This window comes from Novosphingobium sp. MBES04 (assembly GCF_000813185.1).
In the GTDB taxonomy this organism is placed as follows: Bacteria; Pseudomonadota; Alphaproteobacteria; order Sphingomonadales; family Sphingomonadaceae; genus Novosphingobium; species Novosphingobium decolorationis.
Map to the genome: position 1 here is coordinate 794,052 of NZ_DF850489.1, position 57,091 is coordinate 851,142.

The 57,091-nt window shown below is 64.1% G+C and carries 50 protein-coding genes and 1 pseudogene (1 of these 51 running past the window's edge); 33 read left to right on the top strand and 18 right to left on the bottom strand.

The genetic code is table 11. The features are described 5' to 3' along the window. Positions 1 to 75: 75 nt before the first annotated feature. Positions 76 to 399 carry a DUF6968 family protein gene (locus MBENS4_RS27635; protein WP_445321521.1) on the top strand — a complete coding sequence of 108 codons (324 nt, stop codon included), beginning with the start codon at positions 76 to 78 and terminating at the stop codon, positions 397 to 399. 234 nt (positions 400 to 633) lie between these two features. Here MBENS4_RS27635 and MBENS4_RS17430 read toward each other — a convergent pair. The 4 genes and pseudogenes from MBENS4_RS17430 to MBENS4_RS17445 form a co-directional block, all read right to left on the bottom strand. Then, positions 634 to 1,178: pseudogene (locus MBENS4_RS17430) on the bottom strand (SixA phosphatase family protein). Positions 1,179 to 1,237: 59 nt separating this feature from the next. After that, positions 1,238 to 3,958, bottom strand: coding sequence for an ATP-dependent DNA helicase (locus MBENS4_RS17435; RefSeq protein WP_052322491.1), 2,721 nt, complete (start codon positions 3,956 to 3,958; stop codon positions 1,238 to 1,240). 90 nt (positions 3,959 to 4,048) lie between these two features. After that, positions 4,049 to 4,402, bottom strand: coding sequence for a hypothetical protein (locus tag MBENS4_RS17440; protein WP_039393207.1), 354 nt, complete (start codon positions 4,400 to 4,402; stop codon positions 4,049 to 4,051). 90 nt (positions 4,403 to 4,492) lie between these two features. Continuing rightward, complete coding sequence (locus tag MBENS4_RS17445) at positions 4,493 to 5,368, bottom strand: mechanosensitive ion channel family protein (protein WP_039393210.1); 876 nt, start codon at positions 5,366 to 5,368, stop codon at positions 4,493 to 4,495. A 135-nt stretch (positions 5,369 to 5,503) separates the two neighbouring features. Between MBENS4_RS17445 and MBENS4_RS17450 the strand changes: the two genes are divergently transcribed. Continuing rightward, entirely contained in the window at positions 5,504 to 7,123 is a 1,620-nt protein-coding gene (locus MBENS4_RS17450) for a lysine--tRNA ligase (protein WP_039395312.1), read from the top strand. Positions 7,124 to 7,140: 17 nt separating this feature from the next. On the opposite strand, the gene MBENS4_RS17455 is transcribed toward MBENS4_RS17450, so the two are convergent. The 4 genes from MBENS4_RS17455 to ettA form a co-directional block, all read right to left on the bottom strand. Next, positions 7,141 to 8,994, bottom strand: coding sequence for a DUF885 domain-containing protein (locus MBENS4_RS17455; protein ID WP_039393213.1), 1,854 nt, complete (start codon positions 8,992 to 8,994; stop codon positions 7,141 to 7,143). Between the two features lie 50 nt (positions 8,995 to 9,044). Then, a complete protein-coding gene (locus MBENS4_RS17460) occupies positions 9,045 to 9,710 on the bottom strand; it encodes a 2OG-Fe(II) oxygenase (RefSeq protein WP_052322492.1) in 666 nt (221 codons plus the stop codon). A gap of 113 nt (positions 9,711 to 9,823) precedes the next feature. Continuing rightward, the gene (locus MBENS4_RS24895) at positions 9,824 to 10,660 is read right to left on the bottom strand and encodes an RcnB family protein (protein WP_084592223.1); all 837 of its coding nucleotides are present in this window, start codon (positions 10,658 to 10,660) and stop codon (positions 9,824 to 9,826) included. A gap of 253 nt (positions 10,661 to 10,913) precedes the next feature. Then, positions 10,914 to 12,593: an energy-dependent translational throttle protein EttA gene (ettA, locus tag MBENS4_RS17470; RefSeq protein WP_039393215.1), complete on the bottom strand. Its 1,680-nt coding sequence runs from the start codon at positions 12,591 to 12,593 to the stop codon at positions 10,914 to 10,916. A gap of 177 nt (positions 12,594 to 12,770) precedes the next feature. Between ettA and MBENS4_RS17475 the strand changes: the two genes are divergently transcribed. Further along, positions 12,771 to 14,144 (top strand): M28 family peptidase, encoded by a 1,374-nt coding sequence (locus tag MBENS4_RS17475; RefSeq protein WP_039393216.1) that lies wholly within the window; start codon positions 12,771 to 12,773, stop codon positions 14,142 to 14,144. 56 nt (positions 14,145 to 14,200) lie between these two features. Here MBENS4_RS17475 and MBENS4_RS17480 read toward each other — a convergent pair whose 3' ends face one another. Next, entirely contained in the window at positions 14,201 to 15,079 is an 879-nt protein-coding gene (locus tag MBENS4_RS17480) for an HpcH/HpaI aldolase/citrate lyase family protein (RefSeq protein WP_039393218.1), read from the bottom strand. Positions 15,080 to 15,470: 391 nt separating this feature from the next. On the opposite strand from MBENS4_RS17480, the gene MBENS4_RS17485 reads away from it, so the two are divergent. The 4 genes from MBENS4_RS17485 to MBENS4_RS17500 all read left to right on the top strand — a co-directional run bounded on the left by MBENS4_RS17485 (position 15,471) and on the right by MBENS4_RS17500 (position 19,736). Further along, the gene (locus MBENS4_RS17485) at positions 15,471 to 16,010 is read left to right on the top strand and encodes a peroxiredoxin (protein ID WP_039395320.1); all 540 of its coding nucleotides are present in this window, start codon (positions 15,471 to 15,473) and stop codon (positions 16,008 to 16,010) included. A gap of 189 nt (positions 16,011 to 16,199) precedes the next feature. Further along, complete coding sequence (gene prfB / locus MBENS4_RS17490; protein WP_039393220.1) at positions 16,200 to 17,327, top strand: peptide chain release factor 2; 1,128 nt, start codon at positions 16,200 to 16,202, stop codon at positions 17,325 to 17,327. A gap of 143 nt (positions 17,328 to 17,470) precedes the next feature. Continuing rightward, entirely contained in the window at positions 17,471 to 18,223 is a 753-nt protein-coding gene (locus MBENS4_RS17495) for a class I SAM-dependent methyltransferase (protein ID WP_052322647.1), read from the top strand. 106 nt (positions 18,224 to 18,329) lie between these two features. Next, positions 18,330 to 19,736 (top strand): NAD(P)H-dependent flavin oxidoreductase, encoded by a 1,407-nt coding sequence (locus MBENS4_RS17500; protein ID WP_039393222.1) that lies wholly within the window; start codon positions 18,330 to 18,332, stop codon positions 19,734 to 19,736. A gap of 60 nt (positions 19,737 to 19,796) precedes the next feature. Here MBENS4_RS17500 and MBENS4_RS17505 read toward each other — a convergent pair whose 3' ends face one another. Next, positions 19,797 to 21,125, bottom strand: coding sequence for an ammonium transporter (locus MBENS4_RS17505; RefSeq protein WP_084592224.1), 1,329 nt, complete (start codon positions 21,123 to 21,125; stop codon positions 19,797 to 19,799). A 94-nt stretch (positions 21,126 to 21,219) separates the two neighbouring features. Then, positions 21,220 to 22,236, bottom strand: a complete 1,017-nt coding sequence (locus MBENS4_RS17510) for a 2-hydroxyacid dehydrogenase (RefSeq protein ID WP_052322493.1) — start codon at positions 22,234 to 22,236, stop codon at positions 21,220 to 21,222. Between the two features lie 82 nt (positions 22,237 to 22,318). On the opposite strand from MBENS4_RS17510, the gene MBENS4_RS17515 reads away from it, so the two are divergent. Further along, positions 22,319 to 22,795 carry an SH3 domain-containing protein gene (locus tag MBENS4_RS17515; protein WP_144400990.1) on the top strand — a complete coding sequence of 159 codons (477 nt, stop codon included), beginning with the start codon at positions 22,319 to 22,321 and terminating at the stop codon, positions 22,793 to 22,795. Between the two features lie 82 nt (positions 22,796 to 22,877). Here MBENS4_RS17515 and MBENS4_RS17520 read toward each other — a convergent pair whose 3' ends face one another. After that, positions 22,878 to 24,071, bottom strand: a complete 1,194-nt coding sequence (locus MBENS4_RS17520) for an acetyl-CoA C-acyltransferase (RefSeq protein WP_039393228.1) — start codon at positions 24,069 to 24,071, stop codon at positions 22,878 to 22,880. A gap of 504 nt (positions 24,072 to 24,575) precedes the next feature. Here MBENS4_RS17520 and ndhC point away from each other — a divergent pair. Genes ndhC through MBENS4_RS17620 form a run of 20 tightly spaced genes read left to right on the top strand, consistent with a single transcriptional unit; the run spans position 24,576 to position 43,012 of the window. Then, positions 24,576 to 24,950 carry an NADH-quinone oxidoreductase subunit A gene (ndhC, locus tag MBENS4_RS17525; RefSeq protein ID WP_039393231.1) on the top strand — a complete coding sequence of 125 codons (375 nt, stop codon included), beginning with the start codon at positions 24,576 to 24,578 and terminating at the stop codon, positions 24,948 to 24,950. Continuing rightward, positions 24,947 to 25,510 carry a NuoB/complex I 20 kDa subunit family protein gene (locus MBENS4_RS17530; protein WP_039393232.1) on the top strand — a complete coding sequence of 188 codons (564 nt, stop codon included), beginning with the start codon at positions 24,947 to 24,949 and terminating at the stop codon, positions 25,508 to 25,510. Before ndhC ends, MBENS4_RS17530 begins: the two co-directional genes overlap by 4 nt. A gap of 13 nt (positions 25,511 to 25,523) precedes the next feature. After that, positions 25,524 to 26,273, top strand: a complete 750-nt coding sequence (locus MBENS4_RS17535) for an NADH-quinone oxidoreductase subunit C (protein WP_052322494.1) — start codon at positions 25,524 to 25,526, stop codon at positions 26,271 to 26,273. After that, positions 26,270 to 27,481 carry an NADH-quinone oxidoreductase subunit D gene (locus MBENS4_RS17540; RefSeq protein ID WP_039393235.1) on the top strand — a complete coding sequence of 404 codons (1,212 nt, stop codon included), beginning with the start codon at positions 26,270 to 26,272 and terminating at the stop codon, positions 27,479 to 27,481. Before MBENS4_RS17535 ends, MBENS4_RS17540 begins: the two co-directional genes overlap by 4 nt. Beyond that, a complete protein-coding gene (locus tag MBENS4_RS17545) occupies positions 27,478 to 27,828 on the top strand; it encodes a nuclear transport factor 2 family protein (protein WP_039393237.1) in 351 nt (116 codons plus the stop codon). The genes MBENS4_RS17540 and MBENS4_RS17545 overlap by 4 nt, the downstream gene beginning before the upstream one ends. After that, a complete protein-coding gene (locus MBENS4_RS17550) occupies positions 27,825 to 28,025 on the top strand; it encodes a hypothetical protein (RefSeq protein WP_039393239.1) in 201 nt (66 codons plus the stop codon). Before MBENS4_RS17545 ends, MBENS4_RS17550 begins: the two co-directional genes overlap by 4 nt. Continuing rightward, entirely contained in the window at positions 28,018 to 28,686 is a 669-nt protein-coding gene (gene nuoE / locus MBENS4_RS17555; protein WP_039393241.1) for an NADH-quinone oxidoreductase subunit NuoE, read from the top strand. Before MBENS4_RS17550 ends, nuoE begins: the two co-directional genes overlap by 8 nt. Positions 28,687 to 28,689: 3 nt before the next feature. Further along, complete coding sequence (gene nuoF, locus MBENS4_RS17560; RefSeq protein WP_039393244.1) at positions 28,690 to 29,991, top strand: NADH-quinone oxidoreductase subunit NuoF; 1,302 nt, start codon at positions 28,690 to 28,692, stop codon at positions 29,989 to 29,991. Continuing rightward, the gene (gene nuoG / locus MBENS4_RS17565; protein ID WP_039393246.1) at positions 29,991 to 32,009 is read left to right on the top strand and encodes an NADH-quinone oxidoreductase subunit NuoG; all 2,019 of its coding nucleotides are present in this window, start codon (positions 29,991 to 29,993) and stop codon (positions 32,007 to 32,009) included. The genes nuoF and nuoG overlap by 1 nt, the downstream gene beginning before the upstream one ends. Next, positions 32,006 to 33,049 carry an NADH-quinone oxidoreductase subunit NuoH gene (gene nuoH, locus MBENS4_RS17570; RefSeq protein ID WP_039393247.1) on the top strand — a complete coding sequence of 348 codons (1,044 nt, stop codon included), beginning with the start codon at positions 32,006 to 32,008 and terminating at the stop codon, positions 33,047 to 33,049. Before nuoG ends, nuoH begins: the two co-directional genes overlap by 4 nt. Beyond that, positions 33,049 to 33,534 carry an NADH-quinone oxidoreductase subunit NuoI gene (gene nuoI / locus MBENS4_RS17575; RefSeq protein ID WP_039393248.1) on the top strand — a complete coding sequence of 162 codons (486 nt, stop codon included), beginning with the start codon at positions 33,049 to 33,051 and terminating at the stop codon, positions 33,532 to 33,534. Before nuoH ends, nuoI begins: the two co-directional genes overlap by 1 nt. Before the next feature lie 15 nt (positions 33,535 to 33,549). Then, positions 33,550 to 34,167 (top strand): NADH-quinone oxidoreductase subunit J, encoded by a 618-nt coding sequence (locus tag MBENS4_RS17580; protein ID WP_039393250.1) that lies wholly within the window; start codon positions 33,550 to 33,552, stop codon positions 34,165 to 34,167. Continuing rightward, positions 34,164 to 34,469 (top strand): NADH-quinone oxidoreductase subunit NuoK, encoded by a 306-nt coding sequence (gene nuoK, locus MBENS4_RS17585; protein WP_039393252.1) that lies wholly within the window; start codon positions 34,164 to 34,166, stop codon positions 34,467 to 34,469. Before MBENS4_RS17580 ends, nuoK begins: the two co-directional genes overlap by 4 nt. A 4-nt stretch (positions 34,470 to 34,473) precedes the next feature. Then, on the top strand, positions 34,474 to 36,501 hold the full coding sequence (gene nuoL, locus MBENS4_RS17590) for an NADH-quinone oxidoreductase subunit L (protein WP_039393254.1): 2,028 nt from the start codon (positions 34,474 to 34,476) through the stop codon (positions 36,499 to 36,501). A gap of 4 nt (positions 36,502 to 36,505) precedes the next feature. Further along, positions 36,506 to 38,041 (top strand): NADH-quinone oxidoreductase subunit M, encoded by a 1,536-nt coding sequence (locus MBENS4_RS17595; protein ID WP_039395335.1) that lies wholly within the window; start codon positions 36,506 to 36,508, stop codon positions 38,039 to 38,041. Then, entirely contained in the window at positions 38,041 to 39,504 is a 1,464-nt protein-coding gene (gene nuoN, locus MBENS4_RS17600; RefSeq protein ID WP_039393256.1) for an NADH-quinone oxidoreductase subunit NuoN, read from the top strand. The genes MBENS4_RS17595 and nuoN overlap by 1 nt, the downstream gene beginning before the upstream one ends. A gap of 12 nt (positions 39,505 to 39,516) precedes the next feature. Continuing rightward, positions 39,517 to 40,239, top strand: a complete 723-nt coding sequence (locus tag MBENS4_RS17605; RefSeq protein ID WP_039393258.1) for a biotin--[acetyl-CoA-carboxylase] ligase — start codon at positions 39,517 to 39,519, stop codon at positions 40,237 to 40,239. Between the two features lie 17 nt (positions 40,240 to 40,256). After that, positions 40,257 to 41,036, top strand: coding sequence for a type III pantothenate kinase (locus MBENS4_RS17610; RefSeq protein WP_039393260.1), 780 nt, complete (start codon positions 40,257 to 40,259; stop codon positions 41,034 to 41,036). Further along, positions 41,033 to 42,661 carry a ribonuclease J gene (locus tag MBENS4_RS17615; RefSeq protein ID WP_039393262.1) on the top strand — a complete coding sequence of 543 codons (1,629 nt, stop codon included), beginning with the start codon at positions 41,033 to 41,035 and terminating at the stop codon, positions 42,659 to 42,661. Before MBENS4_RS17610 ends, MBENS4_RS17615 begins: the two co-directional genes overlap by 4 nt. A 60-nt stretch (positions 42,662 to 42,721) precedes the next feature. Continuing rightward, positions 42,722 to 43,012 (top strand): DUF1467 family protein, encoded by a 291-nt coding sequence (locus tag MBENS4_RS17620; RefSeq protein ID WP_039395337.1) that lies wholly within the window; start codon positions 42,722 to 42,724, stop codon positions 43,010 to 43,012. A 46-nt stretch (positions 43,013 to 43,058) separates the two neighbouring features. Here MBENS4_RS17620 and MBENS4_RS26835 read toward each other — a convergent pair whose 3' ends face one another. After that, on the bottom strand, positions 43,059 to 43,208 hold the full coding sequence (locus tag MBENS4_RS26835; RefSeq protein ID WP_242404995.1) for a hypothetical protein: 150 nt from the start codon (positions 43,206 to 43,208) through the stop codon (positions 43,059 to 43,061). Then, entirely contained in the window at positions 43,205 to 45,820 is a 2,616-nt protein-coding gene (locus MBENS4_RS17625) for an ATPase (protein ID WP_242404996.1), read from the bottom strand. Before MBENS4_RS17625 ends, MBENS4_RS26835 begins: the two co-directional genes overlap by 4 nt. A 69-nt stretch (positions 45,821 to 45,889) precedes the next feature. Between MBENS4_RS17625 and MBENS4_RS17630 the strand changes: the two genes are divergently transcribed. From MBENS4_RS17630 to MBENS4_RS27640, 4 genes are read left to right on the top strand one after another with little or no spacing between them, the layout of a single operon-like run. Next, positions 45,890 to 46,192: a hypothetical protein gene (locus tag MBENS4_RS17630; RefSeq protein WP_039393264.1), complete on the top strand. Its 303-nt coding sequence runs from the start codon at positions 45,890 to 45,892 to the stop codon at positions 46,190 to 46,192. 57 nt (positions 46,193 to 46,249) lie between these two features. Beyond that, positions 46,250 to 47,461 (top strand): hypothetical protein, encoded by a 1,212-nt coding sequence (locus tag MBENS4_RS17635; protein ID WP_242404997.1) that lies wholly within the window; start codon positions 46,250 to 46,252, stop codon positions 47,459 to 47,461. A 35-nt stretch (positions 47,462 to 47,496) separates the two neighbouring features. Then, positions 47,497 to 48,468, top strand: a complete 972-nt coding sequence (locus tag MBENS4_RS17640; protein ID WP_039393266.1) for a hypothetical protein — start codon at positions 47,497 to 47,499, stop codon at positions 48,466 to 48,468. Then, positions 48,458 to 49,984: a sensor histidine kinase gene (locus MBENS4_RS27640; RefSeq protein WP_445321522.1), complete on the top strand. Its 1,527-nt coding sequence runs from the start codon at positions 48,458 to 48,460 to the stop codon at positions 49,982 to 49,984. Before MBENS4_RS17640 ends, MBENS4_RS27640 begins: the two co-directional genes overlap by 11 nt. Here MBENS4_RS27640 and MBENS4_RS17650 read toward each other — a convergent pair. Beyond that, complete coding sequence (locus MBENS4_RS17650) at positions 49,971 to 51,254, bottom strand: citrate synthase (RefSeq protein ID WP_039393269.1); 1,284 nt, start codon at positions 51,252 to 51,254, stop codon at positions 49,971 to 49,973. The genes MBENS4_RS27640 and MBENS4_RS17650 overlap by 14 nt on opposite strands. 13 nt (positions 51,255 to 51,267) lie before the next feature. Continuing rightward, positions 51,268 to 52,737 (bottom strand): glutamate--tRNA ligase, encoded by a 1,470-nt coding sequence (gene gltX / locus MBENS4_RS17655; protein ID WP_039393271.1) that lies wholly within the window; start codon positions 52,735 to 52,737, stop codon positions 51,268 to 51,270. A gap of 76 nt (positions 52,738 to 52,813) precedes the next feature. On the opposite strand from gltX, the gene MBENS4_RS17660 reads away from it, so the two are divergent. Then, positions 52,814 to 55,045: a ComEC/Rec2 family competence protein gene (locus MBENS4_RS17660; RefSeq protein ID WP_242405059.1), complete on the top strand. Its 2,232-nt coding sequence runs from the start codon at positions 52,814 to 52,816 to the stop codon at positions 55,043 to 55,045. Between the two features lie 27 nt (positions 55,046 to 55,072). Here the strand turns inward: MBENS4_RS17660 and lexA are convergent, their stop codons facing one another. After that, positions 55,073 to 55,756: a transcriptional repressor LexA gene (gene lexA / locus MBENS4_RS17665; protein ID WP_039393273.1), complete on the bottom strand. Its 684-nt coding sequence runs from the start codon at positions 55,754 to 55,756 to the stop codon at positions 55,073 to 55,075. Positions 55,757 to 55,878: 122 nt separating this feature from the next. After that, positions 55,879 to 57,091 carry the 3' portion of a molybdopterin molybdotransferase MoeA gene (locus MBENS4_RS17670; protein WP_242404998.1) on the bottom strand. 35 nt of this gene lie beyond the right edge of the window, so only the last 1,213 of its 1,248 coding nucleotides appear in the window; its start codon lies off the right edge, out of view; the stop codon is at positions 55,879 to 55,881.

Here is a 57,091-nt window from a genome sequence, read left to right on the forward strand (position 1 = left end):
TGCTAGGCCGTAAACCCATAAGAGTTGCCGCCTTCTCAGCCCTATGTCAGACCTACTCGCGATGAAGGAGGGCAGATGACTGAAGTGCCATTCGTGGAGCGCAAGTTCGAGCTTGATGGCGGCGAATTGGTCGTCTGCTTTTTTACGCCATCGAAGGCGCCTGGAGGCGAGTTTCACTGCCGTTATGTCATAGGATGGCCGAAACGAGAGGTCCGCAGGTATGCGTGCGGTCTGGATGGGCTCCAAGCCCTCATGTTGGCCATGCGCACCGTCCATACCGAACTTATCGAGAGTGATGCGTATAAGGCCGGACGCCTTACTTGGTGCGATCGGGCCAATCTCGACCTTCCACCCACGTGGGGCGAGGGATCGCTATATGACCCGCCTCCACGGCCATAAACCTTCCAATCCCGCTCAGATTCTAATTCAGGGACGCATGAGCCGATATGACCTGACTGACTTTGAGTGACGCGTGATCGAGCCGCTGTTGTCCAATAAGCCGAGGGGCGTGTCCAAAAGCAGAGAAACACTCGCCGATGTGTCGGTCGTCAGAAAAAAGCTGTCTGATGACTTGATGCCAGGAGCCGACGGGATTCAAGGACGTCGGTCCCTGCGCGCTTCCGGATCTGCCGCCTAGAAGTTGGCGTTCGGACCCAGGTCCGGATCAAGGTCGCGGGGGCGCTGCAGGTGCACGAGGCTGGCGCACCCCATGTCGACCTTGTCCCAGCTGTCGATGTCGAGCTGGAGCACGGCGAACGCGGCGGTCGGCAGCTTCTCCTCGACGATGTCGCGCAGCGGGCTGTTTCCATCGTCGGGCACGAGATCGAAGATGAGGTCTTCGAGGCCGGGATTGTGGCCAACCATCATGATCGAGGCGGGGTCGCCGTCCTGTTCCCGCAGTACGTCGATGAGCGTGGCGGAACTGGCGAGGTAGATGCGCCGGTCCCAGGTGATCGACGGGGCCGCGCCGGCGGCTTCGCTGGCAAGGTCGAGCGTCTGGGTGACGCGGACGGCGGGCGAGGCGAGAATGCGGCTCCAGTTCTGGGCATGGTCGCGGATGTGCAGGCCCATGATTGCCGCGCCCTTGCGGCCGCGCGCGTCAGGGGGCGGTCGAAGTCGCGGAGGCGCGCATCGTTCCAGTCCGACTTGGCGTGGCGAAAAATTCCAAGGGTCTTCATGGGCTCTGCCGCTTCCTAAAACATCTGCCTGCGCGCCAGGCGGGCGTGGTGCCGGTTCATCATCCGCGATCAGTCCGGTCGGCCGGGGTCGCGATCAGATTCCCTGAAGCATGACCGGCGACGCGCTGTAAAGCCTCGTCGAGCGAAATTCGCGAGATGGGGGTGCCTTCGGGGAAGGCGTCGAGCAGGCGTGAGGGAAAGGCCGAGGACAGCACGATGAAGTGCCCGCGATCCTCCTTGCTGCGGATAAGCCGCCCGAATGCCTGCGCGAGGCGGGCCCGGATGATGCTGTCGTCGTACGCCGAGCCGCCGCCTGCCATACGCCGCGCGCGGTGCAGGATCGTGGGCCGGGGCCAGGGGACCTGCTCCATGATGACGGTGCGAAGCGAGTGGCCGGGAACGTCCACGCCGTCGCGCAGCGCGTCCGTGCCGAGCAGCGAGGCGCCCGGATCATCGCGAAAGATATCGACCAGCGTGCCCGTGTCGATGGGATCGACGTGCTGGGCGTAGACCGGAAGGCCACCCCGCGCGAGCCGGTCCGCGATACGTCCATGAACGGCACGAAGGCGGCGGATCGCGGTGAACAGGCCAAGGACGCCCCCGCCCGAAGCCTCAATCAGGCGGCCGTAGGCGGCGGCGAGCGCAGCAATGTCGCCGCGCGGGACATCGCGCACGATCAGGACTTCGGCCTGCGCGGCATAGTCGAACGGGCTGGGGCTGAGCGAAAGGCGCGGGCTTACCTCGATATGCGGCGCGCCCGAGCGCGCGATGGCGCGATCCCAGCTGTCACCGTCGCGCAAGGTGGCAGACGTCATGATGACCCCGTGCGCAGGTTCGAGCACAACCTTGGCGAAAGGCTTCATCGGATCGAGCCAGTGGCGGTGGATGCCGATGTCGAATTCGCGCGCCTCGGAACGGGCAAGGGCGAGCCAGTCGACATATTCGGGGTCGGCCGGACCGCCGAGGCGTTCGAGCAGGTTCTCCCAGGCGACCAGCAGGTCGATGCGCCAGGTCAGCGAATGGCGTGCGCCCTCGATACGTGCGCGGCCCTGGCCGTCAAGCCAGTCCGGCCCGTCCTCGAGCAGAGCCTCGAGGCGAAGGGCGAGCTGGATCAGCGGACGGCGCAGCTCCGAAAGGGCAAGGCGCGCGGCCTGCGATGCCTCGACGAAGGGCCCTTCGAGCCCGGCCGCTTCGGTCTCGAGGCCATAGCCGGCTTCCTGCCCGCCGCTCTCATCGCGCGCGTAGACGGTGGCGCGAACGGCCGCGAGCAGTTCTTCCAGGGGGCCGGAGGGCTCGCCGTCGTTGATGCGCTGCAGCCAACCGTCGGAGGGCAGGGCTTCGGCGGCGGAAAGTGCGGTCAGGATCGCCTTGTCGCCTTCGTCGTCGTAACTGGCGACATCGGCGAGCCGGGCCGCGAGGCCACGGCGGCGTCCGCGCGACTTCTTTTCCGGCCCGATGACCCAGCGCCGCAGCTCGATCATCTCGGTGCCCGAAAGCTCGGCAGCGAAGGTCGAATCGGCCGCGTCGAAGACGTGATGGCCTTCGTCGAAGACGATGCGGGTCGGGCGCGAGGCGACATCGCGGCCACGCGCCGCGTTGATCATCACCAGCGCGTGGTTTCCAATGACAAGGTCCGCGTTGACGCTGGCGCGAGTGGCGCGCTCGATGAAGCATTTGCGGTAGTGCGGGCAGCCTGCATAGACGCATTCGCCGCGCTGGTCGGTCAATGCCGCGATGCCGCGCTTGTGGAACAGGGTGCCGAGCCAGCCGGGCAGATCCCCGCCGATCATGTCGCCGTCCTGCGTGTAGGCAGCCCAGCGCCCCACCAGGTGGGCGAGGATGGCGGCCCGTCCGGCGAAGCCGCCTTGGAGGGCATCTTCAAGGTTCAGGAGGCACAGGTAATTCTCGCGCCCCTTGCGCACGACGACCGGCTGCGAGCCGTCGGGCCGCGTCTCGGGCCAGGCGCGGCGGCTTTCCTTGCGCAGCTGGCGCTGCAGCGCCTTGGTGTAGGTCGAGACCCAGACCGTGCCGCCGCTGGCCTCGCTCCAGACCGACGCAGGCGAGAGGTAACCCAGCGTCTTGCCGACGCCTGTACCCGCCTGGGCCAGAACGACATGGGGAAGGCCAGCGCGGGTGCGCGGCGCAAAGGCGTGGGCGGCCTCGACCGCGAAGGCCTTCTGGCCCGCGCGCTCCTCGGCGCCTTGTCCGGTGAGGTGGGCGAGGCGGTCGAGAACGGCGCCATCGGGGATGTTGAGCTGGCGCGGCTGGGGCGGCTCGGGCGATTCCTCCCACTCCGGCAGGCGCGTGAAGATCCAGCGCTCGGCCTTCTGCGGCTTGGCGAGGCGCGGGGCGAGAAGTTTGGCCCAGGGCCAGCGCATCTTCACCAGCGATTGCAGTGAGGTCCAGGCCCCCTCGCGCTCGGCCCAGTCGGGCTGTTCGCAGGTTTCCAGGAGGCGCATCGCGGCGCGCTGGAGAAGTTCGGGCACTTCGCTGTCAGCGTCGGGCCGCGGCAGGCCCAGCGCATCGGCGAGACCCTTGGGCGTGGGCACGACAAAGCGGGCCGGGTGCACGAAGGCGTAGAGTTCGAGCAGGTCGAGCCCGGCAAGATCGGGATAGCCAAGCCGCGTGGCGAGCAGCGGGGCATTGAGGATCAGGTGCGGAGCATCGGCGACCGCGGTGACGGCCTGCCCCTTGGAAAGGGCGCGCGCGCTTCCCTGTCCGTCGTGCAGCCAGCAGCCGCTGTGGCTGGCGTGAAGAGCAGGGTGTCGGGGCGCGGACATGGCTCAGGTCTTAAGCGCAGGTGAAACGGAAGGGAATGCGCGGCGCGCATCTATCCGCACCTCAGTGGCCGCGCGCAAGCTCAGGCATAATCACATCCTGAGCGCGGCAGGATCGAGCGGCGTGCCTTGCGCCTCCATTCCAGCCATGAGGTTGCGCAGGGCTCGCTCACGGTCGGCATGCGCGGTGCTTTCGAGGCGCGTGCCATCGATATCGCGCGCGCCGTCAGAAGGCGGGAGCAAGCCGGAAGGCCCTGCGTAGACGATCGTATCGTCCGCGATGACCAGAGTGGCATAGCGTGTGCGCGGGGCCGCTTTTTGCCTGGGATCGAGGAGCGTGATCCCGGTGGCGAAAAGATGTTCGTCAGCGGCGCTGGCCGGAGCCGCAGCCAAGAGTGCCAGCGCCAGGGCGCCGGGCAAAAGGTGCAGAATGCGAAAGGCCGGCATGAATTCCCTCCATGCCGGCCAGTCTGCGGATTATCGCGCACGGTTCAGGTCGCCAGAGAAATCCGGCCTGAACGGGCGCAATTCGAACTGTCAGGATTCGTTGGCGGCCAGCGGCGTCTTCTCGACTGGAAGCGCTTCCTTGAAGGTGTGCGTGACGTAGGGGAAGGGGATCTCGATCTCGGCGTCGTCGAGCGCCTTCTTGATCGCCATGATCACGTGGCTCTTGGTCAGGCGCTTGTCCTGCTCGCCGGTGTTGCTCCACCACAGCACCAGGAAGTCGACCGAGCTTGCGCCGAATTCCTGCGCGAAAACGAGCACGCCCTTGTCCTTGTCGACTTCGGCAATGCCTTCCACAGCCTTGCGGATGGTCGCTTCGGCGGTTTCGAGGTCGGTGTCGTAGGACACGCCGACGACGACCTGCTCGCGGCGCACGGCCTGGTCATTGAAGATCTCGACCGCGTTCTTGAACAGCATCGAGTTGGGAACGACGGTCAGTTCGCCCGAGAACTGGCGGATGTAGGTTTCACGCAGGGTGATGCGCTCGACCGAGCCCATGATGCCGTTGCACGAGATCGAATCGCCGATGTTCATCTTTTCGCGCAGCATGATGAGAACGCCAGCGAGGAAGTTCTCGAAGATGTCCTGGAAGGCAAAGCCGATGGCGAGGGCACCGACACCCAGACCTGCAACGGCGCCTGCCGGGGTGAAGCTGGGGATCGCGACGGTGAGCGCGATCAGGATGCCCAGGATCCAGACTGCAAGCTTGGTCACCGTCTCGAAAAGCTGCTGCAGATCGGTGCGCAGGCCTGCACGCTTGGTGACCCGCCCCACGATGCGCACGAACACGCCCACCATGATCCAGGTAAGTACGACGACGCCAAGGGCAATGGCGAATGAGGGCAAGAGCTGGAAGAAGCCCATGGCCATGCCTTCCAGCTCCTTGGTCAGGGTCTCGATATAGTTCACGAAGATTTTTCCGTCCTTCTGGTGCGTTTGGCACCTAACTGACGAGGACCGCCGGGGGTTCCTCTTCCGGTTTGCGCGCACACGGAGTGCCGAAGGCGCTTGCGAAATCGCGCGCAATCGCAGATGAGCGCGCGCATGACTGAAAATGCCCTGATCGAAGCCGCCCGTGTGTCCAAGGCCTGGCCCTTCCAGGAGGCCCAGAAACTGCTCAAGCGCTATCCCAATGGCAAGAGCGCAGCAGACGGTTCTCCAGAGCCTATCCTGTTCGAGACGGGATATGGCCCTTCGGGGCTGCCGCATATCGGGACGTTCCAGGAAGTCCTGCGCACCACGCTGGTGCGCCGGGCCTACGAGGCGCTGGTCGGCGCGAAGCCCGAGGACGGCGTGACCCGGCTGGTTGCGTTCTCGGATGACATGGACGGCCTGCGCAAGGTGCCGGACAACATTCCCCAGGCTGAACTTCTGGCTGCGAACCTTGGCAAGCCGCTCAGCCGGATCCCCGATCCGTTCGGTAAGTTCGAGAGTTTTGCGCATCATAACAACGCGATGCTGCGTGAATTTCTCGATCGCTTCGGGTTCGACTACGAGTTCGTTTCGGCCAGCGATCGGTACAATTCGGGTCGCTTCGACAATGCCCTGAGCAGCATTCTGAGCAACTACGATGCCATCATGGGCGTGATGCTGCCCACCCTACGCGAGGAGCGTCGCAAGACCTATTCGCCGGTGCTGCCGGTATCTCCGACGACGGGCGTGGTCCTGCAGGTTCCGGTCGAGGTCCTCGATCCGGCGACGGGCATGATCCGTTTCACCGACGAGGATGGCACGACTGTCGAGCAGAGCGTGTTCGGCGGCCAGGCCAAGCTGCAGTGGAAGGTCGACTGGGCCATGCGCTGGGTGGACCTGGGTGTCGATTACGAGATGTGCGGCAAGGATCTGACCGATTCGGTCACGCAGTCGGGCAAGATCGCCAAGATCCTCGGGGCTCGCCGTCCCGAAGGGCTGATCTACGAACTGTTCCTCGACGAGAACGGCGAGAAGATCTCCAAGTCCAAGGGCAATGGTCTCACCATCGAGCAGTGGCTGACTTACGGCACCGAGGAATCGCTCGGCTTCTACCTGTTCCGCGAGCCCAAGAGCGCCAAGCAGCTGCACATCGACGTGATCCCGAAGGCCGTTGACGAGTACTGGCAGTTCTATGGCAACCTGCCCAAGCAGGCGCTCGACAAGCAGCTGGGCAACCCGGTGTGGCATCTGCTGCGCGCCAACGGCCAGGACCAGAACGACGTTCCCGCACCGCCGGTGACCTTCGCGCTGCTCCTGAACCTTGTCGGTGTGCTTGGCGCCAACGCCACGCGTGAGCAGGTCTGGTCCTACCTCGCCAACTACGTGGAGAGCGCCGATCCGGCCGAGCATCCCGCGCTCGACGCGATGGTGAGCTGCGCGCTCGCCTACAACCGCGACTACATCGCGCCGACCCTCCAGCGCCGCAAGCCCGAGGGCGGGGAAGTGGCCGCGCTTGCCGAGCTCGATGCGCAGCTGGCCAAGGTCGAGGCCAACGCCTCGGCCGAGGAGCTGCAGAACATCGTCTACGAGATCGGCAAGGACGAGCAGTACGGCTTTGAAAGCCTGCGCGACTGGTTCAAGGCGCAGTACGAGACGCTGCTCGGCTCCAGCCAGGGGCCGCGCATGGGCAGCTTCATCGCGCTCTACGGTGTCCCCGAGACGCGCAAGCTGATTGCCGAAGCGCTGGCCTGAGGCCGCACAAACCCAAGCTAGCGGGCATGCCGCGCAAGGGGAGATCCCTCTTGCGCGGCAACCCAACCCTCGACCTTCTCCTGCAGGAGGCCGAGCGGCAACGCGCCCGAGCCGAGAACCGCCTCGTGGAAGTTGCGAATATCGAAGCGCGAGCCGAGGCGCTGTTCGGCGTCCCGGCGCAGCTTCTGGATGGTGAGCGCGCCGATCTTGTAGGATAGCGCCTGCGCGGGCATCGCGATGTACCTGTCGACTTCGGCCTCGGCATCGCTGCGACCCATTCCGGAATGAGTGAGCATGTAGTCGATCGCCTGCGCGCGTGACCAATGACGTGCGTGTATGCCGGTGTCGACGACGAGACGCATCGCGCGCAGCATCTCATCGTCGAGCGTTCCCCAGTGCTGGAGCGGGTCGTCGTAAAGGCCCATGTCGTAGCCCAGCGTCTCGGCGTAAAGCGCCCAGCCTTCCACGAATGCAGAGGTCTGCGAATTGCGCTGGAAGGCGGGCAGGGCGGAATTCTCGCGCGCGAGGCTGATCTGCAGGTGATGGCCGGGCACGGCCTCGTGCAGGTAGAGTGTCGTCACACCCGAGACGAAGCGATGTTCAAGGTCATAGGTGCTGTAGAAGAAGGTGGCCGGGAGGCTGCCCGCACCTTCCACGTAGGATCCTCCCGCTTCGTAGCGGGCGCGGTCGGGCGGGTAGGCCTGCACCAGGAGCGGGCTTTCGGGGCGCACGCGAAAGAACCGGGGGAGTGCCATGTCGACCCTGGCGGCCACCTTGCCAAAGCGCTCGGGGAGGTCTTCGGATGAACGGGGATGAAAGCGCGGGTCGCTGCGGATGTTCTCAAAGAACTCGGGCAGGGGGACGTGGCTACCCAGATCGCGGGCAACCCTGGTCATCTGCGCCTCGATCTGCGCGACCTCGCGGGTGCCAAGCGCGTGGATCTCGTCGGGGTCGAGTGAAAGCGTGGTCTCGCGCGCGATCAGCGCCCGGTACAGAGCTGCGCCGCCCGGCATGTCGGAAAGGCCGATCGAAGGGCGTGCGGCAGGAAAGTAGTCCTCGGCCAGGAAGGCGCGAAGGCGACGGTAGGCGGGCACGATTTCCGTGTGCGCGGATGTCGTGAAGCTGCGCACGAGGTCGGCCTCCACGCCCTGTGGAAGCGAGGGCGGAAGATCCTCGATGGGGGAGAGGAAGCGTTCCTCGGGATCGGGCCCATCCAGCAGGGCATCGATCTGCGTGATCATGTGCTGCACCGTCAGACGGGGCAGGACCGCACCGTTCTGGGCGCCCTCGCGGAAGCGTGCGATGGCGGTGTCGATGATCGTGGGGAAGGCGGCGTAGAGGAGCAGGACCTCCCGGTAATCCCCTTCGTCCTCGTAGGAAAAGGCCCCTCCGGGCGCGATGAGTGAGGGGAAATCAAGCTGGAGCCCCGCAAAATGGTGGAACGGGAATGCCCCTTCGAGGCTGCGCATTTCGGGCTGTAGCGCCGCGACTTGCTCGACCATCCGCTCCTGGAAGAGGGCCTGGGAAAGGCGCAGGTCGTCCGTCAGCGTGCATCGGTCTATAGCTGCGAGCAAGGCAAGGCTGTGCCGGGCGGATGCGAGCCGTTCGCGTTGCAGCGCATCGGTGTAGATACGCGCGAGATCGGCGCTGTCAGGGACTTCACCGCGATAGAGCGCGGAAAGTGGATCGAGGGCCGCCTCGCGCGCCTCCTCGTCCGCGAAAAGCGTGCGCAGGGCGCGTGCCGCCAGCAGGCCTTCAGTCTGCTCTGCCTCGGTTATCGCCGGACAGGGCGGCTGGGAGCTGCGCGCCGCTGCGCAGGGCACAGCGACCGTGGCGGCTATCACACCCAGGGCGGCAAGGCCGCCGAACATCGCAAGCAGCCCCCGCCGCTTTCGGAGTGTGGGAGGTGGGCCCGTGCGGTCTATTGCCAGGTGTGGGAGCGAAACCATTTCGTGACGATGTACTTGGTGCCCCGCACGACCGGCCGGGCGGCGTGGAGAGTATAGGGATTGGGGCGCCCGTCAGGCAAGGCGTTGTTCCAGAGGAGAAGGCCGCCCAGCTTGGGACGAATGCGCAGGGAAAGGCGGGTGAACTCGGTGGCTCCCCCTTCATCGACGGCGTTGAGGTAGATCATCGCGGTCCAGCTGCGTTGGCCTCCGCAGTTCTTCTCGCGCTGCCAGTATTCGGCGCTGGTGTCGAACCAGTCGCAATGTTCGGCGAAGAACTGGCCGCTCTCATAGCGCTGCCCCTGCGCGGCCTCGCTGCGCTGACCCGAAAGGCCCGTGAGGGCACACAGGCGCGCGTCGAGGCGGCGTACGACCGAATCCTCGGGGTCTATGTCGCTGGAACAGCTCGTGCGGATCTGCGTGTTGTCGGAATCGTCGACAAGGGCGGAGGGCTGCGCTTCGGCATCGATCAGGTCGATCAGGTGGCGGCAGCAGTCCGCGTCGAGGAAATTGTCGAGCGTGTAGATTTCAGCGCGGTCGTCGGGGAGGCGGCGTACGGCGGGTGCGGCGTCGAGCCGGTTGCGCACCCGGGTGCCGATGCGGGCGAGGATCTCTCGATCCAGAAGTCGCTCTGCGTCCATCGGACCATGCTCGCAGGTTCGCCGCGGCGGATCAATCTCGGGATTGTCCCGGATACGAAAAAGCCCCCTTGCCGGGAAGCAAGGGGGCTGATCGCGAACGATGAGCGAAGGTGCTACCAGAAGAAGTCGTATATCACGTCGACAACTTCGCCCGTATAGGTGTTCACCAGAAGTACGTCGTCATAATAACGGACCCAGCGATACGGGCCGTAGACGGAGGGCAGACGGTAGGCCCAGGGGTCGTTGATCCAGTAACGGCTGCCGTAGAACATTGTGCCCAGCGAAAAACCGATGCTCAGGCGGCGGTAGGCATAGCCGCGGTAAGGGGCGTAGTAACGTCCCAGACGGTAGTGCGAGCGGTTCTGGGCCCGATAGCTGCGCCAGTTGTAGCGATTGTTGCGGCGCCACTCGTTACGGTCCCAGCGCCGTTCGGCCCGGCGGTCGGAGCGATAGTCACGGCGGTCGTCGCGACGTTCGTAGCGATCTCCACGGCGGTCATCGCGCCGTTCATAGCGATCTTCGCGACGGTCGTTGCGACGGTCGTACCGGTTGTCCTGGCGCTGGTCCCGGCGGTCATAGCGGCGGTCGGGGCCGGTATCCGGCCGAGCCGTGGGTTCGGGGCGGCTGTTGGGGCCGCGATCAAGGCCTCGCAGACTGCCCGCCTCGCGGCGGCTGTAATTGCGCTCGCCACGCTCCTGGCGACGTTCGACGCGCGCTTCACCGCGGTTGTCGCGGGTCTGCGCCGGGCGGCTGGGCCGTGCCTGGCGTTGCGGGCTTGCCTCGCGTTGTGGACGCGCCTGGCGCTGGCCGCCGCGATCACCGCGATCGCCGCGGTTCGCGCGCTCGTGACGCCCGCGTTCCTGCGCCATGGCGATGTCGGGAAGGACCATTCCGGTCGTGGCAAGGAGCATGGCTCCCCAGGCTCCGGCCTTCAGAAGTGTTCTGGACATTGTGCGATACCTCTTCTGCTCTCGCAGCCAATCGTTCCGTGACCATTGCGCGGGGGGTGGGGTGAGAGCCTTTTCCAATCGTTTTCAGCGTTGATCCGGTTCTACCCGGCGGTGACTTGCCCGAAGCTGAACTGGGTTACGGTTGTTTGTTCATGTATGTCGGCATTTTTATGAATATTCTGATTAGGGCCGTCAGATACGAAAACGGCCCGCCGTTTCGGGCGGGCCGTCTCGATCCTTCAGGAAGGACGCGTCAGCGCGTCAGCTTCTTGTAGGCCAGCGCGGTCGGACGGTCGGCCGCATCGCCGAGGCGACGGCGCTTGTCCTCTTCATAGGCCTCGAAGTTGCCTTCGAACCATTCGACGTGGCTGTTGCCCTCGAAAGCGAGGATGTGGGTGGCCAGGCGGTCGAGGAAGAAGCGGTCGTGCGAGATGACCACGGCGCAACCGGCGAAGTTCTCGATCGCCTCTTCGAGCGCGCCGAGGGTTTCGACGTCGAGGTCGTTGGTCGGTTCGTCGAGCAGGAGGACGTTGCCACCCTCCTTGAGCATCTTGGCCAGGTGGACGCGGTTGCGTTCACCGCCCGAGAGCTTGCCGACGTTCTTCTGCTGGTCCTGGCCCTTGAAGTTGAAGGCACCGACATAGGCACGCGTCGAGACGTCGTGGCCGTTGACCTTCATATAGTCGAGGCCGTCGGAGATTTCCTCCCAGACGTTGTTCTTGCCATCGAGGTGGTCGCGATTCTGGTCGACGTAGCCCAGGTGCACGGTCTGGCCGATCTCGATCTCGCCGGTGTCGGGCTTTTCCTGGCCGGTGAGCATCTTGAAGAGGGTCGACTTACCCGCACCGTTGGGGCCGATGACACCGACGATGCCGCCGGGCGGCAGGATGAACGAGAGGTCCTCGAACAGGAGCTTGTCGCCAAACGCCTTGGAGATGCCCTTGGCCTCGATGACCTTGCCGCCAAGACGCTCGGGCACCTGGATGACGATCTGGGCCTTGCCGGGGGTGCGCTGGTCCTGCGCGTTCTGCAGTTCCTCGAACTTGCGGATACGGGCCTTGGACTTGGTCTGGCGTCCCTTGACGCCGGCGCGGATCCACTCGAGCTCGTCCTTGAGCGCCTTCTGGCGGCCCGTCGCCTCGCGGTCTTCCTGCTCGAGGCGCTTGGCCTTCTTCTCGAGGTAGGTCGAGTAGTTGCCTTCGTACGGGAAGTACTTTCCGCGGTCGAGCTCGAGGATCCAGCCCACCACGTTGTCGAGGAAGTAGCGGTCGTGGGTGATCATCAGCACGGCGCCGTGGTACTCGGCGAGGTGATTTTCCAGCCAGTTGACGCTTTCGGCATCGAGGTGGTTGGTCGGTTCGTCGAGCAGCAGGATGTCGGGCTTCTGGATCAGCAGGCGGGTCAGCGCGATGCGGCGCTTCTCACCGCCCGACAGGCTCTTCACGTCCCAGTCGCTGGGCGGGCAGCGCAGGGCTTCCATCGCCACTTCGAGCTGGTTGTCGAGCGTCCAGCCATCGACGGCATCGATCTTGTCCTGCAGCGTGCCCATTTCCTCCATGAGCGCGTCGAAGTCGGTGTCGTCCTGGGGATCCCCCATCTCCGCCGAAATCGCGTTGAAGCGGTCGACCATGTCGGCCACTTCGCGCGCGCCGTCCTTGACGTTTTCCAGCACGGTCTTGCTCTCGTCGAGCTGGGGTTCCTGCGGGAGGTAGCCCACGGTGATGTTCTCACCCGCCCAGGCCTCGCCCGAGAAATCGGTGTCGATACCGCCCATGATCTTCATGAGGGTCGACTTGCCTGCGCCGTTCGGGCCGACGATGCCGATCTTGGCGCCCTGGTAGAACTGCAGGTTGATGTTGGAGAGCACCGGCTTGGGTGCGCCCGGGAAGGTCTTGGTCATGTCCTTCATGACGAAGGCGTATTGCGCGGCCATGCGGTCCTCGGAAGCTGTGTTGATGGGATACTTGGCTTTGGCCCTTACAGAGCCCGTCCCCAGCCTGCAAGCGGCCCGATGCGTCGGAAGGGTTCGGCAAGGCATGGATGCGGACAGCTTGCGCGCCGGGGCGTTTCGTTGCTTGGCAGGCGCCTATCGCCACGATACCTTCGTGCGATGACACGCAAGATTCCTTCAACCGCGCTCGGCGCGGTGCTCACCGCCCTAGCCCTTTGCGCCGCGCCCGCCACCGCCAAGCCCGTCGAGGGCGAAGGGGTCGCCTGGGAAATCACCGAGGGACTGACCACCGAGGTCGGCCCGCGCATGGCAGGCTCCGAAGCCGAGGATCGCGCCCGCGACTGGGGCAAGGCCAAGCTAGAGGCGCTGGGCTTCCAGAACGTGCGGATCGAGGAATTTGCGACCACGACCTGGCAGCGCGGGCCTGAAGAGGCGCGCCTGACCGCGCCCTATCGCCAGCCCCTGGCCATCACCGCGCTGGGCTTCTCGGTGCCCACGCCCGAGGGCGGCCTGACCGCGCCGCTGGTCTATTTCCCGACGCTCGAGGCGCTGGAGGCAGCCTCCAAAGGGTCGCTCAAGGGCAAGATCGCCTTTGTCGACCACGCCATGCGCCGTGCGCAGGACGGTTCGGGCTACGGACCTTATGGCAACGTGCGCCGGGCCGGGCCTGCGATGGCGTCCGAGCGCGGGGCTCTTGCCATCGTCATCCGTTCGGCCGGCACCGACAGCCACCGCAATCCGCATACGGGCGTGACGGCCTTTGGCAAGGCGAGCCCGATCCCGGCGGGCGCGGTGTCGAACCCTGATGCCGACCTGATCGCGCGTATCGCAGGTGGCGGCAAGCCGATGGAGATCGCCTTGCGTCTTGAAGGCAGGCCGCAGGAAAAGGCAACCTCGGGCAACGTGATTGCGGATCTGCCGGGGCGCGATCCCAGCCTGCCGATGATCCTTGTGGGCTGCCACCTGGATTCCTGGGACCTGGGTACCGGGGCCATCGACGATGCCTCGGGTTGCGGGATCGTGGCGGCGGCCGCGCTCGCCGCGCAGGATGGCGGTCAGGCGCTGCGCACGATCCGCGTGCTGTGGGCGGGGGACGAAGAGCAGGGCATCTACTACAGTGGCGGCGATCACTACATGAAGCTGCACGCAAGCGAGCCCCATGCGCTCGCCATGGAAAGCGATTTTGGCGCCGACCGTGTCTGGCAGGTCAAGACCCGCTTTGCGGCGGCCAACAGCGATCTTGCCGCCAAGGTCAACGGTGCCGTCCTGCCGCTGGGTATCGTCCCACACGAGGGCGCCGCGCATGGCGGGACCGACATCGGTCCGATCATCGCCGAGCAGGAACTGGCCGTGGTTGATCTTGGCCAGGATGGCACGCACTACTTCGACCTGCACCACACCCCCGACGACACGCTCGACAAGGTCGATCCGGCGGCGCTCCAGCAGAATGTCGAGGCGTGGACCGCGGTTCTGAAGGTCGTTGCGAACGAGCCCGGCGCGATCGGCGCCGTCCCGGCGCACGACGAACCTTGAGATATTGAGATAAAGCCGGTCGCGGCGTCTCTGGATACGCTGCGACCGGCCCGCGATCAGCCCATCGCGGCGATCTGCTGCGCGACAGCCAGAAGCTGGCGGGCCTGTTCGAGGTGGAGCAGCTCGGTCATCTTGCCTTCGACGCGGATGGCACCCTTGCCCGCGTTTTCGGGAAGGTCGAACGTTGCGATCACCGCTTCGGCCCAGGCCAGTTCCTCGATGCTCGGGCTGAACACGGTGTTGCAGGGCTCTACCTGGGCGGGGTGGATCAGGCTCTTGCCGTCGAAGCCGAAGTCCAGGCCCTGACGTGCCTCGGCCTCGAATACGTCGAGGTCGCGGAACTCGTTGCACACCCCGTCGAGAATGGTGAGGCCGTGGAGCCGTGCGGCCGCCACCGCCTGCGCCATGAAAGGCAGGAACGGCGTGCGCTCGGGCGTCAGGCGGGCGCGCATTTCCTTGGCAAGGTCATTGGTGCCCATGATCCAGAGCGAGAGGCGCGTGGTCGCGGCCATGGCCGCGAGGGGCTCCAGGTTGAGAACCGCGCCGCTGGTCTCGATCATCGCCCACAGCTGCATCGCCTCAGGCGCGGTCTCGAGCGCTTCCTCGTAGCGACCGATGTCAAGCGGGGTGGAGATCTTGGGCACGAGCACCGCATTGGCTTTTGATCCGGCAAGCGCAGCAAGATCGTCCACACCCCACTCGGTATCGATCCCGTTCACGCGCACGGCAACTTCGCGCGCGCCGAACCCGCCTTCTTCCAGCGCGGCAAGCGCGGCCTTGCGGGCATCCGCCTTGGCTTCGGGCGCAACAGCGTCCTCAAGGTCGAGCACGACCACGTCGCAGGGCAGGGTGCGCGCCTTGGCAATGGCCCTGGCGTTCGAGGCCGGCAGGTAGAGGGCACTGCGGCGCGGACGGATAGGGGCGTTTGCAGACATGGGTGGCTCTCCTTGTATCGGCCTTGTCCTTGGGGGGCGGGTGCGTTCGGGTCAAGCGTCCGCACGCGGCATCTTTGCGCGCAGGGCAAAGGTCCTCGGCCCCCTGCGGCCCCAATCTCCACCCAAAGTGCTAGTGCAATCGTTTCCGCTCGCGGCTAGTAAGAATGGCAAGCGGGGTCGCATCCTCCAGGACCGCGCTGAGACTAAAAACACCCTCGTGCCGGGCCTCTCTCACTCTCTCTCCTGTTTGGCACGGGAAAACTCCAAGGGTCGCCCCACCGCCCCGTTCACCTCGCCAACGCGCGGGGGTGAACGGGGCGGTTTCTCTTTGTGCGGTAGGTGTGCGGCGAGCAGGCTGGACAGCGTGGCCTGCGCGCGCCAGAGTGTCTACATGCGCAAGATCATCCTCCCGCTCGCCGCTCTCGGGCTTTCCGTCCTTTCCGTGTCGGCGCAGGCCGCTCTTCCTGTCGGGGCCAAGGCGCCGGCGTTCGTGACCAAGGGCGCGAAGGCGGGCAAGGAGACCCGCTTCGATCTGTCCGCGGCGCTGCGCAAAGGTCCGGTGGTCCTGTACTTCTACCCCAAGGCGTTCACGCAAGGGTGCACCCTGGAGGCGCACGCCTTTGCCGAAGCGACCCCTGAATTCGCCAAGCTGGGCGCGACGGTCGTGGGCATGTCGGGCGATGACTTGCCCACGCTCAAGAAATTCTCGACCGAGGAATGTCGCGACAAGTTTGCCGTCGCCATCGCTTCGCCCAAGGTCATCAAGGACTACGACGTGGCTCTCAAGGTCGACGGGCTTCCCGATGGCCTGACCCAGCGCGTCAGCTATGTGATTGGTCAGAACGGCAAGGTCGTCATGGTGCACTCGGACAGTGACTACCGCGACCATGTGAAGCTGACGATGGCGGCGGTGAAGAAGCTCGCCCGCTGATCGCAAACTGCGTACGCCTGTCTGGCCGCGGTGATTTGCCAGTGAGGGGATTTGCAGGCGAGGGGCTTGAACACCACGCCTGTCCGCGGATATGGGGCAGCCTTTCCGGCTCGTCTCGTCGCGGGCGGCTTTGCATTCCGCGTGGCGCCCGCTAGGGCGAGCGCGCAATCTGATTTGGAGTATCGCGCCATGCGTGCCGAGGGGCAGGCCCACATTGACCGTATCGAAAAAGCACTCGCTCTCGTGCGCAAGTCGCTCGACTGGGAGCGCGCGCTGCGGCGATTCGATGAGCTGAACGCGCGCGTCGAGGATCCCACGCTCTGGGACAACCCCAAGGAGGCCGAAGCCGTCATGCGCGAGCGTCGCCGCCTTGAGGCTTCGATCGGTGCGGTCAACGAGATCACCGCCGAGATGAACGACGCGGTCGAGTTCGTGGAACTGGGCGAGATGGAAGGCGATGACGAAACCATCGCGGAGGGTCTTTCGACCCTGTCCGAACTGGCCGCACGTGCCGATCGTGACAAGATCCAGGCGCTGCTCTCGGGCGAGGCCGATGCCAACGACACCTATCTCGAAGTCCATGCCGGTGCCGGTGGAACCGAGAGCCAGGACTGGGCGCAGATGCTCCAGCGCATGTACACCCGCTGGGGTGAGCGCAAGGGTTTCAAGGTCGAGCTCGTCGAATACCACGCGGGCGAAGCGGCGGGCATCAAGAGCTGCACGCTGATGCTCAAGGGTGAGAACGCGTACGGCTGGGCCAAGACCGAAAGCGGTGTCCACCGCCTCGTGCGCATCAGCCCCTACGACAGTTCGGCGCGCCGCCACACCAGCTTCTCCTCGGTCTGGGTCTATCCCGTGATCGACGACAGCTTCGAGATCGACATCAACCCGGCCGACCTCAAGATCGACACCTACCGCGCCTCGGGGGCGGGCGGGCAGCACGTCAACACGACGGACTCGGCCGTGCGCATCACCCACCAGCCCTCGGGCATCGTGGTGGCGAGCCAGATCGACCGTTCGCAGCACAAGAACCGCGAAATCGCGATGGGCATGCTCAAGTCGCGTCTGTTCGAGGAAGAAATGCGCAAGCGCGAGGAAGCCGCCAGCGCCGAGCATGCAAGCAAGAGCGATATCGGCTGGGGTCACCAGATCCGCTCCTACGTTCTGCAGCCCTACCAGCAGGTCAAGGACCTGCGCACGGGCGTTGTCTCGACGGCACCGGACGATGTACTCGATGGCGAACTCGATCCCTTCATGGCCGCCGCGCTTTCGCAGCGCGTGACCGGCGAGAAGGTCGAGATCGAAGACGTCGACTGAGATCGACGCGCGAGAAGGGAATGTCAGCGCGAGGTGCGGGGTGGACTGGGAGGTCGGCCCCCTTTCAGGGCTTTGCCAAGGCGAAGGGAACGCGGTACACCACCGCGATGCTGCGTTCCTCGCGTAAGTTTCGGCCTGGCCTGATGCGGTCTTGGAAGACCAGCCTGATCTCTTCCGGTCTGCTGCTGTGCGCGGCCTCGGCCTTGGCGGCTTGCACGCCGGGCGAGGCCGATGCGGATCGCCTCGCCTCTTCGCGCGACTTTCCGCTGCCTGACCGCCCGATCTCTCCGGGCGGATCGACAGCCTTTTCCAACGAGATCCAGCGCGACAGCGTCAACGAAGCAAAGGTCGTGATGGACCTTGCCCGGATTTCCGAGGGCATGACGGTTGCCGACATCGGTGCGGGCGATGGCTATTACACGGTGCGTCTGGCGCAGCGGGTGGGTTCTTCCGGACGGGTGCTGGCCGGGGATATCGACCCCGAAGTTATCCAGAAGCTGGGCCTTCGCGTGGAGCGCGAAAGGCTGGAAAATGTCTCCATCAAGCTGGGGACACCCGACGATCCACGCTTGCCGGAAAACAGTTTCGACCGCATCTTCCTGGTTCACATGTACCACGAGGTGAGCGAGCCCTATGCCTTCCTGTGGCGTCTGCGACCGGCGCTGCGCGAAGGAGGCAAGGTCATCGTCGTGGATGTCGATCGCTCGACAGGCGAACACGGCATGCCGCCGGAACTTCTCTTCTGCGAATTTGCAGCGGTAGGCTTCCGTTTGAGCCAATTTGTCCGTAAGCCTGAGCTTCAGGGCTACTACGCGCAGTTCGAAGCTTCCGGAGGACGACCGGGACCGGAAGCGATCGTGCCGTGCCGTATGTCCAGTGAGGCGGACACGGAATAGCTCTGTATCAGGGTTCAGGCAGGAAAATTCCATTCACGGGCGTTGAATGGTTACACCGACTTCCTAGGTCGGAGTTTGACGCCGAGGGGGAAAGATAAGAGTTACGATGGGTTTCAAGGGTTTAAAGCCGATTAACTATGGTGGACGTGAAGTCTGGCCGCTGATCGAAGGCGGTAAGGGCGTCTCGGCCACCAACCATATGAGTTCGGGTGCCTGGGCGGCAGCGGGCGGCATTGGGACGGTCAGCGCCGTCAACGCCGACAGCTACGACGCCGAGGGCAAGATCGTTCCGCAGGTCTACAATGCACTGACCCGCAAGGAGCGCCACGAGGAACTGATCCGTTACGCTATCGATGGCGGCGTTGAGCAGGTCCAGCGGGCTTACGAGATCTCCAACGGCCAGGGCGCGATCAATATCAACGTCCTTTGGGAAATGGGCGGTGCGCAGCAGGTGCTCGAGGGTATCCTCGAAAAGACGCCGGGTCTCGTGACCGGCGTGACGTGCGGGGCGGGCATGCCTTATCGCCTGTCCGAGATCGCGGCGCGCTACAACGTCAATTATCTTCCCATCGTCAGCTCGGGCCGTGCCTTCCGCGCGCTTTGGAAGCGTGCGTACCACAAGGTGGCGGACCTGCTGGCCGCCGTGGTCTACGAGGATCCCTGGCTCGCCGGCGGTCACAACGGCCTATCCAACGCGGAAGATCCGCTGAAGCCCGAAGATCCCTATCCGCGCGTCAAGGCGCTGCGCGATGTGATGCGCAAGGAAGGTATCTCGGACGACGTGCCGATCGTGATGGCGGGCGGCGTATGGTACTTGCGCGACTGGGAAAACTGGATCGACAACCCCGAACTGGGCAGCATTGCTTTCCAGTATGGCACACGTCCGCTCCTGACCACGGAAAGCCCGATCCCGCAGGCCTGGAAGGATGCCTTGCGCGACCTCGATCCGGGTGATGTCCTGCTGCACCGTTTCTCGCCGACCGGCTTCTACTCTTCGGCTGTGCGCAATCCGTTCCTGCGCGCGCTCGAAGCACGTTCGGAGCGCCAGATCCCCTACTCGAAGGTTGAGGCCGGTGAGCACACCGTGCGTCTCGACGTCGGTGTGAAGGGCAAGAACTTCTGGGTCGCTCCCAAGGATCTCGAGCGTGCCCGGGGTTGGGCGCAGGAAGGGTTCACCGATGGCCTGCGGACGCCCGACGACACCATCGTCTTCGTGGCTCCGGACGAGCGCGATGAAATTCGCAAGGATCAGGCCGATTGCATGGGCTGCCTCTCGCACTGCGGTTTCTCGTCGTGGAAGGATCACGACGATTATACCACGGGCCGCCTCGCTGATCCGCGCAGCTTCTGTATTCAGAAGACGCTCCAGGACATCGCCCATGGCGGACCTGTGGAAGAGAACCTGATGTTCGCAGGCCATGCGGCCTACAACTTCAAGCGCGACCCCTTCTACTCGAACGGCTTCACACCGACCGTCAAGGAACTGGTGGATCGCATTCTGACCGGCGACTGATCGGTTCGAGAGATCTGTAAGAAGGCCCTGCAAGATGTAGATCTTGCAGGGCTTTTTTCATCAGAATCCCTCTGGTGTACCCACGTCGAGGCCCTGGTCGATGCGGTCTTGCGACGGGCGCATTGGCCGGACGAGGGAAACCATGGTCGCCAGGACGAGCGTGGTTCCTGCCATCCAGGCCGTGGCGATTGCGAGCGTCGCGGCCTGCCCGATCAGCTGATCCATCAGGCTGGTGCCGGAGGGGAGTCCTGTGCCGCCCAGCGCAGGCTGGATGAAGGGCACGACGAGCAGGCTGCCACAGGCTCCGCCCCCTGCAAACACGCTGGCGAGCACCCCAGCATCCCCCAGACGGGTCCGGGCTTGCAATGTCCTGGCAAGGCCGTAGCTGGCCGCCGTCCCGATTACGCTGATCATGATGGCACCTCCGGGCGATACGTAGCCGGCTGCCGGCGCAATGCAGGCAAGGCCGCAAAGAAGGCCGCGGGCCAGCGATAGAGGCCCTGGTGCACGGTTCGTGACAAGTCCCAGAAAAAGCCACGAGATCGCCCCTGCGGCGGCCCCCAGAAGGGTTGCCAGCATGGCTGCTGCGGCATCGTCGTTGCCGGTAAGCGCCTGCCCGCCACTCGCCGCGATACGCCCGACGAGGAAAAGCGCCGTGCCAAGAAGAATGAGCAGAAGGCTCAGTGGCGAGAGCGGGGAGGGGGCTGGCTCGCGCTCTGCCCCCAGGAGCGCAAGGACGAGCCCGCTTACTCCGACGGCGAGGCCGATGACGATGCCCCCGGTCCAATCAATCGCGAGAAATTTCTCCGATATCCAGCCTCCTCCCCAGATTGCGTGGGCCAGCGGAGCATAGGCGACCAGGGACCACAGGGGCGCAAAGACCATGAACCAGCCCGTATTCATGCGGCCGGACCGGAACGCGACCAGAATTGCGACCGGCACAAGGGCCGAGGTTGACTGAAAGAGAGCAAAGCCGCTTTCGGGGATGCTCGAAGCCGTGCGCAGATTGCCGAATTCACGCAGCATCCATGCGTTCCCGGCGCCAAGCCAGCCTCCAGAGGCATTGCCGAAGGCAAGCGTGTAGCCCGCGACCGCCCAGGCCAGCGCGCTGGCGAGTACCGCGCCCATGCCCTGGTACAAGGTCGTGATCTGGTTGCGCCCGCGCGCCTGGCCGCACGCGAAGAGGACGAGGCCGGGAAGCGTCGCGGCGAGTGCGAGAACGCTCGCGGCCAGGACCCAGGCCGTATCGCCCGTATCGGCGAGATCCAGCGCGCCGCTCTGGGCTGAGGCAGGACGGGAAATGCTGGCAAGGAGGAGGCTGCAGGCCAAAAGGGCGAGGCGGTGTCCGGCCTTTCCTCTCTGTCCGTTTGCGCGTCCCATCCCGTTCATGCCTCTCGCTCGTGCGTCACCATTCAAGGCGTCACTTAGAGCATGGGACCGGTTAACGCCAAGCGCACACCGATCACGCGGATCAAGCCGATGGTCAGTCGCTTTCGGGTAGCACCTGATCGGGCGGGCGATGGCCGTCGACCCAGAAGCGGATATTGGCGATGATCTTGTGACCGGCGGTCTCTCGCCCTTCGAAGGTCGCGCTGCCAAGGTGGGGCAGGGCCACAAGATTGGGCGCGGCAAGAAGTCGGGGGCTCACCTCGGGCTCGTGCGCGAAGACGTCGAGGCCGGCGCCCGCGATCCGCTCCTGCTCCAGCGCTTCGACAAGCGCGTCTTCATCGATCAGGCCGCCCCGGCCGGTATTGATGATGCAGGCGGTGCTCTTCATCCGCGCTATCTGTTCGGCGTCGACAAGGTGATGCGTTGCGGCGGTCAATGGGCAGTGGAGGCTTACGGCATCGGATGTGGCGAACAGCCGTTCAACATCTGGCTCGAAGGACGCCGAGAGCATGTTTTCGAGTGCTTCGGGCAGGCGGTGGCGATTGTGGTAGACGATGTTCATGCCAAAGGCCCGCGCACGGTGGGCAACGGCTTGCCCGATCCGGCCCATGCCTACGATGCCCAGTGTCTTGCGCGACAGGCTGTGGCCCAGCATGCTGGTGGGACCCCAGCCTTCCCAGGCGCCGTTCTGTAGGGTCTGCGCCCCGGCCTTGAAGCGCCGCATGGTCAGTATGAGCAGCGCGAATGTCAGGTCTGCGGTATCATCGGTGAACACGCCCGGGGTGTTTGTCACCAGAATGCCGCGCGCCCGTGCCGCCGCCAGGTCGATATGCTCGGTTCCGGCGCCGAAATTGGCGATCATGCCAAGGTTCGGCCCCGCCGATTCAATAAGATCGCGGTCGATCGTGTCGGTCACCGTGGGAACGAGCACATGGCAATGGGCCATCGCCGCGCGCAGTTCCTCGCGGGAGAGGGGGGCGTCGGGCGTGTTGAGTTCGGCATCGAACAGTTCGCGCATGCGCTCTTCGACCGCAGGGGCGAGCCGCCGGGTCACGACGACCGAGGGGCGTGCGGGGAGTGGCGGGCGAGCGGTAATATTGGATGCAGACATGACGTCTTTAGGCTATCGCGCTGTGCAGTCGCGCGGTCAAGGCGTCTTGATGAAACCGCGTTCCGGGAAGTAAGTCAGAACCATGTTGCGCAAATACTCGATCCTGGCTGCGCTTGCGGCCCTGTGCATCTGTCCTTCGTTCGCGCAGGCCGCCAATGAGGACGAAGTCCCCTACTGGGCATCCATCGACGTTGATGAAGCCAACATGCGCGTGGGACCCGGCAACAGCTTTCGCATCGCATGGGTCTACCGGCGCCTGCATCTGCCGGTGAAGGTCATTCGGCGCGAGGGGCCCTGGCGTCAGGTGGAAGATCCGGACGGTGCCCAGGGTTGGATGCGCGACCTTCTGCTTTCACGCCAGCGCGGAGCCATCGTGCGCGGCGATGACCTCATCGAGATGCACGCTGAACGCGGGGAGGCCGCGCCTGTCCTGTGGCAGGTCGAGCCGGGTGTCGTCGGTCTTCTTGGCGAATGCGAGGCAGGGTGGTGTGAACTCGACATCCAGGGGCATCGCGGCTGGGTGCCTGAAAGCAGCCTCTGGGGCGCCGGTACGCCCTGAGGCGCAAGCAGGCATGGCAAAGAAAAAGCCCCGCGGATGAGAACCATCCGCGGGGCTTTTTCGTAGGAGTGGCCCGGGCAGATCAGGCCAGTTCGACCGCGATCGCGGTCGCTTCGCCGCCGCCGATGCACAGCGAGGCGATACCCTTCTTGAGGCCGCGGCTCTTGAGGGCGTTGATGAGGGTGACGATGATGCGCGTGCCCGAAGCGCCGATGGGGTGGCCAAGTGCGGTCGCGCCGCCGTTCACGTTCACCTTGTCGTGCGGGATGCCCAGGTCCTTGATCGCGAACATGGCCACGCAGGCAAAGGCTTCGTTGACCTCGAAGAGATCGACGTCCGAGGCGCTCCATCCGGTCTTGGCAAGCAGCTTCTCGATGGCCCCGACAGGGGCGGTGGTGAAGTCCTTGGGCTCCTGTGCGTGGGCTTCCATGGCAACGACGGTCGCAACCGGCGAGAGGCCCTTCGCGTCCGCAACGCTCTTGCGGGTGAGTACAAGCGCGGCTGCGCCATCCGAGATCGAGCTCGACGAGGCGGCCGTGATCGTCCCGTCCTTGGCAAAGGCCGGACGCAGGGTCGGGATCTTGTCGGGCTTGCCCTTGGGCGGCTGCTCGTCCGTCTCGACGATGGTGTCGCCCTTGCGGCTCTTTACGGTCACGGGGACGACTTCATCGGCGAAGGCGCCGGTGGTGATGGCCTCGTTGGCGCGGCGCAGCGACTCGATGGAGTACTCGTCCTGCATCTCGCGCGTGAGCTGGTAGTCGTTGGCGGTGACCTGTGCGAACGAGCCCATCGACGCGCCCTCATAGGCATCTTCGAGGCCGTCGAGGAACATGTGGTCGTAGATCGTGTCGTGACCGGCGCGTGCGCCCGAACGGTGCTTCTTGGAAAGATATGGGGCGTTGGTCATCGACTCCATGCCGCCGGCGATGACCAGATCGATCGAGCCTGAGGCGAGGGCCTCAGCGCCCATGATGACGGTCTGCATACCCGAGCCACAGACCTTGTTGACGGTCGTTGCCTGCACCGACTTGGGAAGACCTGCCTTGAGCGCCGCCTGGCGGGCAGGGGCCTGGCCAAGGCCGGCCGGCAGGACACAGCCCATGTAGATGCGTTCGATATCTTCGCCCGCGACGCCGGCGCGCTCCACGGCGGCCTTGACGGCGGTAGCGCCGAGTTCGGTGGCATCGACCCCGGCAAGAGCGCCCTGGAGGCCGCCCATCGGGGTGCGTGCGTAGGAGAGAACGACAATGGGATCGGAAGCGGAAATCTGGGTCATGGCGTGGAGCCTTCCTGCCTGAATGCGGTTCGCGTCCTTATTCGATAATGTTGCGCTGCGCCATTTTCAACGCTGCTTCTTGCAACAACGCCCCGGTGGTGTCCGTGGTGCGGGGCGGGGGTCGCGGCGGCGGCGGTCAGGAAAACGCGCGAGATCCGATCTTTCATTTCTCGGTATAGGTGCAAATGCCTCGCAATAGCTTTTTAGTGTGTGATTTTCAAGAAAAGAGAGGCGAATCGTGCCGCATTTGGCTTGCAAAGAGTTCACCTTGCTGTGCGCACTATTGCAGATTGTTTCCTTCAAGTGACCCGATAAGATCGCTGTGGGCCTAGAGCTCCTGCGGTTTTGCGTCTTTTTGTTGCAGTGCGATGGACGGGAAGGGAATAATCCTGACGGACACCTTGCGGTGTGCGGAGGGACGGCCTAAGGACCCGCTCAACGCCCGGAAACCACACACGGTGCCATAAGCGGCTCTGCCGCCACCCGGTAAGAGGCCAGAGACCATTGACTGATCTGTCGCAATATCTGCCGATATTCATTTTTCTCGCGATCGCGCTCGCCTTGTCCGCGATCATCGTGTTCCTGCCCATGGGCGTGGCGCACCTCACGGGGTCTGCCAAGCCGAATGCGGACAAGCTGAGCGAATACGAGTGCGGTTTCCCCGCATTCGAGGATCCGCGCAGCCAGTTCGACGTGCGCTTCTATCTCGTCGCGATCCTTTTTATCGTGTTCGACCTCGAAGCCGCGTTCCTGTTCCCCTGGGCCGTCTCGCTTGACCTTACCGGCTGGGCCGGTTGGGGCACGATGATGGTGTTCCTGGGTGAACTGGCCATTGGCCTCGCCTATGCATGGAAGAAGGGAGCTCTGGACTGGGAATGAGCACGCTCGTCAACGCATCCGGACAGCCGCTGGCGTCGGGCCAGAGTGGTCAGGTGACCGCCCCCGACCAGGCGTTTTTTAACGATCTCAATCAGGAAGTTTCCGACAAGGGCTTCCTCGTCACCTCGACCGAGGAACTGTTCCAGTGGGCCCGTACCGGCTCGCTGTGGTGGATGACCTTCGGCCTTGCCTGCTGCGCGGTCGAGATGATCCACGTGAACATGCCGCGCTACGACATGGAGCGCTTCGGTGCCGCCCCGCGCGCCTCGCCGCGCCAGTCCGACGTGATGATCGTCGCGGGCACGCTGTGCAACAAGATGGCCCCGGCGCTGCGCAAGGTCTACGACCAGATGTCGGAGCCCAAGTATGTCATCTCGATGGGGTCGTGCGCCAACGGCGGTGGTTACTATCACTACAGCTACAGTGTCGTGCGCGGCTGTGACCGCATCGTTCCGGTCGACATCTATGTCCCGGGCTGCCCGCCGACCGCAGAGGCGCTGCTCTATGGCGTGATGCAGCTGCAGCGCAAGATCCGCCGCGTCGGCACGATCGAGCGTTGAGAGGAAGCCGACCATGACCGTTCTTCACTCCGCTCCCAAGTACGCTTCCAACGACGGTGTCGTGGAAACGCTGAGCGCCGCCCTGGGTTCGATGCTGATCTCCGCCACGGAGCAGCACGGCGAAGTCGTCCTGACTGTCGCGCGCCCGGAAATCGCCAATGCCCTCAAGCTGCTGCGTGACGAGCACGAATACCAGCAGATGATGGAGATGGCGGGTGTCGACTACCCCTCGCGCGTCGAGCGCTTCGAGGTGGTCTACATGCTGCTTTCGGTGACCAGGAACCACCGTCTGCTCGTCAAGTGCACGGCCTCGGAAAGCACGCCCGTGCCGACCGTGACCACGCTGTGGCCCAACGCGGGTTGGCTCGAGCGTGAGGTCTTCGACATGTACGGCGTGATCTTCGCCGGCAACAAGGACCTGCGCCGCATCCTCACCGACTACGGCTTCGAGGGGCACCCGTTCCGCAAGGACTTCCCGCTCACGGGCTATGTCGAGCTGCGCTACTCCGAAGAGGACAAGCGCGTGGTCTACGAGCCCGTCAAGCTGGCCCAGGACTTCCGCTCGTTTGACTACATGAGCCCCTGGGAAGGTTCCGACTACATCCTCCCCGGTGACGAGAAGGCCGACGCGCCGCCCGTCGCCGAGAAGAAGACCACCGACAGCCCCAAGGACACCGGTGCCGACAAGGACACCGACGCCAAGGCTGCCGAGAAGGAAGCTCCGCCGGCGCCCGCCAAGGACGAAAAGGGAGACAAGGCATGAGCATGCAGCTTGAGCAGTCGCCCACGACCGGCGACGAGGTCATCAGCAACTACACGATCAACTTCGGTCCCCAGCACCCGGCGGCCCACGGCGTTCTGCGCATGGTCATGGAGCTGGACGGCGAGATCATCGAACGTGTCGATCCGCACGTCGGTCTTCTCCACCGCGGCACCGAGAAGCTGATCGAGAACAAGACCTATCTCCAGGCACTGCCGTACTTCGACCGGCTCGACTACTGCTCGCCGCTGGGGATGGAGTATAGCTACGTTCTCGCGATCGAGAAGATGCTCAATATCGAGGTGCCGCTGCGGGCTCAGTACCTGCGCGTGTTCTTCGCCGAGCTGACCCGTATCTCGAACCACATGATGAACATCGGTAGCCACATCATGGACGTCGGCGCGATGACGCCGAACCTGTGGCTGTTCGAGATCCGTGAGGACTGCCTCAACTTCTTCGAACGCGCTTCGGGCGCCCGCATGCACTCGGCCTGGTTCCGTCCGGGCGGCGTGCACCAGGACGTACCGCTCAAGCTCCTCGCCGACATCGGTGACTGGCTCGACACGCGTCTGCCCGAGCTGTTCGAGGACGCGATGAGCCTCGTTGTCGACAACCGCATCTTCAAGCAGCGCAATGTCGATATCGCCAAGGTCTCGCGCGAGGACGCGCTGGCCTGGGGCTTCTCGGGTCCGATGATCCGCGGTGCCGGTATCCCCTGGGATATCCGCAAGAGCCAGCCCTACGACGTCTACGACCGCATGGAATTCGATGTTCCGGTCGCCACGGAATCGGACTGCTATGGCCGTTTCATGGTCCGCGTCGAGGAAGTGCGCCAGTCGGCGAAGATCATGAAGCAGTGCCTCGCGCAGATGCCCGAAGGCCCGATCATGACGACCGACCGCAAGGTCGGTCCGCCCAAGCGCGCCGAAATGAAGACCTCGATGGAATCGCTGATCCATCACTTCAAGCTCTACACCGAGGGCTTCCACGTCCCCGAAGGCGAAGTCTACGTCGCGACGGAAAGCCCCAAGGGTGAATTCGGCGTGTACCTGGTCTCGGACGGCTCCAATAAGCCGTACCGCTGCAAGATCCGCCCGACGGCGTTCAGCCACCTCCAGGCCATGGACTTCCTGTGCAAGGGCCACATGCTGCCCGACGCCACGGCCATCCTGGGCGCTCTCGACATCGTGTTCGGGGAGTGTGACCGGTGAGCAAGCTCGAAACAGCCAAGGCAATGATCGCGGCCTACAACGCCAAGGACGCCGATCTCTACGTCTCCTACATGACCGACGAGGCCTGCGAGGCAGGTTACCGCGGTGCGGTCGTGCGCGAGGGCAAGGAAGGTACACGTACCGGCCTTGCCGCAGCCTTCGTCAAGTGGCCCGAGAACCACGCCGAGATCGTCTCGATCGAGGAAACCGAGAACTTCGTCGTCTTCCGTGAGCACGTCACGCGTGGTCCGGCAAGCGACGGTTCCGAACTCGTCGAGCCGTTCGACGTCCTCGCCGTCTACAGCTTCGAAGGCGACAAGTGCAGCCGGGTGGAGTTCATTCGATGAACCTCTCCTCGGTTGAGATGCTGCGCGTCTGGGCAGGGCTTACGGGCCTCTGCCTCGTCGCGTTTTATTTCGGCGTGATGTCGGTGGGCGGGGTTCCCTCGCAGACCGTCGCCATGCTGGCGACCGCCATCGGTGGTTTTGAAATTTTCTTTTTCGGCCAGGAACAGTGGCTGAAGCGCAGGGGTAAGCATGGCTGACCGCTATATCGAACCGGATACGCCGGAACTGCGGGCGCGCTGGGGCAATTTTGCCTGGACGCCCGAAAACGCCGAAAAGGCGAAGGACGTACTCTCGCGGTACCCGGAAGGGCGTCAGCGCTCGGCCGTGATGCCGCTGCTCGACCTCGCCCAGCGCCAGGTCGGCGCCGAAGAGAACACGCAGGGCTGGCTGCCCATCCCCGTGATGGAATACGTGGCCGCCTACCTCGACATGCCGATCATTCGCGTTGTCGAGGTTGCCACCTTCTACACGATGTACAACATCGCGCCGATCGGTCGGTTCCACGTCCAGGTCTGCGGCACGACGCCCTGCATGCTGCGCGGCTCGGATGACCTCATCTCCGCCTGCAAGAAGCGCGGTATGAAGGCCGGGCATATCTCGGAAGACGGCCTCTGGTCGTTCACCGAGGTCGAATGCATGGGCAACTGCGCCTCGGCTCCGATGGTCCAGATCAACGACGACAACTACGAGGATCTCACCGCAGAGCGCCTCGACAAGGTGCTCGACGCACTGGCTGCGGGCGAGACGCCCAAGGCTGGTACGCAGGAACCCGGTCGTCACACGGTCGAGCCGGTCGGTGGTCCGACCACGCTCAAGGACATGGTCACCGAAAATCACGATTACCGGGGGGAGTGGTAAGTCATGGCACTCGCCGACAAGGATCGCATTTTCACCAACCTCTACGGGTTCCAGCCTTGGAACCTGAAGGAAGCCATGGCGCGCGGCGCCTGGGACGGCACCAAGGATATTCTTGGCCGTGGCAAGGAAGCCATCATTGAGGAAATGAAGGCCTCGGGCCTTCGCGGACGCGGCGGCGCAGGCTTCCCGACCGGCCTCAAGTGGTCGTTCATGCCCAAGGAGCCGCCCAAGGACGCAGCCGGCAATCCCAAGCCCAGCTTCCTCGTCATCAACGCGGACGAATCCGAGCCCGGCTCGTGCAAGGACCGCGAGATCATGCGCCACGACCCGCACCTTCTTTTCGAAGGCGCGCTTGTGGCCGGTTTCGCAATGGGTGCGCGCGCGGCCTACATCTACATTCGCGGCGAATACATCCGCGAAGCCGAAGTCCTCTTCGCCGCGCGTGAAGAAGCCTACGCGGCGGGCCTGCTCGGCAAGAACGCCTGCGGTTCGGGCTACGACTTCGACGTCTTCGTCCACCGCGGTGCGGGCGCGTACATCTGCGGTGAGGAAACCGCGATGATCGAGAGCCTGGAAGGCAAGAAGGGGCAGCCCCGTCTCAAGCCGCCGTTCCCGGCCGGTGCCGGCCTCTATGGCTGCCCGACCACTGTGAACAACGTGGAATCGATCGCGGTTGCGCCCTCCATCATGCGGCGCGGCGCGGCCTGGTTCTCGAGCTTCGGCAACGAGAACAACCGCGGCACCAAGCTGTTCCAGATCTCGGGACACGTCGACAAGCCCTGCGTCGTGGAAGAGGAGATGTCGATCTCCTTCCGCGAGCTGATCGAAAAGCACTGCGGTGGCATTCGCGGCGGTTGGGACAACCTCCTTGCCGTGATCCCAGGTGGTTCGTCGGTTCCGCTGGTGCCCGCCAAGGACATCATCGACTGCCCGATGGACTACGACGGCCTCAAGGCCGTGGGCTCCGGCCTCGGTACCGCGGCGATCATCGTCATGGACAAGTCCACCGACATCGTGCGCGCCATCAGCCGCATCTCGTACTTCTACAAGCACGAGAGCTGCGGCCAGTGCACGCCGTGCCGCGAAGGCACGGGCTGGATGTGGCGCGTCATGGAGCGCCTGCGCACCGGCGATGCGTCGGTTGAAGAAATCGACATGCTGTTCCAGGTGACCAAGCAGGTCGAAGGCCACACCATCTGCGCCCTGGGTGACGCCGCTGCATGGCCGATCCAGGGTCTGATCCGTCATTTCCGCCCCGAGCTGGAACGCCGGATTGCCGAAAACATGCCGGAGGCTGCTGAGTAATGCCCAAGGTCAAAGTAGACGGCGTAGAAATCGAGGTACCGCAGGGCGCAACCGTCCTGCAGGCCTGCGAACTCGCCGGCAAGGAAATCCCGCGCTTCTGCTACCACGAGCGCCTGAGCATCGCCGGCAACTGCCGCATGTGCCTGGTCGAGGTGAAGCCCGGACCGCCCAAGCCGCAGGCGTCCTGCGCGCTGCCCGCCAACGAAGGCCAGGAGATCCGCACGGACTCCGAGATGGTCAAGAAGGCGCGCGAAGGCGTGATGGAGTTCCTCCTCATCAACCACCCGCTCGACTGCCCGATCTGTGACCAGGGCGGTGAGTGCGACCTTCAGGACCAGTCGGTGGCCTATGGCCGTGGCGGTTCGCGCTACGACGAAAGCAAGCGCGCCGTCACGACCAAGAACATGGGGCCGCTCATCAAGACCACGATGACGCGCTGCATCCACTGCACCCGCTGCGTGCGCTTCTCCGAGGAGATCGCCGGCGTGGACGAGATCGGCGCGATCTATCGCGGCGAGAACATGCAGATCACGACCTACCTCGAGAAGGCGGCCACGCACGAGATGTCGGCCAACGTGATCGACCTGTGCCCGGTCGGCGCGCTGACTTCGCGTCCCTACGCGTTCGAGGCCCGTCCCTGGGAGCTCAAGAAGACGATCGGCATCGACGTCTCCGACGCTGTGGGTTCGAACATCCGTATCGACAGCCGTGGCCGCGAAGTGCTTCGCGTACTTCCGCGCGTCAACGATGACGTCAACGAGGAATGGATCTCGGACAAGGCGCGCTACCAGGTCGACGGCCTGACCAAGCGCCGCCTCGACAAGCCGTTCCTGCGCAAGGACGGCAAGCTGGTCGCGGTGAGCTGGCAGGAAGCCTTCTCGGCGATCGCAACGCTCAATCCGGGCAACTCGATTGCGGCCGTCGCGGGTGACATGCTCGACTGCGAGACGATGTTTGCGGCCAAGAAGTTGCTTGGTGCGCTTGGCTCGTCGCTCCTGGAAGGTCGTCAGACCGGTATGGACTACGACTGTTCGAGCCTGGCCGCGGTGAACTTCAACACCGGCTTCAACGACATCGAGACGGCTGACGCGATCCTGATCGTTGGCAGCCAGGTCCGTACCGAGGCTCCGCTCGTCAACGTCCGTCTGCGTAAGGCGGTCAAGCGCGGCGCCAAGGTCTTCCTGATCGGTCCCGAGTGGGAAACCACGTTCGGTGGCGAGTTCCTCGGCGAAGACCTCTCGGTTCTCAACCAGCTTCCCCAGCACGCGTGGGATGCCCTTTCCGCTGCCAAGCGTCCGGCGATGATCGTCGGCGGGGCAGGGTTGGGGCGTGGTGGCCTCGAAGCATCGCTTTCGATCGCCAGCCAGCTCAAGCTCGTGCGTGAACTGGAAGACGGCTCGACCTGGAACGGCTTCAACGTCCTGCACCTCTCGGCGGCCCGCATGGGCGGCCTGATGCTGGGCTACGCACAGAAGGGCGGCATTGCCGATCTCGTCGCGGCCGCTCCCAAGGTGCTGCTGGCGCTGGGGTCGGACGAAGTGGACTTCACGAAGTTCGCGAACTCCATGGTCGTCTACATCGGCCACCACGGGGACAAGGGCGCGCACGCGGCCGACGTCATCCTGCCGGCTGCGGCCTACACCGAGAAGAACGGCACGTACGTCAACACGGAAGGCCGCGTTCAGCTTTCGGACAAGGCGGTCTTTGCTCCGGGCGATGCCCGCGAGGACTGGACGATCCTGCGGGCCATGGCCGATGCCTTCGGTGTCTCGGTCGGCTTCGACAGCTTCGAGGAACTGCGTGCTGCAATGGCCGCTGAGGTTCCTGCACTTGGCAGCGAAGGTCTGGCCGACTACGGCCAGGACCTGCCTGCCGGAGGCGGCTCCGCTTCCGGTGTGATCGCTTATCCGATCAAGGACTTCTATCTGACCAACCCCATCGCGCGCGCGAGCGCGGTGATGCAGCAGTGTTCGGCTGAACTGCTTCACGGGGAAGAGATCGCGGAGGCCGCGGAATGACCGCTTTCTTCCAATCGCTTGGAATGACCTATGACTGGGCGTGGTTTGTCGCGACCATCTGCGGCATTCTGCTCATTGCCTTGCCGCTCATGCTGGCCGTTGCGATGATCATCTACGTCGACCGCAAGATCTGGGCTGCCATGGCGCTTCGCCGTGGCCCCAACGTGGTCGGCCCGTTCGGCCTCCTCCAGTCGTTCGCCGACGGTCTGAAGGTTTTCCTCCAGGAAACCATCGTTCCTTCGGCCGCGAACAAGGGCATCTTCCTCATCGCTCCGGTGGTGACCTTCACCATCGCGCTGATGGCTTGGGCGGTGATCCCCTTCAACTCGGGCGCCATGCTCGCCGACATCAACGTCGGTCTGCTCTACATCCTCGCGATCAGCTCGCTGGGGGTTTACGGCACGATCATGGCGGGCTGGGCTTCGAATTCGAAGTATCCCTTCTTCTCGGCGATGCGCGCATCGGCCCAGATGATCTCGTACGAAGTATCCATTGGCTTCATCATCATCTGCGTCGTCCTGTGGTCGGGTACGTTCAACATGAACGACATCGTCAAGGCGCAGCAGGGGCATGTCTTCGGCATCTTCAACGGCTTCGTGTTCAACCCGTTGCTGTTCCCGATGTGGGTGATGTTCCTCATCTCCTCGCTGGCGGAAACCCAGCGCGCGCCGTTCGACCTTACCGAGGCGGAATCGGAACTCGTGGCCGGTTACCAGACCGAGTATTCGTCGATGGCGTTCGCCGCCTACTGGCTGGGTGAATACGCGAACGTTCTTCTGATGTGCGCGCTCAACACCACGCTGTTCTTCGGTGGCTGGCTGCCGCCGCTGGACTGGGCGCCGCTGTACCTTGTCCCGGGCTTCATCTGGTTCCTGCTCAAGGTCTTCTTCTTCTTCTTCGTCTTCTCCTGGGTGAAGGCGACCGTCCCGCGCTACCGCTACGACCAGCTGATGCGTCTTGGCTGGAAGGTCTTCCTGCCGGTTTCGCTCCTCTTCGTGGTCCTGGTCTCGGGCTACCTGATGCTGACGAGGTATTCCTGATGAGCGTCGCTCAACTCGTAAAGTCCTTCACGCTCTATGAGTTCGTGAAGGCCCACACCCTGACGCTGAAGTACTTCTTCAAGCCGAAGGCGACGATCAACTACCCCTTCGAGAAGAACCCGCTTTCGCCCCGCTTCCGTGGTGAGCATGCCCTTCGCCGTTATCCCAACGGCGAGGAGCGCTGCATCGCGTGCAAGCTGTGCGAGGCAATCTGTCCGGCACAGGCGATCACGATCGAAGCCGCGCCGCGTGACGACGGTTCACGCCGTACCACGCGCTACGACATCGACATGACGAAGTGCATCTACTGCGGCTTCTGCCAAGAAGCGTGTCCGGTGGATGCGATCGTCGAGGGGCCGAACTTCGAATACGCGACCGAAACGCGCGAGGAACTGCTCTATGACAAGGCTAAGCTTTTGGCGAACGGCGATAAGTGGGAGCGGGCAATCGCCGCGAACCTTGAAGCCGATGCGCCGTATCGCTAGGGGGCTCGCGGGGTCATGATTCACGTTATTGCCTTCTATCTCTTCGCGGTGATGACCGTTGCCTCGGGCGCGATCACCATCCTTTCGCGCAACCCGGTGCATTCGGTCCTCTGGCTGATCCTGGCGTTCTTCAACGCGGCCGGCCTGATGGTCCTGGTCGGTGCCGAATTCATCGCGATGCTGCTTGTCATCGTTTACGTGGGCGCGGTCGCCGTCCTGTTCCTGTTCGTCGTCATGATGCTCGACATCGACTTCGCCGAACTGCGTGCAGGCTTCGTTCGCTACTTCCCGCTGGGTGCGCTCGTGGCGCTCGTCCTTCTGGCTGAAATCGTCCTCGGGATTGGCGCCTACCGCGCCGGTTGGCTCGAGCTCGGCACGCCGGACGGTACCGCAGCCGTCGCCGAGGGTGTCTCGAACACCACCGCGATCGGTGCGCTCCTCTACAGCCGCTACCTGTTCCTCTTCGAGGCAGCCGGTATCATCCTGCTTGTCGCCATGATCGGCGCCATCGTCCTGACCCATCGTCAGCGCGGCGAGGCTCTCGTTCAGAACATCTCCAAGCAGAACGCGCGTCGTCCCGACGAGGCGACCGTCAACGTGAAGCCCGAAGTGGGCAAGGGGGTTACGCTGTGATCGGCGTCGAACACTATGTCGTGGTGAGCTCGATCCTGTTCGTGCTCGGTGTCCTCGGCATTTTCCTCAACCGCAAGAACGTGATCATCGTCCTCATGGCGATCGAACTCATCCTGCTTGCGGTGAACATCAATCTCGTTGCGTTCAGCGCCTTCCTGGGTGACCTGACCGGCCAGATTTTCGCCATGTTCGTTCTGACCGTTGCCGCGGGTGAAGCCGCGGTGGGTCTGGCGATCCTCGTTATCTACTTCCGTGGCCGCGGCACCATCGCCGTCGACGACGTCAACCGGATGAAGGGATAAGGCCTTGCACCCGATCCTGATCATCGTATTCCTGCCGCTTCTGGCAGCGATCATCACTGGCCTTGGGAACAAGGATCTCGGTGGAATGCCGGCCAAGGTCATTACGACCGTGGGTCTGTTCATCTCCGCCGCCCTGTCCTGGTCGGTCTTCATCCCCTACCTCACCGGCTCGGCCGAGCCGACGGTGGTCCCGGTCCTGCACTGGGTCGCTTCGGGTAGCTTCGTCTTTGACTGGGCGCTGCGCGTCGACACGCTGACCGCGGTCATGCTGGTCGTCGTGACGTCGGTCTCCTCGCTCGTGCACCTCTACTCGTGGGGGTACATGGACGACGAGCCGGACAAGCCGCGCTTCTTCGCCTACCTCTCGCTCTTCACCTTCATGATGCTCATGCTGGTGACGGCCGACAACCTGGTGCAGATGTTCTTCGGTTGGGAAGGCGTGGGCCTCGCCTCGTACCTTCTCATCGGCTTCTACCTGCGCAAGCCTTCGGCAGGGGCCGCCGCTATCAAGGCCTTCGTTGTCAACCGTGTTGGTGACCTTGGCTTCATGCTCGGCATCTTTGCGACCTACATCGTCTTCGGCACCGTCTCGATCCCCGAGATCCTTGATGCGGTTCCGGGCATGGCGGGCTCGACCATCGGCTTCCTCGGCATGCGTGCCGACACGATGACGGTGATCACGCTGCTGCTGTTCGTGGGCGCGATGGGCAAGTCGGCACAGCTGGGCCTCCACACCTGGCTCCCGGACGCGATGGAAGGCCCGACCCCGGTCTCGGCCCTCATCCACGCGGCGACCATGGTCACCGCCGGTGTCTTCATGTGCTGCCGTCTCTCGCCCATGTTCGAAGCCAGCGCGACGACGATGACGGTGATCACCTTCATCGGTGCGGCCACCTGCTTCTTCGCGGCTACCGTTGGCTGCACGCAGTGGGACATCAAGCGCGTGATCGCGTACTCGACCTGTTCGCAGCTCGGCTACATGTTCTTCGCCATCGGTGTCGGCGCGTTCGGCTCGGCGATGTTCCACCTCTTCACGCACGCCTTCTTCAAGGCCCTGCTGTTCCTCTGCGCCGGCTCGGTCATCCACGCGATGCACCACGAGCAGGACATGCGGTTCTACGGGGACCTTCGCAAGAAGATCCCGGTAACCTTCTGGGCCATGACGATGGGTACGCTGGCCATCACGGGCGTGGGTCTCTTCGGTGTCGGCTTTGCCGGGTACTACTCGAAGGACTCGATCATCGAAGCCGCTTTCGCAAGCGGCACCTCGATGGGCCTCTTCGCCTACTGGATGGGTATCGCCGCCGCGCTCATGACGAGCTTCTACTCGTGGCGCCTGGTGTTCCTCACCTTCTTCGGCAAGCCCCGTTGGGCCGGTTCGGAGCACATCCAGCACGCTGTCCATGATGCGCACGGCCACGGACATGACGACCATGGTCACGGCGATCACGGTCACGCACTCGAAGGCACCGGTGGTTACCACCCGCACGAGAGCCCGCTGGTCATGCTGCTGCCGCTGATCATCCTCTCGATTGGTGCCGTGGTCGCCGGCTTCGCGTTCCAGCACTGGTTCGTCAGTGAAGGCACGGGTGAGTTCTGGAAGGGCGGTCTCGTCTTCCACGAACACCTGATCCACGCGATGCACGGTGTCTCGGGTATCTATAAGTACATGCCCTTTATCGTGATGCTGATCGGCCTGGTCATTGCCTGGTACGGTTACATCAAGAACACGTCGTTCCCCGCCAAGGTCGTGGAGCAGATCGGTCCGGTCTACACCTTCGTCTACCGCAAGTGGATGTTCGACGAACTTTACAATCTCGTGTTCATCAAGGGCGCCTTCGCTTTCGGCAAGCTGTTCTGGAAGGTGCTCGATATCGGGATTATCGACCGGTTCGGTCCGGACGGCGCGGCCTGGGTCGTGTCCAAGGGTTCGACCTACGCGCAGAAGGTCCAGTCGGGCTACCTGTACAGCTACGCTCTTGTCATGCTGCTGGGCCTTGTTGGCGCCATCAGCTGGGTGATCGCGGGATAAGATGATGAGTGGTTTTCCGATCCTCAGTCTGATGCTCCTGGTGCCGCTCGCGGCGGCACTGGTGTGTCTTTACCTTGATGCCAAGTCAGCGCGTGTCCTCGCGCTGGCGGCAACCCTGGCCAATCTGGCTCTTGGTGTTGTCCTTTGGCTTAACTTCGATGTGGGCGGTGCCCAGTGGCAGTTCCAGGAGAGTCACGAGCTCTTCGCGGGCTTCAAGTATGCCCTGGGTATCGATGGCATTGCTCTCCTCCTGATCATGCTTTCCGTTTTCCTCATGCCGGTCTGCATCGGCGCGAGCTGGAAGTCGGTCGAAAAACGTGTGGGCGAGTACATGGCCGCCTTCCTGCTGGTCGAGATGCTCATGATCGGCGTGTTTGCCGCTCAGGATCTCTTCCTGTTCTACATCTTCTTCGAAGCTGGCCTGATCCCGATGTACCTGATCATCGGCATCTGGGGCGGTGCGGACCGTATCTACGCGTCCTACAAGTTCTTCCTCTACACGCTTCTCGGCTCGGTGCTGATGCTGATCGCGATGCTGTGGATGGTGAACGTGTCGGGCACGACCGACATCCCGACCCTGATGGCCTACGATTTCGATCCGCAGGCGCAGACCTGGCTGTGGCTGGCCTTCTTCGCGAGCTTTGCCGTGAAGATGCCGATGTGGCCGGTGCACACCTGGCTTCCCGCAGCGCACGTTCAGGCGCCGACGGCAGGCTCGGTCATCCTGGCCGGTGTCCTTCTGAAGATGGGTGGTTACGGTTTCATCCGCTTCTCGCTTCCGATGTTCCCTGAAGCGTCGGCGCAGTTTGCGCCGCTGATCTGGGGCCTCTCGATGACCGCGGTTGTCGTCACCTCGCTCATCGCGCTGGTGCAGGACGACATGAAGAAGCTGATCGCCTACTCGTCGGTTGCGCATATGGCGATCGTCACCGTCGGTCTCTTCGCGTTCAACGCGCAGGGTCTTGAAGGTTCGATGCTGGTCATGCTGAGCCACGGCCTCGTGTCGGGTGCGCTGTTCCTGTGCGTGGGCATCATCTACGATCGTCTCCACACCCGTGAGATCGCCCGCTACGGCGGTCTTGCCATCAACATGCCGCGTTACGCGCTGTTCTTCCTGCTGTTCACGATGGCTTCCATCGGTCTGCCGGGGACCAGCGGGTTCGTTGGCGAATTCCTGAGCCTTGCAGGCGCCTACCAGGTCTCGAGCTGGGTTGGCCTTATCTCCACCACCAGCATCATCCTGGGCGCGGCCTACATGCTCTACCTTTACCGCCGGGTGGTCTTTGGCCCCCAGAAGAACGCCGATGCCGCCGCCATGCCGGACCTGGACGCGCGTGAGATCCTGATGGTTGTCGCGCTTGGTATCCCGGTCCTGTGGATGGGCATCTACCCTGAGAGCTTCATGGCTCCGATGCGCGCCGATATTGCTGCGCTGGAAGCCCGGATCGCCCGTGCGGCGCCGGAGGGTGATGCCAAGCCGACGGCAGGCAATCCTAAGCCTGCGCACGAAGAAGTCTCTGCGCATGGGGGGGCACACTGATGGACTGGTCGCAGTCGCTGCGCCTGATCGCGCCTGAAGAAACAATCACCGTCGCAGGCCTGGTTCTGCTCCTTGTCGCCGCCTGGGGCGGGGACAAGGCGAGCCGCCTCATCTCGATCGTGTCGGTCGCCACGCTTGTCGCGGCCATGGCTCTTGTCGCTCCTGCCCTTTGCGGCGGGGCGATGGGGCCGGAAACCTCGGCCTTCTTCGGTCAGTTCCGCGCGGACGCCTTTGCCAGCTACGCCAAGATCCTGATCTATGGTTCGGCCGCGGTGACGCTGGTTCTCGCGCCGAGCTACTTCGAACGCTACGATTCGATGCGTGCCGAATTCCCGCTTCTCGTGCTTTTCGCGAGTGTGGGCATGGGCATGATGGTCTCGGCCGCTGATCTGCTGACGCTCTACATCGGCCTCGAGATGATGTCGCTCTCCTCTTATGTCCTGGCTGCCATCCTGCGCAGCGACGGACGTTCGGCGGAAGCGGGCCTGAAGTACTTCGTGCTGGGCGCTCTGGCCTCGGGCATCCTGCTCTTCGGCATGAGCCTGACTTACGGTTTCGCAGGGACCACCTCGTTCGCCGGGATTAATTCCAGTGTTTCGGATGGTCTCTCGAACGGCGCGCTGTTCGGCATCGTCTTCATGCTGGCCGGTCTCGCCTTCAAGATCAGTGCAGTGCCGTTCCACATGTGGACGCCGGACGTCTACGAAGGTGCGCCCACGCCGGTGACGACCTTCTTCGCGACGGCGCCCAAGGTGGCGGGGCTTGGCCTCATCATGCGCGTTCTTCTGGATGCTTTTGGCGAGCAGGCGGCGGCCTGGCAGCAGATCATCCTGTTCGTCGCGCTGGCCTCGATCGTCGTGGGTGCCCTTGGCGCTATCGGCCAGAGCAACATCAAGCGCCTGATGGCGTACTCGTCGATCAACAACGTGGGCTTCATCCTCGTGGGTCTTGCCACGGCGACCCAGGCTGGTGCCTCGGGCATGCTGATCTACGTGACCATCTACGTTGCGATGTCGATTGCCGGTTTTACCGCAATCCTCATGCTCAAGGACGAGAACGGCAACTACGTCGAGGACATCCCCAAGCTGGCCGGTCTTTCGCGCACGCGTCCGGGCCTTGCCCTGGCGCTGGCGACCGTGATGTTCAGCCTTGCCGGTATCCCGCCGCTGTTCGGCTTCTGGGGCAAGTTCGTGGTCTTCCAGGCTGCGGTTCAGGCTGACATGCTCGCGCTGGCCTTTATCGGTATCGCAGCTTCGGTGATCGGTGCCTTCTATTACCTCAAGGTCGTCAAGGTCATGTACTTCGACGAGCCCGCCGACGTGGTGAAGGGTGAGAGCGACATCTGGCACAAGCTCATCCTCGTGGTGGCCTGTGCATTCATCTCGCCGCTGGGTTACCTGCTGACCTCGTGGCTGGGTGAGACCGCCAACACGGCAACGACCGCTCTTTTCGCTGCTCTCTGATCTGGATCTGTCTTGATCCGGTATATTGAGGAAACCGGTTCGACCAACTTCGACTTGGTCGACCGGTTGAAGCGGGGTGATTACCTTCCCGAAGGCGACTGGCTGGTTGCAGACCGCCAGTCGCAGGGAAGGGGGCGCCTGGGCCGTGACTGGTTCGATGGCTCAGGCAATTTCATGGGTTCGACGGTGGTCCATTGGGGCCCCGGCCAGCCCGCTCCATCAACATTGGCGTTTGTCGTTGCGTTAGCCGTTCACGAGGCCGTGGGCGGCTTTCTGCCTTCCCGCGATGACCTTGTCATCAAGTGGCCTAATGACCTCCTGCTCAATGGCGCGAAGCTGGCGGGAGTTCTCCTGGAAATGATCCAGGGACGTGTCGTTGTCGGTGTGGGGGTCAACCTGTGTTCGGCCCCGGATTTGCCCGACCGGCCCGCAACGAGCTTGTGTGCCTACGGTGTGAAGGTTGATCGGGACACTTTTGCCGAGCGCCTTCACGAGGTTTTCACCCTGGAGCTGGAGCGCTGGCGCGGGGCAGGGCTTGCTCCGGTGCTGCGGCGCTGGCAGACTGTGGCCCATCCAGAGGGGACGGTCCTTCGCGTTCATCCTCCCGGGGAAGAGCCTGTTTCGGGGCGTTTTGCCGGGCTGTCGCCGGAAGGGAGCCTGCGGTTGCGTTGCGCGGATGAGACTGTTCGCGAGATCCATGCCGGCGATGTGTTTCTACCCGATAGTCCGGGTTGAGTTAGAGGTTGCCTTTCATGCTGCTTGCGATTGATGCCGGGAACACGAATGTCGTGTTTGCGCTGTTCGAGGGTCCCGAGGTGCGTGCGCGCTGGCGGATTGCTTCGGATGCGCGCCGGACGGGCGATGAATACGCCGTGTGGCTGATGCAGTTGCTCGACATCCACAAGGTGGACCGCGGCGCCATCGACAGCATCATCATCTCGACCGTGGTGCCGCGCGCGTTGCACAATCTCGAAGTGCTGTGCCGCCACTATTTCGATGTTGAACCCCTCGTGGCGGGGGTCGGCAAGGCCACCTACGACATCGAGATCGACGTGGATGAGCCCCGCACTCTGGGTGCCGACCGCGCCGTCAATGCCATCGGGGCGCATGCCAAGTACGAAGGAGATCTCATCGTCGTCGATTTCGGGACGGCGACAACCTTCGATGCGGTCGATTTCAATGGTGCCTACAAGGGCGGTATCATCGCGCCTGGCATCAACCTGTCCCTTGACGCGCTTGTGGGCAATACCGCCAAGCTGCCGCGCATCGGCATTGCTGTTCCCAGTTCGACGTCGGTCATCGGTCGCAATACGGAAGATCAGATGCTGATTGGTGTGTTCTGGGGTTATGTTGCGATGATGGAAGGCCTGATTGCGCGTATGCAGCGCCAGATCGGCCGTCCGGCGAAGGTGATCGCGACCGGAGGTCTCGCGGTGCTGTTCGACAAGGCAACCGACATTTTTGACGCCGTCGAAGCGAATCTGACGCTCGAGGGGCTGGCCATTCTTGCAGAGAGAGCATCGACCAAGTGATACCGGGTAAGGAACTGATCTTTTGTGCTCTTGGCGGCTCGGGGGAGATTGGCATGAACGTCAATCTTTACGGGTGCCAGGGCAAGTGGCTGATGGTCGATCTGGGCATGACCTTTGGCATGAACGAATATCCCGGTGTCGATCTGGTCTTTGCGGATCTGGAGTTCATCGAGTCCGAGCGGGAGAACCTGCTGGGCATCGTGCTTACCCACGCGCACGAAGATCACATTGGCGCAGTTCCCTATTTCGCACAGGACCTTGGTGTTCCCATCTACGCCACTCCGTTCACGGCCAAACTGGTCGCGGCGAAGCTGGAAGAGGCCGGGATCGCAGGCGAGGTCGAACTGATCGTGGTCCAAGACGAGGAACCCTTCGACCTGGGGCCGTTCGGCATCCGCTATGTGCCGCTCGCCCATTCGATTGCCGAAGGCAACGCGCTCGTCATCGACACGCCCTATGGCCGCATCTTCCACACGGGCGACTGGAAGCTGGACGAAGCTCCTCAGGTCGGAGTGCCTGCGACCGAGGAAGAACTGCGCGCGATTGGTGACGAGGGCGTGCTTGCCCTCGTTTGCGACTCCACCAACGTGTTCAATCCCAAGGCTTCCGGTTCCGAAGGCGCTGTTTACGAGGGCCTTCTCCAGGAAATCTCGCGCCATGAAGGGCGACGGGTCCTGGTCACGACGTTCGCTTCCAATGTGGCGCGCCTCCAGACCTTGGGCGCGATTGCCGTCAAGACAGGGCGCCAGCTCTGCGTCGCAGGGCGCTCGCTCGACCGGATCATCGGGGTTGCCAAGTCCTGTGGTTATCTGCCTGATTTTCCTGAGGTTATCGATGCGGATGAAGCCATGGATCTGCCGCGCGACGATGTGCTGATCGTGGCGACCGGCGGGCAGGGCGAGGCGCGCGCTGCGCTGGCTCGCATTGCCGATGGCAACCACGCGATCAAGCTGGACAAGGGCGACGTGGTCCTCTTCTCAAGCCGCCAGATCCCGGGCAACGAGATCCCCATCGGACGCATCCAGAACCGTCTGGCGGAGGCCGGCGTCAAGGTCGTCACCGATCGCCAGAGCATGATCCACGTGTCGGGACATCCAGGCCGTCCGGAGCTCGAAGCCTTGTACAGCTGGATCCGTCCCGAGGTCCTCATGCCGGTGCACGGCGAAGTGCGCCACATGAAGGAGCAGGCCGCCTTTGGCCGTTCGTGTGGAATTCCCAAGGCGGTGTTTCAGAAGAACGGAGACCTCGTCCGACTGGCTCCCGGGCATCCGGGCAAGTTCGGTGAGGTGCATTCCGGACGCTTGATCCTGGATGGCGACATCATTGCGCCGGCCGATGGCGAAGCGATGGTGATGCGGCGGCGCATTTCCTACCAGGGGGTGGTCTCGGTGGCAGCGACACTGGATGGTAAGGTCAAGGTCAGTGCCGTTGGCTTGCCGCTCGATGAGGACTACGCCGATTTCGTGGCCGAGGCGGAGGAAGACGTCGCCAAGGCCCTGCAGCGTACGCGCAAGGCCTCACCTGAGGACCGCCATGAGGCGGTGCGCCTTGCGACCCGCCGCGCTGCGACGCGCTGGTCGGGCAAGAAGCCCCAGGTGCAGGTGCTGATCCTGGGGAACGACTGAACACCTCCGGCCGACCCGCCGTCATAGGGCGGGCGGCCGGGAGAGGAGATGATGACGCCGATGCAATGGACGTCCCTGATCGCGATTTTTGGGCTATTCTGGGTTTTGAGTGCCTTCATTGTCCTGCCGATCGGCTTGCGCACGCCCGATGAGGTCGAAGGCCATGAGGTCCAGACAGGCCATGCCGATTCCGCGCCGGTGAATTTCCGTCCCGGCAAGGTGGCCTTGCGGGCCACGATCCTTGCTGCGGTCCTCAGCGTCCTGTTCACTCTGAACTGGTCCTATGGGTGGGTCACGCGCGAGGATCTCAACTTCTACGGCGAGATGCCGAGCGAAGACCTGGGCTACTGAGGTCTCTGCAAGCCGCGGCCCGATTACGGCCGCGGCTTTACTTGTCTCAATTGCGTAGGCGTTCGATGGCCTGGGCGAGGGCCACGTAGAGCTTGCCCATGTCCGAGGAGAGCAAGGTCACCCCCATCGCATTGCCATCGCGAGTCGAGAGGACCTGGCGAAGGAGCGATTCGAAGTCGTGGATGTAGCGGCTCACGTGTTCGCGGAAGGCGTCATCGCTTTCGAAGGTCTGCTGGATAGCCTTGCTTCGCCTGAATCGATAAGGGTGACGGCGCGTCGGGTGAAGATCCCGCGATCACCGCGCAGATAGGAGGCCCAGGCCGTGTCGGAGACCTCGCTCGACATGGCAGCGGCGATGTCGATGGCGTTGGAGTTGAGAGACTCCGTGATGAGCGCAGCCCGGCGGGCAAAATCATTATTTACCTGCTCGCTTGCCCGTTCGCGGGCTTCGTCGAGCCGCGCTTCCAGGTTACCGACCAGTTCCGTGACCTTTTCCATCTGCTCGCGCAGCTGGGCCGTGGCCTCGCGGCTGACACCCGTTGCATGGGCAACGGCCTGCTCGAGCTGTCCCGAGATTTCGGCCGCTGTGGTCCGCATGGCCTTGTCGATGGCTTTGCCGCTTTCGTCCCCCAGCATCTGGGTCACGCTATCGATGCGAGCGGGCGCATTCGCTTCAATATCGGAGATCGCTTCGTCGAGGTTCTGGCGCAGATCGGCAATGGCTTGCGTCAGTTCGCCGCGCGCATGATCGGCGTTCTGAAGCAACGTGCCTTCGATCTCCGTCAGGCTGCGCTGCAGTTGCTCAAGGCGCTGGGCGTGATCGTTGGTGCCCTCGGAGATGGCGGCCTGCGCTTCGACAAGGTGTTGGTGCAGCCGGTCCAGTGACGTTCCGGATTGCAGGATCGTCTCGGAGAGTGCCTGACCGCTCGTCGACGAGTCCGCAAGCTTGCCACGGACCTCATCTATCATGCTGTTGATCCGGCCGAGTTGCTCTTCGGAATGGCTGAGTGCCTGGGGCAGTTCGTGCTGCGCCTGACCGGAGCTGGCGCGCAGCAGGTCGAGCAGGCGCAGACTGTCGTCCGTGAGCTTGGAAACATCGCCATCGGCCGCCGATAGCGCGGCGCGGCTCGCAGCCAGGTTCTCAGCCAAGCCGTGCAGCGACGTCGAAAGACGCCCTTCGGCATCGGCGCTTTGCGTTGCGATGGAGCGCAGCCGCGCGTCGAACTGTTCGAGCTGCGAGGTCACGCTGCGCGCGCGCTCGCTCAGCGCCTCGGCCTGGTGACGATGCCCTTCGAGCCGTTCGGCCACGGCGTTGTCGAGTTCGACCAGCATGTGCTCGATATGGGCCAGTGCATGGCGCTCCTGTTCGAGCTGGCGCTGGTGGCGTTCGCTCGCTTCGCTGGCGAACTGGCCGTCGCGGTCCTTCAGACGCGCAAAGGCGGCGTCGGCCTGCGCGCAGACTTCGGAGAAGCGATCAGAGAAGGTGGCGAGCACGGTCTGCTGGGCGGAGGAAATCCGGTCTTCGGTGCGAGCCGCGTCCGTTCCGAGGGCCTCGATGCGCTGGGAGAGCTGATCGAGCGTGGTTTCATGCGCCGCGACGAGCAGGTCGTGCGCGGTCTCATGCTCGGCCTTGAGTGTCTCGAAGCTGTCCTGAACGCTGCGGGTGGCCTGGCCTTGGGCATCCGTGATGCTGCGACCGACCACGCCGCATTCCTCGCGCAGCGCGGAAAGACGTGCGCGCAGCGAGGTGAGGGTGGCTGCCTCGCTCTCGTCCAGCTGTTCACGGGTCTGGTGGAGCTCGCTTTGCAGGGCGGCCGAGCGGGTACGGATCGCAGCGAGTGCGTCGGTTTCGTGGCGCTCAAGTTCGCTCCGGAATTCCTGGCCCTTTTCGGCCAGGGCTTCGAAGCGCTGGCGGGCAAGGACTTCCAGATCCTCGCACTGGCCGGCGAACTGGGCGAGCGCGGCATCGACCGCGGTGCGCACGGAGGCAATCTGGCGTTCGTTCGCCTGCCCGAATTCGTTCAGGCGATGGAAGCCGGCGATCATGTCCTCGATCTGGGAGCGGGCTGTCCGCCCCGCGTTACCGATGTTGCTGGTCACATCCTTGGCCGAGCTGGCGATCACGGGAAGCTGGCCGCGCAGCTTCTCCATGTTGTCCAAGGCCGTGGTGCTGACCGTGCCGATGGTTTCGAGGCGTTCGCCGTTCTCTTCGATGAGTTCCTGCAGCTTGCGGGCGTTGCCCGAGAGCCGCTCTGATGCCAAACGGCCCAGTGCTTCGAGATCACGCGACTGTGCCGCGACGAATTCGCGGGCAAGACTGAGTTCCCGATTGACGCTGAGAAGGCGGCGTTCGAGGCGCTCGCTTTCGAGCGAGAGAGTGCTCGCAATGTCCCCGAAGCGCTTGCCCTCACGCGTGGAATGGCGAAGGGCGAGCAGCCAGACGATGCCGATCAACAGCGGGGGAACACACCACTGGCTGATGAGGGCGGGAACTGCCGCGAGGGTGAAGTCCGCCTGGAAATAGGTCCAGTGGGCGGCGAGGAAGATGCCGCTCCACGCCAGGAGGCCGAGACCCGACAGGGCCGGGGCGATCCAGCTTCTAGAGCTTCGCGCGTCGCTGCTTTCGAGCGTCGCCGTGTCGTCGCCGATCCAGGCATCGTCCCAATCCGAAGCGGGGGCGGCGTCCTCCGCTTCGCTGGAGGGCGCAAGCGCATCGCGTAGCCGGGTGGGGTCGTCGGCCTTGGCCTGCGTGGCGCTATCCTCGGTGGAGGCACCGCCGAACGATATGATCCTGCTATCTCCAGACATCGCTCTACGATACCACGCCGGGGGTCTCAGGAAACCCCGGATTAAGACTTGGTTCGGTAATCTGGGGATATGGCGTATGAGACCGGAGCCTTGGAAGCAACGTTCGCAGCCGCGGCGGGAGGCGATCCCGAGCTGCTGGCACAGCTGCGCCAGTCCTATCGCGAAAGTGTTTCACGTCAGGTGGATCTCCTGGCGCGGTCCCGGTGCGATGGGAACTGGACGCTCGCGGCCACGCGTTTGCAGGGTCTCGCGGCAAGTTTCCATTCCGGCGATCTGCACGTTCTTGCGCTCGAGGCGCTGGATGCGGCTCCGGGCGAGCCGGCTGTTCTGCGGCGTCTTCGTGACTATTTGGAGCGTTTTCCCGATTCGTAAGGCCACCTGGCGCTTGGCACCCGGCGGCACGGGGCCTAGAAGGACGCCCTCGGTGGAGTGAGTGTTCTGCGCATAGCCTTGTTATCGATGACGGACCCAACCGGTGCCGGCCAGACCCCGCCGCGCGCCGGTCTGCGGGTGGCTGGAGCAAGTCTTGCCAGGCACCAGCTGGGTCTTGTCCTTGCCTTGAAGTGCCATCGCATCGTGTGCCTGGCCGCCGGCGGCTCGTCGGATGTTCAGGATCTGGAGCGCGCAGCCCAGGATGCGGGCGTGCAGTTCAGGATTGTTTCCGGCCCGCATGATGTCCCCGCCCAAGTGGGAGAAGCCGACGAACTGTTCGTCATTACCGACGGCTTGTTCGTTGATCCGGACGTGGCTCTCCCGCTCCTGGAAGACATTCGCAGCTGCGTCCTGGTGCAGCCCGTGGAAGGTGCCCGGACCGCTGGATACGAACGGATCGACCTCAATCGCTGCGCCGCGGGACTGATGCGATTGCCGGGAGGCGTGGTGGACAGACTGCGCGAGGTGCCCGAGGAAAGTGATACGATCTCGATCCTGACGCGCCTTGCCCTGCAAGCCGGTACGCCCATGCGCGATGTGCCGGCCGCTGTGTGCGGAGGCGCGAACTGGCGGCTTGTAACCTCCGAAGCCGACGCGATCGGCTTGGAGGAGGAGTGGCTGCACCGGCATTTCACGGCCGGTCGCGGACAGTCTCCGGGCAGGCTCCTGGCCCAGTATGGTGCCGTCGCGTTCGGAGCGACCCTTCTTCAGGTCGGCCGCGCGAGCAATGTCGTCAGTGCGGCGGCGCTGGTTCTTCTCGCTCTGGCGGGCCTGCTGGGATGGTTCGGCTTGCCGGGAGCTGGCTTTTTCGTGGCCGGTCTGACCTGGATCCTCATCGAGGGCGGGCGTAAGGTTCGGGCTGCCGAGCGCAGGCCGCTGGGCGAAGCTGTCCCGGCGATCGAGCGGGCGGACGCGATGGTATGGCTGGTCGATGTTGTTCTGGCCGGTCTCGTCCTGCTTGCGGCCGAGCGTTTGCCCGGTCAGGACATCCTGCACTGGCTCTATGTGCCGGCGTCGCTTTTTCTCGTCATCGCGCTGGCTCCAAGGATCCTGGAAGGATGGGCCGGGGCTCTCATCAGTGACCGCGCCGTGCTGGCCTTGCTTCTCGCTTTGGGCGCGACCTTCGGGCAGGTCCTCGGCGTCGTGCAGGTGCTCGCCCTGTCGATTCTCGTGGCCGAACTTGTCCTGGCGAAACGAGCGGGAGTATAACCTCGAATTAACCAAGGCCGGGTTAGGCACATGGCATGAACGACCAGGCAGCCTTCAGGGATGGGGCCCGTCAGCTGGAAAGCATGATGGGAGAGGAACTTGCGCGAGGCGATGCCTCGGCGCAAACGATGCTGCCCATTCTCAGACACCTCATAAGCGCCCAGGACAACTCGGTTTTCAGCGATGAGATCCTTGCGCGTGTTCGCGGCATGGTGGGCGATCTGGCGGGCCAGCTCATGGCTGCGCTCATGTCTTGCCGAAGCGATCCTGACTCGCTGGCAGATCAGGGGACGCAGACGGCCCTTCTGGGGCAGGCTCTCATCGACAATCCGCAACTGCTTACGCACCTGCACGGGCTCGCGCTTGAATGGCAGCTGACCGAGCGGCTCCAGGCACGCCATGCTCTCGACCCTGTCGTACCACCCTTGCTGCAGGCCCTGATTTCCTCGAACGACCCGGAAACCCAGGACACGGCCATGCGCTTCCTCGCCGCGCAGGCGCGGTGGGGGCAGGCGCAGCGTCGCATGCGCCTGCCGCTTGTCGAACTGCCGGGGGAACTTCTTCATGCCGTGCTGATGGCCCTGGTCCAGTTGGACGGCGCGAATCCGCGCTGGACAGCGGACTGTGAGCGCGCGGCTGCCGAAGTGCGTGCACGCTTCGATGAAGGGGCCTCCCGCATCGGGCTGGCCGCGCAGCTTATCCTGGCCCTTGGCGGGGGCGCACACGCGGCCCTGTCCGTCTGCAGCGCGGGACTGGCCCTTTTCCTGAGTGCGCTGGGTCTCGCATCGGGGCAGGAGCGCGATCACGTTATCTTCTCGACACATGAGGGGCAGATGGCCCGACTGGCCCTCTCGCTTCGGGCTGCCGGTCTGAAAACCGGGGCAATCGAGCAGGAGTTTCTGGCTTTGCATCCCGATGTCCTGCTTCCCGAAGGCTTTGGCAGTATTGGTGCGGACCGTGCGGCGGCCATTCTCAATTCGGTTGGGGGGCACGTCGATGCGTTCTGACGGCACCATTCTCGCGCGGGGGCAAAGCGATGCCCAGGACTGCCTGCTGAGCGCCGACGAGCCGCTGGCCGGTCTGCACCTTCGTTGCGGCGGACAGCTGCCGGGGCCCATCGCCGTTCCCGAATTGATGGAGCTGGTGCGCAAGGCCAGGCGCTATGGCTTTCGCCTGGCCCGCGCCGTGTCGGCGCATGATGGCGGCGAGATCGTCACGGCCTGGGTCGAAGCCGAGCCGCGCGATGGTGGGCAGGGCTGCGATATCCGCATTCGCAATTGGCGCAGCGCGCCCCAGCCTTCCGAGGATTCCACGGCGAGCGAGGCGCGGAGAGCCGCGACAGACCGTCATCTGGCCGAGCTGACGGCCCGCCTGGACGCCGGGCAGCGTATTCTTGCCGTGGAGACGGAAAGCGCGGAATTGCGCGAACTCGCCGCGGCCATGGAGAACGGCATCGGACGGCTCTGGACCGATTTCCTGCCCCCTGAAAATGTGACCCACCATCAACCACTTCACTGGCGGCTGCTCGATGGCAGCCGGGTGATCGTGCCCGCCTCTTCGCGCCCATTTCAGGTGCGCCTGCTTCCGGCGATGCAACCGGGTTTCGATCCGGCGGGCTTCGAACTCCTGCTGGTTTCGGATGTTCCGGCTCCCACGGCAGCGGCTTCGGTGGGAGGCGCGGCCCTGCCGAGCAATCGGCGTGGGCTGGTCGGGCAGGAACTGGCCCCGGTCTTGCGCCAGCCCATTGCCCGTATCATTGCCAATGCCGAGACCATTCGCACGCGCATGGCGGGTCCCTTGCCCGATGCGTACGCGGGCTATGCCAGTGAGATCTCGAGCGCGGGGCAGCTTCTGCTCGACCTGCTCGACGATCTTTCGGACCTCGAAGTCGTCGAATCCCGCGACTTCCAGACCGCGCCGGACCAGATCGACCTGGGCGAAGTCTCGCGCCAGGCGGCGGGCATCCTCAATGTACGAGCGCGGGAAAAGAGTATCGCCCTGATCGCGCCCGAACCCGGCGAGACACTGCCTGCCATCGCGGAATTCCGGCGGGTTCTGCAGGTGCTTTTGAACCTGATCGGCAATGCGATCCGTTATTCCCCGGAAGGCTCGCAGATCTGGATACGACTGGAAGGCGACGGGGCGAACGCCCAGGTCATCGTGGCCGACGAGGGGCCGGGTATCTCGCCCGAGCAGCAGGCGCGCGTGTTCGACAAGTTCGAGCGTCTGGGGCGCGTGGGCGATGGGGGGGTCGGGCCTTGGCTTGTTCATCTCACGCCGCCTCGCCCGGGCCATGGGTGGCGATCTCACGGTCGAGAGCGAACCGGGGCGCGGCGCGCGCTTCATTCTGACCGTGCCCGCAGATCCCGACGCGCGCTGACGGCGCTGCTGCACGAAGTTGGGCTGACCGGAGCCGCGCGCTCTTCCACAAAAAGTATGAAAGCAACGAAAAAGGCCCCCGCTTTCGCGGAGGCCTCTTCGTTCAGATGGTCAGATCCTGACCGCCTGCTCAACGCTGGCTGAGCGGCACGTAGTCGCGCTGCGTCGGGCCGGTGTAGAGCTGACGCGGACGGCCGATGCGCTGGCCGGGATCCGAGATCATTTCGTTCCACTGCGCAACCCAGCCCACGGTGCGGGCAAGGGCGAAGAGCACGGTGAACATGTCGGTCGGGAAGCCGATCGCCGAAAGTACGACGCCCGAGTAGAAGTCTACGTTGGGGAAGAGCTTCTTCTCGATGAAGTACGGGTCGTTGAGGGCGATTTCCTCGAGGCGCATGGCGGTCTCGAAGAGCGGGTCCTGAACGTTGAGCGCTTCGAAGACTTCGCGCACGGTCGACTGCATGACCGTCGCACGCGGGTCGTAGTTCTTGTAGACGCGGTGACCGAAGCCCATGAGACGGAACGGATCGTTCTTGTCCTTGGCGCGCTCGATGTAGTGCGGAATACGGTCGGGAGTGCCGATTTCGCGCAGCATGTTGAGGCACGCTTCGTTTGCGCCGCCGTGGGCCGGGCCCCAGAGGCAGGCGATGCCGGCCGCGATGCACGCGAACGGGTTGGCGCCCGACGAACCGGCGAGACGCACGGTCGAGGTCGAGGCGTTCTGCTCGTGGTCGGCGTGCAGGATAAAGATGCGGTCCATCGCCTTTTCAACGGCGGGGATCACTTCATATTCCTCGGCGGGAACGCCGAAGGTCATGCGCAGGAAGTTGCCCGTGTAGGACAGGTTGTTGTCCGGGTAGAGCATCGGCTGACCGACCGAGTACTTGTAGGCAGCGGCCGCAATCGTCGGCATCTTCGCGATCAGGCGATGGCTGGCGATCTTGCGCTGTTCGGGGTCGGTGATGTCGGTCGAGTCGTGGTAGAAAGCCGACAGGGCGCCGACGATACCGCACATGATGGCCATCGGGTGCGCGTCACGGCGGAAGCCCTGGTAGAAGTGACGCAGCTGCTCGTGGATCATCGTGTGACGGCTGATCGTGTACTCGAAGTTCGAGAGCTCGTCCTGGCTCGGCAGTTCGCCGTTCAGCAGCAGGTAGCTGACTTCCATGAACGAGGAGCTCTCGGCGAGCTGGCCGATCGGGTAGCCGCGGTGCAGCAGGACGCCCTCGCCACCGTCGATGTAGGTCAGCGCGGATTCGCAGCTTGCCGTCGACGTGAAGCCGGGGTCGAAGGTGAACTTACCGGTCTGGCCGTAGAGCTTGCGGATGTCGATGACTTCCGGGCCCACGCTGCCCTTGAGGACGGGGTATTCCAAATCCGCGCCGTCCGCGCTCAGTTTAACCTGATCACCCACCAGTTCTTACTCCTTATGCTTGTGTCTCGGTATGCTCCCCGGCCTGCGCTGCGATGCGCGCGAGACTTTCGTCCCGGCCAAGAAGTACCAATACGTCAAAAATCCCTGGCGACGTTGTCTGACCCGTCAGGGCCGCCCGCAGGGGTTGTGCGAGCTTGCCGAGGCCCAGTTCGAGCTCTGCGGCCATTGCCTTCAGGTTGGCTTCCAAAGCCTCAAGGGTCCATTCGGGCTCCCCGCTCAGACGCTCGTGGATCGCGGCCAGACGCTCACGCGCCTCGTCGGTCAGGAGCTTCTGCGCCTTCTCGGTCATAGTGAGAGGACGTTTGGCAAAAAGGAAAACAGCGCCTTCTGCAAGATCGTTGAGGTCCTTCGCGCGGACCTTCAGTTCGGCCATGGCGCGTGCCAGCAGGGCCTTGTCGGCGTCCGGGTATCCGGCAGCGACAAGCCGTAGCAGAACGAGATCGGCGAGATATTCGTCGCTCGCTTCGCGCAGGTAGTGACCGTTGAGATTTTGCAGCTTCGCGAGGTCGAACCGCGAGGCGCCCTTGTTGACATTGGTGATGTCGAACCATTCGACAGCCTGCTCACGGCTGATGATTTCTTCATCGCCGTGGCCCCATCCGAGGCGCAGCAGGTAGTTGAAGACCGCGTCGGGCAGGAGGCCCATCTCGTCGCGGTAGGCATCGACGCCGAGCGCACCGTGGCGCTTGGAAAGCTTGGCGCCATCAGCGCCGTGGATGAGCGGAATGTGGGCGTAGACAGGGTCTTCCCAGCCACCCTCGATCTCGTCCATCGCGCGCAGGATCACCAGCTGGCGAAACGCGTTGTTGATATGATCATCGCCGCGGATGACGTGGGTAACGCCCATGTCGCGGTCATCGACAACCACGGCCAGCATGTAGGTCGGCGTGCCGTCCGAGCGCAGGATGATGAAGTCGTCGAGTTCGCGGTTCTGAACCGTGATCGGGCCCTGGACCTGGTCATCGATGGTGGTCTCGCCCTCGCGCGGCGCCTTGACGCGCACCACGTAGGGTTGATCATCCGGCCACTGCGAAGCGTCGGCATCGCGCCACTCGCTGTCGAGGCGGAAAGGACGTCGCTCATCCTGTGCTTTCTGCCGGCGTTCCGCGAGCTGTTCGCTGGTCAGGTAGCAGCGATAGGCCTGTCCGGCCTCCAGCAGCTTCGCGGCGACTTCGGCGTGACGCTCGGAACGGGCGAACTGGAACACGGGTTCCTCATCACCATTCAGTCCCAGCCAGGAAAGACCGTCGAAGATGGCCTCGATCGCGGCATCGGTCGAGCGGGCACGGTCGGTGTCCTCGATGCGCAGAAGATACTTGCCACCGTGGTGGCGGGCAAAGAGCCAGTTGAACAGCGCGGTGCGGGCACCGCCGATATGCAGAAAGCCGGTCGGCGAGGGAGCAAAGCGCGTAACGACGGCCTTGGTGCCGCTCGATCCGCTCGTTGCACTTCCACTTGCCATTCCAATCACCTTCTGTCCTATTCCGGTCATGGCGATCGAGGTCACCCGACCCGGTAAAATTGTGGGCCCGGACATCATGTCCGGAGACGCTGCATTGCGGGGTCGGCAATGGAACAGCGAACGCAACTTGTCGAGTGCTTTGGCGGCAATCGAAGGATTTCTTTCGCAATCGTGTCGTGATCCTGTCCCGTGGCTTTCCGTGGCTTTCGGGACCGGCATCGCGGCATGGTTTGCGCTTCCGAAGCCGTCCCAATGGGCAGGCCTCATTGCGTTGTGCTGTGCAGCAAGCTTGGCGACCCGAGTTTGCTGGCGGCGATGTGGTGCGTTTCAAACTGTCTCGCAAGCTTTTTTTTGGGTGCCCCTGATGGTGGCGGCGGGCTGCGTCCTGATCTGGGGCCGCTCCATGATGGTGGGAACACCTCCCATCGAGCGGCCTTTGTATGGAGCATTCACGGGGAGGGTGCTCGCGGTGGAGCCGCAATCGGCCCAATCGCGCCGCCGGTTGGTGGTCGCCACGCGCGACCAGGCAAGCGGGCGTGCTCTCAAGATCCGGCTCAACCTGCCGGATGAGCTGTCCGAGGGCGAATCTGTTCGACCGGCGCAGATCAGCGAGGGCAGTCTCATCCAGTTTGAGGCGCGGATCATGCCGCCGGCAGCGCCGCTGCTCCCGGGTGGTTATAATTTTGCAAGAACGGCCTGGTTTGCCGGACTTGCCGGTTCGGGAACGATCCTGAAGCCCGTCACCGTCCTGGAGCCAGCGGAAGGAGGGGAAGCGTCTTTGGCCCGAATACGCCGGGGACTGGCTGGCCATGTTCGTGAGCAGGTTGATGAGCGGGCGAATGGCATTGCGGTGGCGCTCGTGACCGGAGATCGGGGCGGCATCACGGCCGACGATGCGCAGGCCATGCGCGATTCCGGCCTCGCGCATCTGTTGGCCATAAGCGGGCTCCACGTGACGGCCGTAATTGGTCTGATCTATTTCCTGTCTGTGCGCACGCTCGCCTTGTGGCCCGCCTTGGCACTGCGAGTACGGTTGCCGGTATTGGCCTCCGGGCTCGCAGCGCTGGGGGGGATTGGCTATACGCTGCTGACCGGCGCGCAGGTGCCGACGGTTCGTTCGTGTATCGCGGCGCTGCTCGTGCTTGGTGCCCTGGCACTGGGGCGCGAGGCACTGTCCTTGCGAATTCTGGCAGTGGCGGCATTCGCCGTCATGCTTCTATGGCCTGAAGCTGTGGTGGGACCCAGCTTCCAGATGAGCTTTGCCGCTGTCCTTGCCATCGTGGCCTTGTCGACCTCTGCGCCCGTGCGCAATTTCCTCGGTCCGCGCGAGGAACCTGCCTGGATGCGCGGCGTGCGCTGGTTCGGCATGCTCATGCTGACCGGGCTGGTGATCGAGCTCGCCCTGATGCCGATTGCGTTGTTCCACTTTCACAAGGCCGGTCTCTACGGCTCCTTGGCCAATCTCGTCGCAATTCCGTTGACGACCTTTGTGATCATGCCCGGAGTGGTTCTGGCCCTGGCGGCCGATATCGTGTCCCTTGGTGCGCCGCTCTGGGCCGTCGTGGGATGGACCATCAATGCGGTGCTGGGACTGGCGCATTGGGTCTCGGCGCAGCCGGGGGCGGTGACGCTGGTGCCGGGCATGGGCGAGGTGGCCTTCACGTTGTTCCTTGCCGGAGGATTCTGGCTGGCCCTTTTGGTCGGAAAGGCGCGTCTACTGGGCGCTCTCCCCTGCGTCGTGGGCTCTCTTGTCCTCTATAATCAGGCACCGCCTGATCTGCTGATCGCCGGGGATGGCCGCAACGTAGGCGTTGTGGAGCGGACGGCCGGGCGTGATGCGCCAAGGCTGCTGCTGCTGCGCGACACGCGCAGTGACTATGTGCGTGACAATTTCCAGGAGAATGCGGGGCTGCGCGGGGAGGCGATCTACCTCCCCGATCATCCGGGCGCGCGCTGTAACGCCGATTTCTGTTCGATCACCTTGCAGATGCGGGAGCGTGCAGCGACCGTGTTGTTGTCGAGGAGCCGGGACATCGTACCCGAAAGAGAACTGGCCGCCGCCTGTGACCGGGCTGACATCGTGATTTCGGATCGCTGGCTGCCGCGGGCATGCCGGCCGCGCTGGTTCAAGGCTGACCGGGGGACGCTCAGCCAGACAGGAGGCCTGAGCGTTGATCTGTCGCGCGGCGCGGTGCGCAATGTCGCGCAGGGGCAGGGCAGGCATGGATGGTGGCGTGGACGGAAAGGACAGATGTCCCTGCAGGACCTCATCCCGCCCATGCCATCACCGTCGTCTCCGGATCGTTAGCGCGCGTGGCGCTGCGATCCGGTTGGCTCAGTGGAAGTAGCGACGCAGGAGGCCTGCGAGCTTGCCCTGCACCTTGATCTCGTCGGCCGCATAGATCTGCGGTTCATAGGCCGCGTTGGCCGGGTCGAGACGGATCATGCCGTTTTCACGGCGCAGGTACTTGAGCGTCGCTTCCTCGCCGCGCACGAGAGCGACCACGATTTCGCCATCGTTGGCGATTTCGGTGCGCTTCACGAGGGCGAAGTCGCCGTCGAGAATGCCCGCTTCGATCATCGAATCGCCTGAGACCTCCAGCGCATAGTGTTCACCCGCGCCCAGAAGCGCGGCGGGAACGGGCAGGATCGCCTGGTCCTCCAGCGCTTCGATCGGGACGCCCGCGGCGATGCGTCCGTGCAAGGGGATCTCGATCACATCGGGCGCCGATGCGGGAGCCGCGGCCTCGGGCTTGGTGAAAGGAATGACATTCGATCCGGCAGCAGGGGCCGCCTGGCCACCTTCGTCGGCGCGGCGCAGCACTTCGAGCGCGCGGGCGCGGTTGGGCAGGCGGCGAATGAAGCCGCGTTCCTCGAGCGCGGAGATCAGTCGGTGCACGCCCGACTTGGACTTGAGGTCCAGCGCGTCCTTCATTTCTTCGAAGCTGGGCGAAATGCCGGTTTCGTCAAGCCGGGTCTGGATGAACCGGAGCAATTCGTGCTGCTTGCGGGTCAACATGTTCGCTGCCTCTTTCCTGCGCGTGCCGCACACGGAAATTCGGCTTCCCGCGCATCAGCTGTTCTTCTTGATGTTCCACTTGTGAACATTTTGAGAACAATTAAGCAACAGAATTTCCCACGTCAAGCGATACCGCCATTCTGGAGTATGTAGATGCGCACGTTTGCGCCAGACGGTGTTTCCGGTCCGTTCGCAGGACGGTCGATAAGGACATTGCTCCCCGCCAACGCCCCCAGGGCGCCGCTGTCCTGAACGCGCACGGCCCGCACGCATTCTCCGTCCCACGTCCCGCGCAGGAACTCGCGGCGCGCACCTGTTGCGGGAAGGTCGCCCTCGAGCCGGGTGGTCACGGCCATGGGCGTGGGGTCGATCGCGCCCATCAGACGGCGCAGCAGCGGGAGCAGGAAGTGGTACCCCGTAACGAGCGCGGAGACCGGATTTCCGGGCAGCCCGATGATGATCTGGCGGCGCTGGGAGCGGGGGCGGGTGGCGACGAGGAGCGGCTTGCCGGGCTTGATCGCGATGCGCCAGAAGTCGAGCTTCGCGCCCCAGGCTTCGAGCGCGGGGCGGATGAGGTCGTGGTCGCCAACGGACGCGCCGCCGCTGGTGACGATGACGTCGGCATGGGCGGCCTCGTCGAAGGCGCCGAGCAGCGCGTCGAGCGTATCTCCGACCGGGCCGATGCGGCGTGTCTGGACTGCGAGCCCGGCGACCATTGCCTCCAGCATGGCGCCATTGCTCGCCGGAATCTGGTGCGTGGCGCAGTTCTCCGGGTCGGAGGAGAGCTCATCGCCGCTGTCGATGATCGCGACTTCGGGGGCGCGGAAGACGGGCAGGTGCCTGTGCCCGGCCGAGACGGCGAGCGCGATCTGCGCAGGGCCGATGCGGGTTCCGGCGGGAAGGACTTCCTTTCCGGTCACGAAGTCCGAGCCGAGGCGGCGCACGTGGCGATCCTGCGGGCTGGGGCCTGAGCCGGTGAGCGCGAGTGCATCGTCGCTGCGCGTGAGATCTTCCTGCACGATCACGGCGGCGGCGTCGCAAGGCAGCAGCGCGCCGGTCGAGATGCGCACCGCGTCACCGCGCGCCATGGTGCCGGTGAAGGGGTGCCCGGCGGCGCTTTCGCCCACGATGGTCCAGGGGCCGGCAAGATCGCCATCGGTGACCGCGTAGCCGTCCATCGCGGAAAGGTGCCCGGCGGGCTGGGTGCGGCGGGCGAGCAGCGGTTCTGCAAGATAGCGGCCGATGGCGCCTGTCATGTCGACATGCTCGCGGCGCATCGGATCGGCGAGAGCAAGGAGGCGGCGCTGTGCCTCTTCGAGCGGGATCGGGGGCGTC

Coding starts and splice junctions, on each gene's coding strand:
- MBENS4_RS17455 (WP_039393213.1), bottom strand. CDS start 8,994: ATGTTCGGCGGCCTTGCCGCCCTGGGTGTGATAGCCGCCACGGTCGCT.
- MBENS4_RS24895 (WP_084592223.1), bottom strand. CDS start 10,660: ATGTCCAGAACACTTCTGAAGGCCGGAGCCTGGGGAGCCATGCTCCTT.
- MBENS4_RS17440 (WP_039393207.1), bottom strand. CDS start 4,402: ATGCCGGCCTTTCGCATTCTGCACCTTTTGCCCGGCGCCCTGGCGCTG.
- MBENS4_RS17610 (WP_039393260.1), top strand. CDS start 40,257: ATGCTGCTTGCGATTGATGCCGGGAACACGAATGTCGTGTTTGCGCTG.
- MBENS4_RS17450 (WP_039395312.1), top strand. CDS start 5,504: ATGACTGAAAATGCCCTGATCGAAGCCGCCCGTGTGTCCAAGGCCTGG.
- MBENS4_RS17535 (WP_052322494.1), top strand. CDS start 25,524: ATGACCGTTCTTCACTCCGCTCCCAAGTACGCTTCCAACGACGGTGTC.
- MBENS4_RS27640 (WP_445321522.1), top strand. CDS start 48,458: ATGCGTTCTGACGGCACCATTCTCGCGCGGGGGCAAAGCGATGCCCAG.
- nuoG (WP_039393246.1), top strand. CDS start 29,991: ATGCCCAAGGTCAAAGTAGACGGCGTAGAAATCGAGGTACCGCAGGGC.
- nuoN (WP_039393256.1), top strand. CDS start 38,041: ATGGACTGGTCGCAGTCGCTGCGCCTGATCGCGCCTGAAGAAACAATC.
- nuoI (WP_039393248.1), top strand. CDS start 33,049: ATGAGCGTCGCTCAACTCGTAAAGTCCTTCACGCTCTATGAGTTCGTG.
- MBENS4_RS27635 (WP_445321521.1), top strand. CDS start 76: ATGACTGAAGTGCCATTCGTGGAGCGCAAGTTCGAGCTTGATGGCGGC.
- MBENS4_RS17515 (WP_144400990.1), top strand. CDS start 22,319: ATGTTGCGCAAATACTCGATCCTGGCTGCGCTTGCGGCCCTGTGCATC.
- MBENS4_RS17485 (WP_039395320.1), top strand. CDS start 15,471: ATGCGCAAGATCATCCTCCCGCTCGCCGCTCTCGGGCTTTCCGTCCTT.
- MBENS4_RS17630 (WP_039393264.1), top strand. CDS start 45,890: ATGGCGTATGAGACCGGAGCCTTGGAAGCAACGTTCGCAGCCGCGGCG.
- gltX (WP_039393271.1), bottom strand. CDS start 52,737: ATGGCAAGTGGAAGTGCAACGAGCGGATCGAGCGGCACCAAGGCCGTC.
- MBENS4_RS17495 (WP_052322647.1), top strand. CDS start 17,471: ATGCGGTCTTGGAAGACCAGCCTGATCTCTTCCGGTCTGCTGCTGTGC.
- MBENS4_RS17475 (WP_039393216.1), top strand. CDS start 12,771: ATGACACGCAAGATTCCTTCAACCGCGCTCGGCGCGGTGCTCACCGCC.
- MBENS4_RS17520 (WP_039393228.1), bottom strand. CDS start 24,071: ATGACCCAGATTTCCGCTTCCGATCCCATTGTCGTTCTCTCCTACGCA.
- MBENS4_RS17595 (WP_039395335.1), top strand. CDS start 36,506: ATGAGTGGTTTTCCGATCCTCAGTCTGATGCTCCTGGTGCCGCTCGCG.
- nuoF (WP_039393244.1), top strand. CDS start 28,690: ATGGCACTCGCCGACAAGGATCGCATTTTCACCAACCTCTACGGGTTC.
- MBENS4_RS17510 (WP_052322493.1), bottom strand. CDS start 22,236: ATGTCTGCATCCAATATTACCGCTCGCCCGCCACTCCCCGCACGCCCC.
- lexA (WP_039393273.1), bottom strand. CDS start 55,756: ATGTTGACCCGCAAGCAGCACGAATTGCTCCGGTTCATCCAGACCCGG.
- MBENS4_RS17550 (WP_039393239.1), top strand. CDS start 27,825: ATGAACCTCTCCTCGGTTGAGATGCTGCGCGTCTGGGCAGGGCTTACG.
- MBENS4_RS17660 (WP_242405059.1), top strand. CDS start 52,814: ATGTCCGGAGACGCTGCATTGCGGGGTCGGCAATGGAACAGCGAACGC.
- nuoE (WP_039393241.1), top strand. CDS start 28,018: ATGGCTGACCGCTATATCGAACCGGATACGCCGGAACTGCGGGCGCGC.
- MBENS4_RS17480 (WP_039393218.1), bottom strand. CDS start 15,079: ATGTCTGCAAACGCCCCTATCCGTCCGCGCCGCAGTGCCCTCTACCTG.
- MBENS4_RS17505 (WP_084592224.1), bottom strand. CDS start 21,125: ATGAACGGGATGGGACGCGCAAACGGACAGAGAGGAAAGGCCGGACAC.
- prfB (WP_039393220.1), top strand. CDS start 16,200: ATGCGTGCCGAGGGGCAGGCCCACATTGACCGTATCGAAAAAGCACTC.
- MBENS4_RS17640 (WP_039393266.1), top strand. CDS start 47,497: ATGAACGACCAGGCAGCCTTCAGGGATGGGGCCCGTCAGCTGGAAAGC.
- MBENS4_RS17435 (WP_052322491.1), bottom strand. CDS start 3,958: ATGTCCGCGCCCCGACACCCTGCTCTTCACGCCAGCCACAGCGGCTGC.
- MBENS4_RS17580 (WP_039393250.1), top strand. CDS start 33,550: ATGATTCACGTTATTGCCTTCTATCTCTTCGCGGTGATGACCGTTGCC.
- nuoH (WP_039393247.1), top strand. CDS start 32,006: ATGACCGCTTTCTTCCAATCGCTTGGAATGACCTATGACTGGGCGTGG.
- MBENS4_RS17620 (WP_039395337.1), top strand. CDS start 42,722: ATGCAATGGACGTCCCTGATCGCGATTTTTGGGCTATTCTGGGTTTTG.
- MBENS4_RS17530 (WP_039393232.1), top strand. CDS start 24,947: ATGAGCACGCTCGTCAACGCATCCGGACAGCCGCTGGCGTCGGGCCAG.
- ettA (WP_039393215.1), bottom strand. CDS start 12,593: ATGGCCGCGCAATACGCCTTCGTCATGAAGGACATGACCAAGACCTTC.
- MBENS4_RS17460 (WP_052322492.1), bottom strand. CDS start 9,710: ATGGACGCAGAGCGACTTCTGGATCGAGAGATCCTCGCCCGCATCGGC.
- MBENS4_RS17500 (WP_039393222.1), top strand. CDS start 18,330: ATGGGTTTCAAGGGTTTAAAGCCGATTAACTATGGTGGACGTGAAGTC.
- MBENS4_RS17625 (WP_242404996.1), bottom strand. CDS start 45,820: ATGTCTGGAGATAGCAGGATCATATCGTTCGGCGGTGCCTCCACCGAG.
- MBENS4_RS17540 (WP_039393235.1), top strand. CDS start 26,270: ATGAGCATGCAGCTTGAGCAGTCGCCCACGACCGGCGACGAGGTCATC.